General features: G+C 46.3%; 50 protein-coding genes and 1 pseudogene (1 of these 51 only partly in view). 22 read left to right on the top strand and 29 right to left on the bottom strand.

Annotation, left to right across the window (positions count from 1 at the left end):
• Positions 1–100 precede the first annotated feature (100 nt).
• From QF049_RS00485 to rnhA, 3 genes are all read right to left on the bottom strand, one after another.
• A complete protein-coding gene (locus QF049_RS00485) occupies positions 101–1090 on the bottom strand; it encodes a serine/threonine protein kinase (RefSeq protein ID WP_307534099.1) in 990 nt (329 codons plus the stop codon).
• Between the two features lie 300 nt (positions 1091–1390).
• Positions 1391–2260 (bottom strand): alpha/beta fold hydrolase, encoded by an 870-nt coding sequence (locus QF049_RS00480; protein ID WP_307534096.1) that lies wholly within the window; start codon positions 2258–2260, stop codon positions 1391–1393.
• Positions 2261–2470: 210 nt separating this feature from the next.
• Positions 2471–3124 (bottom strand): ribonuclease H, encoded by a 654-nt coding sequence (gene rnhA / locus QF049_RS00475; protein WP_127545028.1) that lies wholly within the window; start codon positions 3122–3124, stop codon positions 2471–2473.
• 154 nt (positions 3125–3278) lie between these two features.
• Between rnhA and QF049_RS00470 the strand changes: the two genes are divergently transcribed.
• Positions 3279–3911 (top strand): DUF421 domain-containing protein, encoded by a 633-nt coding sequence (locus tag QF049_RS00470; RefSeq protein WP_307534094.1) that lies wholly within the window; start codon positions 3279–3281, stop codon positions 3909–3911.
• Between the two features lie 143 nt (positions 3912–4054).
• Here the strand turns inward: QF049_RS00470 and QF049_RS00465 are convergent, their stop codons facing one another.
• Entirely contained in the window at positions 4055–4822 is a 768-nt protein-coding gene (locus QF049_RS00465) for an ABC transporter ATP-binding protein (RefSeq protein WP_047843839.1), read from the bottom strand.
• A 2-nt stretch (positions 4823–4824) separates the two neighbouring features.
• Positions 4825–5901, bottom strand: a complete 1077-nt coding sequence (locus QF049_RS00460) for a FecCD family ABC transporter permease (RefSeq protein ID WP_307543030.1) — start codon at positions 5899–5901, stop codon at positions 4825–4827.
• Positions 5902–6067: 166 nt separating this feature from the next.
• Between QF049_RS00460 and QF049_RS00455 the strand changes: the two genes are divergently transcribed.
• The 4 genes from QF049_RS00455 (at position 6068) to QF049_RS00440 (ending at position 9922) form a co-directional block, all read left to right on the top strand.
• Complete coding sequence (locus QF049_RS00455) at positions 6068–7132, top strand: ABC transporter substrate-binding protein (protein ID WP_307534092.1); 1065 nt, start codon at positions 6068–6070, stop codon at positions 7130–7132.
• A gap of 116 nt (positions 7133–7248) precedes the next feature.
• Positions 7249–7671, top strand: coding sequence for a MarR family winged helix-turn-helix transcriptional regulator (locus QF049_RS00450; RefSeq protein WP_307534089.1), 423 nt, complete (start codon positions 7249–7251; stop codon positions 7669–7671).
• Between the two features lie 56 nt (positions 7672–7727).
• A complete protein-coding gene (locus QF049_RS00445; RefSeq protein WP_307534087.1) occupies positions 7728–8591 on the top strand; it encodes an alpha/beta fold hydrolase in 864 nt (287 codons plus the stop codon).
• Positions 8592–8716: 125 nt separating this feature from the next.
• Positions 8717–9922 carry an MFS transporter gene (locus tag QF049_RS00440; RefSeq protein WP_307534085.1) on the top strand — a complete coding sequence of 402 codons (1206 nt, stop codon included), beginning with the start codon at positions 8717–8719 and terminating at the stop codon, positions 9920–9922.
• Positions 9923–10016: 94 nt separating this feature from the next.
• Here QF049_RS00440 and QF049_RS00435 read toward each other — a convergent pair whose 3' ends face one another.
• Positions 10017–10469 (bottom strand): Lrp/AsnC family transcriptional regulator, encoded by a 453-nt coding sequence (locus tag QF049_RS00435; RefSeq protein WP_221824361.1) that lies wholly within the window; start codon positions 10467–10469, stop codon positions 10017–10019.
• A gap of 185 nt (positions 10470–10654) precedes the next feature.
• Here QF049_RS00435 and QF049_RS00430 point away from each other — a divergent pair, with 185 nt between their 5' ends.
• Entirely contained in the window at positions 10655–11824 is a 1170-nt protein-coding gene (locus tag QF049_RS00430) for a serine hydrolase domain-containing protein (RefSeq protein ID WP_373428189.1), read from the top strand.
• Between the two features lie 56 nt (positions 11825–11880).
• Here QF049_RS00430 and QF049_RS00425 read toward each other — a convergent pair whose 3' ends face one another.
• The 6 genes from QF049_RS00425 to QF049_RS00400 form a co-directional block, all read right to left on the bottom strand.
• A complete protein-coding gene (locus QF049_RS00425; protein WP_091013752.1) occupies positions 11881–13242 on the bottom strand; it encodes an amino acid permease in 1362 nt (453 codons plus the stop codon).
• Positions 13243–13917: 675 nt separating this feature from the next.
• Positions 13918–14616: an RNA polymerase sporulation sigma factor SigK gene (sigK, locus tag QF049_RS00420; RefSeq protein ID WP_062329827.1), complete on the bottom strand. Its 699-nt coding sequence runs from the start codon at positions 14614–14616 to the stop codon at positions 13918–13920.
• A gap of 130 nt (positions 14617–14746) precedes the next feature.
• On the bottom strand, positions 14747–15019 hold the full coding sequence (locus QF049_RS00415; protein WP_307534077.1) for a hypothetical protein: 273 nt from the start codon (positions 15017–15019) through the stop codon (positions 14747–14749).
• A gap of 95 nt (positions 15020–15114) precedes the next feature.
• Positions 15115–16062, bottom strand: a complete 948-nt coding sequence (locus tag QF049_RS00410; RefSeq protein WP_307534075.1) for an alpha/beta hydrolase — start codon at positions 16060–16062, stop codon at positions 15115–15117.
• 373 nt (positions 16063–16435) lie between these two features.
• Positions 16436–17683, bottom strand: coding sequence for an MFS transporter (locus QF049_RS00405; protein WP_307534073.1), 1248 nt, complete (start codon positions 17681–17683; stop codon positions 16436–16438).
• Between the two features lie 26 nt (positions 17684–17709).
• Positions 17710–18636 carry an ADP-ribosylglycohydrolase family protein gene (locus QF049_RS00400; RefSeq protein WP_307534070.1) on the bottom strand — a complete coding sequence of 309 codons (927 nt, stop codon included), beginning with the start codon at positions 18634–18636 and terminating at the stop codon, positions 17710–17712.
• 503 nt (positions 18637–19139) lie between these two features.
• Here QF049_RS00400 and QF049_RS00395 point away from each other — a divergent pair.
• Together QF049_RS00395 and QF049_RS00390 are read left to right on the top strand one after the other, a co-directional pair.
• Positions 19140–19808 carry an HAD family hydrolase gene (locus QF049_RS00395; RefSeq protein WP_047843848.1) on the top strand — a complete coding sequence of 223 codons (669 nt, stop codon included), beginning with the start codon at positions 19140–19142 and terminating at the stop codon, positions 19806–19808.
• A gap of 47 nt (positions 19809–19855) precedes the next feature.
• Positions 19856–21028, top strand: a complete 1173-nt coding sequence (locus QF049_RS00390) for a mannitol-1-phosphate 5-dehydrogenase (protein ID WP_307534067.1) — start codon at positions 19856–19858, stop codon at positions 21026–21028.
• A gap of 252 nt (positions 21029–21280) precedes the next feature.
• On the opposite strand, the gene QF049_RS00385 is transcribed toward QF049_RS00390, so the two are convergent.
• The 3 genes from QF049_RS00385 to QF049_RS00375 form a co-directional block, all read right to left on the bottom strand.
• Complete coding sequence (locus QF049_RS00385; RefSeq protein ID WP_307534065.1) at positions 21281–22171, bottom strand: hypothetical protein; 891 nt, start codon at positions 22169–22171, stop codon at positions 21281–21283.
• A gap of 142 nt (positions 22172–22313) precedes the next feature.
• Complete coding sequence (locus QF049_RS00380; RefSeq protein WP_307534063.1) at positions 22314–22967, bottom strand: YkyA family protein; 654 nt, start codon at positions 22965–22967, stop codon at positions 22314–22316.
• 40 nt (positions 22968–23007) lie between these two features.
• Positions 23008–23916, bottom strand: coding sequence for a polysaccharide deacetylase family protein (locus QF049_RS00375; RefSeq protein ID WP_307534061.1), 909 nt, complete (start codon positions 23914–23916; stop codon positions 23008–23010).
• Between the two features lie 222 nt (positions 23917–24138).
• On the opposite strand from QF049_RS00375, the gene QF049_RS00370 reads away from it, so the two are divergent.
• Together QF049_RS00370 and QF049_RS00365 are read left to right on the top strand one after the other, a co-directional pair.
• Positions 24139–25083, top strand: coding sequence for a DMT family transporter (locus QF049_RS00370; protein WP_307534059.1), 945 nt, complete (start codon positions 24139–24141; stop codon positions 25081–25083).
• 63 nt (positions 25084–25146) lie between these two features.
• The gene (locus tag QF049_RS00365) at positions 25147–26001 is read left to right on the top strand and encodes a sulfurtransferase (protein ID WP_307534057.1); all 855 of its coding nucleotides are present in this window, start codon (positions 25147–25149) and stop codon (positions 25999–26001) included.
• Positions 26002–26212: 211 nt separating this feature from the next.
• Here the strand turns inward: QF049_RS00365 and QF049_RS00360 are convergent, their stop codons facing one another.
• Positions 26213–27772: an acetamidase/formamidase family protein gene (locus QF049_RS00360; RefSeq protein WP_307534055.1), complete on the bottom strand. Its 1560-nt coding sequence runs from the start codon at positions 27770–27772 to the stop codon at positions 26213–26215.
• Between the two features lie 305 nt (positions 27773–28077).
• Between QF049_RS00360 and QF049_RS31315 the strand changes: the two are divergent.
• Positions 28078–28271 (top strand): annotated as a pseudogene (locus QF049_RS31315) (hypothetical protein); the annotation flags it as partial.
• On the opposite strand, the gene QF049_RS00355 reads toward QF049_RS31315, so the two are convergent.
• The 3 genes from QF049_RS00355 to QF049_RS00345 are packed head-to-tail and all read right to left on the bottom strand — an operon-like array spanning position 28268 to position 29618.
• The gene (locus QF049_RS00355) at positions 28268–28855 is read right to left on the bottom strand and encodes an imm11 family protein (RefSeq protein WP_307534053.1); all 588 of its coding nucleotides are present in this window, start codon (positions 28853–28855) and stop codon (positions 28268–28270) included. The pseudogene QF049_RS31315 and the gene QF049_RS00355 overlap by 4 nt on opposite strands.
• A gap of 50 nt (positions 28856–28905) precedes the next feature.
• Positions 28906–29394, bottom strand: a complete 489-nt coding sequence (locus QF049_RS00350) for an MmyB family transcriptional regulator (protein WP_307534051.1) — start codon at positions 29392–29394, stop codon at positions 28906–28908.
• Positions 29388–29618: a helix-turn-helix domain-containing protein gene (locus QF049_RS00345; RefSeq protein ID WP_307534049.1), complete on the bottom strand. Its 231-nt coding sequence runs from the start codon at positions 29616–29618 to the stop codon at positions 29388–29390. The genes QF049_RS00350 and QF049_RS00345 overlap by 7 nt, the downstream gene beginning before the upstream one ends.
• A 210-nt stretch (positions 29619–29828) precedes the next feature.
• On the opposite strand from QF049_RS00345, the gene QF049_RS00340 reads away from it, so the two are divergent.
• Both QF049_RS00340 and QF049_RS00335 read left to right on the top strand, forming a co-directional pair.
• On the top strand, positions 29829–30014 hold the full coding sequence (locus tag QF049_RS00340; RefSeq protein WP_307534047.1) for a hypothetical protein: 186 nt from the start codon (positions 29829–29831) through the stop codon (positions 30012–30014).
• A complete protein-coding gene (locus QF049_RS00335) occupies positions 29992–30291 on the top strand; it encodes an SDR family NAD(P)-dependent oxidoreductase (protein ID WP_307534045.1) in 300 nt (99 codons plus the stop codon). Before QF049_RS00340 ends, QF049_RS00335 begins: the two co-directional genes overlap by 23 nt.
• Before the next feature lie 83 nt (positions 30292–30374).
• Here the strand turns inward: QF049_RS00335 and QF049_RS00330 are convergent, their stop codons facing one another.
• The 4 genes from QF049_RS00330 to QF049_RS00315 all read right to left on the bottom strand — a co-directional run bounded on the left by QF049_RS00330 (position 30375) and on the right by QF049_RS00315 (position 36144).
• Positions 30375–31931: a glycoside hydrolase family 32 protein gene (locus QF049_RS00330; protein WP_307534043.1), complete on the bottom strand. Its 1557-nt coding sequence runs from the start codon at positions 31929–31931 to the stop codon at positions 30375–30377.
• Between the two features lie 82 nt (positions 31932–32013).
• Complete coding sequence (locus QF049_RS00325; RefSeq protein WP_307534041.1) at positions 32014–33465, bottom strand: glycoside hydrolase family 68 protein; 1452 nt, start codon at positions 33463–33465, stop codon at positions 32014–32016.
• A gap of 240 nt (positions 33466–33705) precedes the next feature.
• Positions 33706–34551, bottom strand: a complete 846-nt coding sequence (locus QF049_RS00320) for a PRD domain-containing protein (RefSeq protein WP_307534038.1) — start codon at positions 34549–34551, stop codon at positions 33706–33708.
• Between the two features lie 9 nt (positions 34552–34560).
• Positions 34561–36144: a PTS transporter subunit EIIC gene (locus QF049_RS00315; RefSeq protein ID WP_307534036.1), complete on the bottom strand. Its 1584-nt coding sequence runs from the start codon at positions 36142–36144 to the stop codon at positions 34561–34563.
• A gap of 517 nt (positions 36145–36661) precedes the next feature.
• Between QF049_RS00315 and QF049_RS00310 the strand changes: the two genes are divergently transcribed.
• Together QF049_RS00310 and QF049_RS00305 are read left to right on the top strand one after the other, a co-directional pair.
• Positions 36662–37633 (top strand): phosphotransferase, encoded by a 972-nt coding sequence (locus QF049_RS00310; RefSeq protein ID WP_307534035.1) that lies wholly within the window; start codon positions 36662–36664, stop codon positions 37631–37633.
• A gap of 50 nt (positions 37634–37683) precedes the next feature.
• Positions 37684–38478 (top strand): ankyrin repeat domain-containing protein, encoded by a 795-nt coding sequence (locus QF049_RS00305; RefSeq protein WP_307534032.1) that lies wholly within the window; start codon positions 37684–37686, stop codon positions 38476–38478.
• A gap of 150 nt (positions 38479–38628) precedes the next feature.
• On the opposite strand, the gene QF049_RS00300 is transcribed toward QF049_RS00305, so the two are convergent.
• Both QF049_RS00300 and QF049_RS00295 read right to left on the bottom strand, forming a co-directional pair.
• The gene (locus tag QF049_RS00300; RefSeq protein ID WP_307534030.1) at positions 38629–39666 is read right to left on the bottom strand and encodes an NAD(P)/FAD-dependent oxidoreductase; all 1038 of its coding nucleotides are present in this window, start codon (positions 39664–39666) and stop codon (positions 38629–38631) included.
• A gap of 24 nt (positions 39667–39690) precedes the next feature.
• Positions 39691–40074, bottom strand: coding sequence for a winged helix-turn-helix transcriptional regulator (locus tag QF049_RS00295; protein ID WP_307534028.1), 384 nt, complete (start codon positions 40072–40074; stop codon positions 39691–39693).
• 139 nt (positions 40075–40213) lie between these two features.
• On the opposite strand from QF049_RS00295, the gene QF049_RS00290 reads away from it, so the two are divergent.
• Positions 40214–40567 carry a DoxX family protein gene (locus QF049_RS00290; protein ID WP_307534026.1) on the top strand — a complete coding sequence of 118 codons (354 nt, stop codon included), beginning with the start codon at positions 40214–40216 and terminating at the stop codon, positions 40565–40567.
• 698 nt (positions 40568–41265) lie between these two features.
• Here QF049_RS00290 and QF049_RS00285 read toward each other — a convergent pair.
• Together QF049_RS00285 and QF049_RS00280 are read right to left on the bottom strand one after the other, a co-directional pair.
• Positions 41266–42099: an exosporium glycoprotein BclB-related protein gene (locus QF049_RS00285; protein WP_373428188.1), complete on the bottom strand. Its 834-nt coding sequence runs from the start codon at positions 42097–42099 to the stop codon at positions 41266–41268.
• A gap of 164 nt (positions 42100–42263) precedes the next feature.
• Positions 42264–42623: a hypothetical protein gene (locus QF049_RS00280; protein ID WP_307534024.1), complete on the bottom strand. Its 360-nt coding sequence runs from the start codon at positions 42621–42623 to the stop codon at positions 42264–42266.
• Positions 42624–43526: 903 nt separating this feature from the next.
• Here QF049_RS00280 and QF049_RS00275 point away from each other — a divergent pair.
• Entirely contained in the window at positions 43527–45461 is a 1935-nt protein-coding gene (locus QF049_RS00275) for a carbohydrate-binding protein (protein ID WP_307534022.1), read from the top strand.
• A 33-nt stretch (positions 45462–45494) separates the two neighbouring features.
• Positions 45495–47558, top strand: a complete 2064-nt coding sequence (locus QF049_RS00270) for a beta-xylosidase family glycoside hydrolase (protein ID WP_307534020.1) — start codon at positions 45495–45497, stop codon at positions 47556–47558.
• A gap of 116 nt (positions 47559–47674) precedes the next feature.
• Here the strand turns inward: QF049_RS00270 and QF049_RS00265 are convergent, their stop codons facing one another.
• Complete coding sequence (locus QF049_RS00265; RefSeq protein WP_192133672.1) at positions 47675–48211, bottom strand: NAD(P)H-dependent oxidoreductase; 537 nt, start codon at positions 48209–48211, stop codon at positions 47675–47677.
• Positions 48212–48415: 204 nt separating this feature from the next.
• Between QF049_RS00265 and QF049_RS00260 the strand changes: the two genes are divergently transcribed.
• The 3 genes from QF049_RS00260 to QF049_RS00250 all read left to right on the top strand — a co-directional run bounded on the left by QF049_RS00260 (position 48416) and on the right by QF049_RS00250 (position 54900).
• A complete protein-coding gene (locus tag QF049_RS00260; RefSeq protein ID WP_307534018.1) occupies positions 48416–48778 on the top strand; it encodes a winged helix-turn-helix transcriptional regulator in 363 nt (120 codons plus the stop codon).
• Between the two features lie 256 nt (positions 48779–49034).
• Positions 49035–54005, top strand: coding sequence for a discoidin domain-containing protein (locus QF049_RS00255; protein WP_307534015.1), 4971 nt, complete (start codon positions 49035–49037; stop codon positions 54003–54005).
• 175 nt (positions 54006–54180) lie between these two features.
• Positions 54181–54900, top strand: a complete 720-nt coding sequence (locus QF049_RS00250; protein WP_307534013.1) for an SDR family NAD(P)-dependent oxidoreductase — start codon at positions 54181–54183, stop codon at positions 54898–54900.
• A 79-nt stretch (positions 54901–54979) separates the two neighbouring features.
• On the opposite strand, the gene QF049_RS00245 is transcribed toward QF049_RS00250, so the two are convergent.
• Positions 54980–56008: a leucine-rich repeat domain-containing protein gene (locus QF049_RS00245; protein ID WP_307534011.1), complete on the bottom strand. Its 1029-nt coding sequence runs from the start codon at positions 56006–56008 to the stop codon at positions 54980–54982.
• 257 nt (positions 56009–56265) lie between these two features.
• Between QF049_RS00245 and QF049_RS00240 the strand changes: the two genes are divergently transcribed.
• A protein-coding gene (locus tag QF049_RS00240; RefSeq protein ID WP_307534009.1) for a methyl-accepting chemotaxis protein crosses the window boundary here: on the top strand, positions 56266–57671 show its 5' portion. 667 nt of this gene lie beyond the right edge of the window; only the first 1406 of its 2073 coding nucleotides appear in the window; its start codon is at positions 56266–56268; the stop codon falls past the right edge of the window.

Raw genomic sequence — 57671 nt, 5'->3', positions numbered from 1 at the left:
CCCCTTCAAGGGTAAGAAACTGGCTTGTTTATGTTGTTCATATATTCAACTGCTATGCTCATTTAAGTGCATCCACTTTATGAACATAGGTCACGCCTGCTTATGCCATCTCATGTTGCTTTTTCGGCTCCACTTCATAGACCTGGGTATGTTCATTCTCGGCTAAAGACCATTCCACTGTACCTGGTTTGCGCACTTTCCATACCCAGGCTTGAACTCGCAGCGAGCTTCTGACCCAAGCTAAGGAAGCACAGCGTTTCTCAGAACGAACCGTCAACCCCCAATGAATAACACGAGCTAGCCAAGGATTCACATACTCATTATGTGAGCGAACAGATGGCAATTCATCCTGGAACAACCGCTGCTTCACGTCCATAGGGGGTTGCCCGCATGTCCAATAATGGAGCAGAGCTGCCAAACTATAGATGTCCGACATCGGTCCCTGACTGGATTTCTCTGAATAGAACTCCAGCGGAGAATAACCTGTCGATGTAAATATCACCTGTTTCTCTCCGGATTGCATAGGCCAACGGGTAGCTGAGCCAAAGTCCAGAAGTTTGGGTGTACCATCTTCCATAACCATAATGTTGGAAGGTTTCACATCCCTGTGAAGAATGCCTTGCTTATGTATGTAATCCAATGTATCAACCAGTGGAAGCAGCGTCTCCGTTATGAAGGCAGCATCAAGAGCATGATTATGTTCATTCAAATACTCGGTCAATGTGATTCCCGTGCAGTATTCCATAACCAGATACCCCGTATCATTCGCTTCAAAATGATCCAAATACGAAACAATATGAGGATGATCCAGTTTCGATAACAATTCACCTTCGAGCAGAAATGCAGCCAGTAACTCCTGATATTGTCCACCATATCCTCGCGAAGAACAGAACACTCTCCGTTTGTCTACCTGACGTTCAGCCAGTCTCTGTGGGAAGAATTCCTTAATGGCTACCTTGGCACCCGTGTTACGATCTCGCCCTGCATATACAATAGCCAACTCACTGCTGGCTAATACCTGTCTTACCTGATATGTATCATTTATAATTACATTGCGCTGCAATGCCATTTTGCAATTGTCTTTTCTCATAACAGACCTCTTTTCAACCTTGTCGATCGGAAGACTTTCCGCGTAAATGCATCATTTGGTTCAACCAGTCAGCAATTCATCGCCAACTATACATATAAACCAAATGATGCAATTTGAAACACCTTAACGCGAAATATTTAAATATTAATGAGTTCAAGCCTTCTACGATCTACTGCTAATCCCTATCCACACTGCTTCTATAGAAGAAAAGCATTCTCTTATATAGAGTATCGACAGATGGATGTAATTACTTTATTAAACTGGAGAAAAACATTTTTAATCCTTCATTTGCAGCGTTTATTAATAATTATTCTGTAAAAAACGTCCTATTTCCTCGTTCATCTGAACCAATACGTCCTGTGAAGGGAAATGTCCTGTATCATACTTGATGGCTTTTACATTCGTAATAATCTTTTGAGCTCGCTCAATACACTTATCCGCAGGGAAAAAGACATCCTTCTCCCCTACCAATAACAAGGTTGGTGACGTATAATTCACCAGTTCTTCTTGCTCCGTGAGCTTGGGCAGATCCTGATCTATGCTGACGTATTTAAAAAGTTTACCGATAATGTTTTTATCCATTTCTTTCATGCAGTTGCACGACATGTTGTCCGTAATTTTTTGCAAAGAAGATGGTGAAGACGTCATCCGATACTTGACGAGCGGCAGCGTGATATCCTGAGCTGTTTTAATTTTGGAATTGACCGCAAGACCCGCAGGAGCAACCAATACGGCACACGAGATGCGCTCCGGAATATAGGTAGCCAGTCTGAGGATAATGCCTCCTCCAAACGATGGACCGATAAATGCACTCTTTTCAATATCATAGTGATCTAACAGATCGGATACCCATAATGCCAAACTATCAAACCGTGTGGAGATACTCGCTTCCTCACTATAACCAGGATGACCAATCGTATCAGGAGCAATAATCCGGTATTCTTTAAATAAAGAAGAGAACCATGATAATGTCATCGGATTCACACAATTACCGCCCTGGAGAATAAATAACGGCTTGCCATCTAGAGGACCTGTCAGTAAAACATGCGTCTTGCCAAAACGCGTCTCTACATACTCCCGAGTAAATTTCTCACCCAACTCGTTCAAATAAATCTCATACTCTTCAAGTATGCTGCTCTTGCCTTCTTCACTTCTATAAATGGAACTCATGTCTGCCTCCTGCAATATATACTCAAATACCCCATTCTATTGAATGGACTTGCTAATCAATGGACCAAAAAGATAAAGAGGGCCTGCAGATGACAGGCTCCTCCATATGTTTAACTAATCATATTCAGATGATTATAGAGCGGAAACTGGAAATTGTAAATAACGATTCTAATAGACCAGAAATAAAGGGCTCATCTAAAAAAAATATACTTATTTTCGGCCGTAATCCGCCTTGATTTCGCCCCACTGCTTGGTCTGCCATTTTAGCACTTTATTGCTGTACGTATTCGTCTGGAGCCACTGCTCCGCACGGTCAATCATCAACCAGATCTCTTCCGTGGAGTTGTCTCTTGGCAAGGTCGTGGCTACTTTTTTCTGCTTTAGCCATTTCATGGCATTGACCGAGTCCGTATACACCGTTTTGGTACTGCCTTCTTTTTTCAGATGTGCGAGGGCATGTACAATGGCCAAAAATTCGCCCAGATTGTTCGTGCCTTTGGAGATCGGTCCGACGGAGAAAATAATCTCACCAGTGCGGGTATCTACCCCTTTGTATTCTACAGGTCCGGGGTTACCACGTGTGCCCACATCAACAGAGATGCTGTCATAATCCACTTCCTCCGACGTTTCCATGCCTGCGCTTCTTCCGCTACCAGCCGACTTTGTCTTCGACGCTCCGCCTGCACTTGAACCCCAGTTTCCTTTCCATCCAGCACGATACGCTTCTTCTGCGGCTGCTTTGGACTCATAGGATTTATATTTTGCTCCAGTATAATGATCCGTCTGCGCTTTGCAATCTGCCCATGTGTTATACACACCCGGCTTCTTGCCTTCCCAGACTACATAGTATTTCTGTTTTGCCACTGTGACCCGCTCCTTTGTTCACTTCATCAATACCCTATTGTAAACGATCCGGTGGGGGGAATGAAAGCTATCGATTTAGCCATCTGCATAATTCCTCCAACTCCAGAACAGCCTAAGAAGCAAAGCGCATACTGGAATAGAAAGGAATATACGTATGGACTGGATATGGAAATCTGTTTTACTTGTACTTATCGGCATGATTCTGCTGCGAATTGCAGGACGCAAGTCGATCTCGCAGATGAGTGTTGCCACAACGGTCATCATGATCTCCATCGGAACAACGATAGTGCAGCCTATTGCGAATCATGAGCTTGGTAAAGCAATTGGATCGGCGGCGGTATTTATCGCGACATTGCTTGTGGTGGAACAACTGCAATTGAAATTTAATATTTTTGAACGGTTAGTGAGTGGCAGTTCAAAAATCGTGGTAGAAAACGGAAAGGTCATTATCCCTAATCTGAAACGCATGCGTTATACGATAGATCAGCTCGAGATGCATATGCGGCAAAACGGAATTACAAGTGTAGATGATCTGGAGACGGCAACCGTGGAGTCCAATGGTCAACTCGGTTATGTCCTGAAACGACATGCTCGTCCCGTGACGATTGGAGATCTGGAGGAGATCCTGCGAAGTTATGCGATTACAGGAAGTATCCGAGCAACGGCAGAGCCCCAACAACAACACAACAGTAGCAAGTCTTCAACGCATAGCAATAACTCCACAGATATTTTCCAAGAAGTTAGCAAAGGTGCTCATGCTCATCCCGTTGACCCTAAGCTTCAATAGTTGATCCCTACCCCACCTAAAAAAACAAAAGACCGGCCCTGCGAGCACCAACAACATCGCTCCAACAGGTACGGTCTATGTTCACTTCAATTGATTATTTCGAAAGATTGCTCCAGGTCATCCAAACGAAGATATAGTCCCAATCAACGTGTACTCAGGTAAGCAATACCCAGGCCGCCCGTAACCGGATTTGTATAGATTTCACAATCGACATCAAATACCTCACCAATCATCTCGCGAGTCAGAATATCCGCCGGTTTGCCATGGACCACAATCTGGCCCTTTTTCACCACATAGAGATAATCGCAATATTCTGCGGCGAGTTCGAGATCATGCAGCGCTGCCAATATGCCAATGCCGAGTCCACGGACAATATTTAGAATCTGAAGTTGGTATTTGATGTCCAAATGGTTCGTTGGCTCGTCCAGAATCAGGAATTGGGGTTGCTGTGCCAAGACACGCGCCAAGACCACACGCTGTTTCTCTCCACCAGACAGAGACACGTAATTGCGGTCTGCATGTCCAGTCAGATGTACTTTTTCCAAAGCCTGCTCGACGATTTCGTGATCCCGTTCATTATCCGTCTCCAGCATTTTTTTATGTGGGGTACGGCCCATCATGACCATCTCGCGAACCGTAAAATCAAAACTCAATTCATTAAACTGGCCAACAACGCCCATGTGTCTGGATACAAGCTTTGGACTGGATTTGAGAATATCGGTATTGTCCAGAAAAACCTTGCCTTGCTGCGGTTTGATCACTTTATAAATGCTCTTGAGCAGCGTTGACTTGCCACAACCATTGGGTCCGATCAGTCCAACGAACTGTTTACCGTTCACCTGTAATGAAATATCCTTGATGATGTCCGTGTTCAGCACAGAGATGGATACATTTTCTACGTTCAGCTTCATGTTTAATTTCCTCCAAAACCGTAGCCTTTTTTGACCAGCATATACATAAACATTGGTGCACCAATCATGGCCGTAATAATACCGATTGGCAACTCCACGCTGGATATGAGGGATCGTGCAATAACATCCGTCCAGATGAGGAAAATGGCTCCAAACAGCACGGATACAGGCATCACCTTACGATGGTCGGAACCCACCAGACCTCTGACGATATGCGGAATAATGAGTCCGACAAAACCAATCATGCCACAGCTCGCCACCATAACACCTGTCACCAAAGCGGTTAACAGCATGTACACCCTGCGGTACACACTCAGATTAATGCCCAGTGTAACGGCCGCTTCATCCCCCAATAACATCGTATTGAGAACTCTGGACTGTAAAAGGAAAAATAGAATCGCCACCACCACGACGATCCCTACGAGTGGAAGCTTGTTCCATCCGGAAGCCGCCAGGCTGCCCATGGTCCAGAATGTCACCGTTTTGATGCCTTCAGCATTGTTGGCAAAATAAATAATAAAGTTCGAAAAAGCGCTGCATAACGCGTTAATCACCATTCCGGCAAGCACCAGCTTGACCGACGTCATTTTCCCCCGAATCCCTGCCAAAGTCAGGACCAGTAAGGACGCACCCATCGCACCGGCAAAGGCCCAGAAAGCCACCCCCGTCTGACCAAGCCACCCAATCGCACCGAATCCAATGAGAATGGCAAAGGTTGCTCCAAGAGAAGCGCCTGAGGATATACCCAGTATGTAAGGATCAGCGAGCGGATTCTGCACAGCAGCCTGCATAACAGCACCGCACAAGGCCAAGCCTGCACCGATAAACATTGCCATCAGCACACGCGGGAAACGAATCTGCCAGATGATATCAGTAAAGGAACCTGCCTCAATGGGTGTTGCCCCCCACTGAAATCCCGTTAATTTGTACAAAAGAATACGATATGACTCCGCCAGCGGAATACGAACCTGTCCAATGGAAACCGCGATCCCTACAGAAATAAGCGTAATCATGATTAAAGCTGCAATCAGTAAAGCAAACCCGGATTTACTATGAATCAGAGACTCTCTTTTTCCCATACGCTGTGTCTGAACCTGAACCGTCTGTGCCATCTCTTCCCCCATCAATTCATGTAAAATGTAGAACATATTAAATTTAGCTATTTACAAAGCATTTTCTCGGATTATAATTGAGAATGATTATCTTTGTCAATTTAAAACACATAGAAAAGGGGTTCATCATTGAATGAAATTCACATCCAGAACCATTGGCTTCGCTGCTCTAAGTCTCCTGTTACTGCTGCTTGCAGCCTGTTCGAATGCTTCAACTTCTTCCCCTGCCGAAGAAACAACTTCAACAACTAACACGACAGAAACTTCAGCTTCTGCTGAGAATACAAATAAAACGACGTACCCGCTCACCATTGAGAATTTCACAATTTCGGGTGAGGGCGGCGAGTGGAAACCCAAAGTGCAAGTATTCGATAAAGCACCTGAACGTGTTGTTGCGAATACCCAATCTGCGGCTGAGATGCTCATCAAATTGGGTCTGACCGATAAAATGGTCGGTGTTGCTGCTCTATATGGTTCGGTTACACCAGATGTGGCTGATGATTTCGCCAAAATTCCGGTACTATCCAAGGATTATGTAGGTAAAGAGCTGGTTGTAGGCGCAAGCCCGGATCTGGTACTCGGACGGGGCGACCTGTTCGCTGATGCAGACTGGGGCGTGGGTACCGTCGATGGATTAAATGACATGAATATCCGCACGTTCCTGCAAACGACGAATCACAAAGGCTCACTTGATAGCCTGTATAGTGATATTGCACAACTTGGGCAGATCTTTGACGTTCAAGATAATGCCGCAACATTCACGGAAAGTCTGAAGACTCGTGTTGAAGCCATTAAGGCAAGTGTAGCCGATCAGCCTGAGCATACTTTTGCCTACATCGTACCTGCTACGGAAGACACCATTACGGTAAGCAGCATGCAGAACGATTCGTATCAGCTTGATGCACTTGGCCTGTTGAAGCTGAAAAATACGTTTGATGGTGTGCAAGGTGAGGTAAGTGTTGAGCAACTGATCACAGCGAATCCCGACTACCTGCTCTTGTCCGCGTATGCCGGTTCACCGGATATCGATAAGCTAATTGAGAACCTGTATGCCAACCCTGCCCTGCAAAGCATGAATGCGATCAAGAACAAACAAATCTATGTGACAGATTTCAGCCAGTTCTGGGGTTATGGATATCAGATACTGGACGGTATTGAGAAAATGGGACAGGAAATGAAAGCTAATCCAATCAAATAATCGCTGGAGCAAAGGAGCAGGAGAAGATATTCTCACTGCTCTTTTACTATACTGCGCATGCAATAAATCCCGGATGAAAGCTTGACATTAGTTTGATAACAAACTATATTACACATATGAAAACAAGAGACGCTATTTCACTCATATCCAAAATTAAAGAGAAGGTCAACCGCTTCATCCTGGCCGAGATGGCTGAGCAAGGAATTCAGGATCTCGCCACGTCCCATGGAGATATTATCTATGCCCTGTATAACAATCACAGGATGACCATGGCTGAAATCGCCAAAAAAATTGGCAAGGATAAATCCACGGTGACTGCACTTGTGGACAAATTGGTGCGGACAGGATACGTCGTTAAGGAGCGTGATGCAACAGATTCACGAGTTGTTCATGTGGCGTTGACTACAAAAGGAGAAGAATTAAAGCCTGTGTTCGAAGAAATATCGCAGCGCATACTGGACTTGTTTTATGCGGACGTTACGGAAGCGGAGAAAAAAGAACTGCTGCGAATTTTAATGAAAATTCATAGCAACTTCTAATTTTTTTTGGAGAAATAGTTTGATATCAAACTAATATTTTAGAGGAGGTTTTTAGTATGACGGACTACACTCAATTGTTACCGGAACATGAAGTAAAGAAGATCGGAGAACATGATTTACACTTGGAAATATTCAAAGGACCCCCGATTTATGATGCCGAAACAGTGACCAAGAAGCCCCCACTGCTGTTTCTTCACGGTGCCTATACAGGCAGCTGGATGTGGAGCAAATACATCCCCCACTTTGTCCAGCAGGGTTGGACCTGCTATGTCATGAACTTGAGAAGTCATTACATGAGTCGGGTCATGGACATGACAAAGATTACGTTTGACGATTATTTGGAGGATATTCGGGAAGTGTTAGCCGGGATCAACGAACCTCCCATTCTTATTGGCTTTAGCATGGGTGGGATTCTCAGTCAAAAGATTGCCGAAACCGCTACTCTCGCAGGCCTTGTTGTCATTGATGCCAGTATAAGCAAAGAGGTCCACGACGCCGTGCCTTATCCTGAAAAAGATCGAGCCACCGTATCGGACATCATCATGCCTGCACCTGTCCGTGATGAACTGACCAGTATAGATGAGACGGCAGAAGACATTGCTTTTCAGCGAAAATATCTGCAAACGGAATCTGCGAAGGCATTTGCTACCTTTTCAGCCCTGTGTGGAGCCGATGGAATATCCATTAATGGCGACCTAATCCATTGCCCCAGCTTGGTGATCAAGGCTGTTTCCTGTGAAGACGAAGATCAGAGAGGCCAATTAACTGCCAAGCAGCTGGGCGCTGCATATGCCGGACTTTGGGATACAACCCATACGGGTTTACTGGTAGGCCAACGGTACTTGGAACCTGTCAAACTCATTCTTGAATGGATGAACAGACAGCACCCTTTTGAATTAACGGAAAAACTCACAAAATAAAATAAATACCATGTTAAGACCTCCTTCTTACCTTTAATCCTGTATGCAAAAGTTTGTTTTTTTTAGATAAGCTTATATGCATAGTTCTGGATAGGATTAAATGATAAGAAAAGAGGTTTTTATTCATGTCCATTAACACATCCCTCCCCAAGCAAAGGGAGCTGCCTTCCATATCTTCAGAACGCCTTCCGTGGGCGGGGCTACTTGCTTTAGCCATGGCTGGATTCATTTGCATCCTCACTGAAAGTCTGCCTGCGGGACTGCTGCCGCAAATTGCAAAAGACTTGGGGGTCACAGAAGCCCTCACCGGACAGTTGGTGACTCTTTATGCCATTGGATCACTTATTGCTGCCATTCCCTTGACTGCTGCTACACGTGGATGGAGACGCCGACCTCTTCTGCTGGCATGCATTAGCGGCTTTCTTGTCTTTAACACCGTTACCGCAATATCCTCAGATTATATCCTGACACTTGCTGCTCGTTTCATGGCCGGGGTCTCTGCGGGTGTGTTATGGGGAATGACAGCAGGTTATGCTCGTCGGATGGTCCCGGATTCGTTAAAAGGCAAGGCCATGGCGGTGGCTATGGTCGGTACTCCGGTGGCGTTAGCCCTGGGTGTCCCCATCGGTAGTTTTCTCAGTTCTTATATCGGCTGGCGCCTCATCTTTGGGATTGTATCGCTTCTGACCGCAGCCTTAATCGTATGGGTTCTCTGGAAAATGCCGGATTTTGCAGGAGAGCCAGCCGGGGAACGTCTTCCCCTGCATAAAGTATTTGTAATTCCGGGAGTCAGACCCATTCTGTTTGTTGTTCTGGCCTGGATGCTGGCCCATAATATCCTTTACACCTATATTTCCCCATACCTTGCCCAGACCGTATTTGCAAACAGAGTAGACTTGATTTTGCTCATTTTCGGTATCACTTCCATTATGGGAATCTGGTTAACCGGAATGCTCATTGACCGATTTTTGAGAAGATTAGTGATCATCAGTCTGGCAGCATTCGCTCTCGCGTCTGTCGTGATGGGAATCGGTACTGATCAACCTGTGATGATTATCCTTGGCATCATGATCTGGGGACTTACGTTTGGCGGGGCCGCGACACTGTTACAAACTGCCATCGCTCAAGCTGGAGGTAAAAGCACAGATGTCGCCCAATCGATGCTGGTTACAGCATGGAATCTGGCGATTGGCGGAGGAGGCATCATCGGGGGCATCCTTCTTGAAGTATTTGGAGCAGGATACCTTTCTGGGGCGCTGTTTATCTTGCTCATTCCTGCGTTGCTTGTAGCTATGCGTGCTTATAAATATGGATTTACCAGAGCAAATTAACAGGAAGGCATTTTGCATTGGTTACACGCAGGAGGAAAGAGGAGTTCACTTGATGTGGACTCCTCTTCTGTTTTTCATTTTAAAGACCAGAATCTTATTCTGCCTGTGCCAACAGATTTGGTCCTTCCACGAGATTCTTATGTGCAATTGGAGAAGACATGGTGATTAAAGTCATGTAAGTACCGTACGGATCACACTTGTTCTCAAACTCCTCGAGTCCCTGAATGGTGTCTGTGAGGATTTTCAGCAAGTAATTATACTCTCCGCTTATCCGGTAACATTCCACGACTTCAGGTGACGCACGACAGAAATCCAGGAAAGGATAACAATCTCTTGTGCGAAAAAGGACATATGCCGTGCTCTGCTTGCCCAATTTGGATGGGGAGATCACCGTACGATATTCCTCGATAATCCCCTTTTCTTCCATTCGTTTGACTCGTTCAGTAACAGCCGGTTGAGATAATCCTACTAATTTGCCTAGTTCGGTCATGGATAATCTCGCCTGATTCTCCAAGTGATACAGAATATGCTGATCTATTTCGTCCATGTGATCCACTCCTTTAAATACATAAGATATATTCAGAAATTACCTTAAGTATATTCGCCAATTCATTATAATGCCTTTAACAAACTATGTAATACAAGATCAATCATTTATATAATAAACACAGTTAACACGAGAAATCAAATACATCAGTTGGTGAGAGGAAGATAAACATGGGAAAAGAAGACATGACGACATTGCATAATTATGTGGATGAAGCCATTGACCGCGCTCTAAGCGAAAAAAGAATCGTAGGAACGGTTGTACAGGTTGCATTAGGAGGGGAACTGATATACAGCCGGGCAGCTGGTTTCGCAGACAGGGAGCAAAAACGTACCATGACAGAAAACGCTCTGTTTCGACTGGCTTCCGTAACTAAACCCATTGTGTCCACAGCAGCTCTGGCTTTGGTCTCACAAGGAAAGCTGAATCTGCATGATCCGGTGACTCGCTGGCTACCTGCATTCCGGCCCAAGCTTGCCAATGGTCAGGACACCCAAATAACAATTCAGCAATTGATGACACACACCGCTGGCTTGACCTATCGGTTTTTCCAAGAAGAGCAAGGAACCTATGAACGTGCAGGTATCTCGGATGGAATGGATTTATCTGAATTAAGTCTGGAGGAGAATCTCCAAAGGCTTGCTTCTGTTCCTCTTATATATGAGCCAGGAGACATGTGGAGGTATTCCATCGCGACAGATGTACTCGGAGCCGTTATTGAAAAGGTAACCGGAATGTCATTAAGAGAAGCTGTTCAACTGCTGGTTACTCGTCCACTTCACATGACGGACACTGACTTTGTTGCAGTCGATTCGGATCGATTGACCGCTGCATACGCTGATGGATCTGAAGAACCGCGTCTTCTCCATAATCAATTGGAGCAGGTTCCTTTTATTGAAGGGACTGCCGGTTTCCGGCTTGCCCCCAATCGTGCAAATCAACCTTCCGCTTATCCATCAGGCGGAGCGGGGATGGTTGGAAGCACCGGAGATTTTCTGACTTTACTTGAAGCATTGCGACAAGGAGGACAGTCTCTCCTTACAGAAGCCGTTGCGGCTGAGATGTCTACCAATCAAATCGGTGATCTCGTGATGCCATACTGGCCAGGCAGAGGGTTTGGCCTTGGTTTTACCGTACTTAAAGATCCTGCGGCAGCTGGTACACCGGAATCAGCGGGTACGTGGCGAATGGGTGGAACTTACGGCCATTCCTGGTTTGTTGATCCAAAAGAAGAACTTAGTGTTGCCGCATTCACCAACACGGCACTTGAAGGGATGTCGGGCCAGTATACAACCGATATCTGTGATGCCATCTACGCAGGCATTCGTGAAAGCAAAGGGGCTGCAAGAATTTAAATACGAATAACCGCCCAATATCATTGGGCGGCTTTATTTGGCGACAATGGTAACACCTACTGTCTGTTACTACTCAAATTTTTCTTTTTAAAAAGGTAAATCCCCGCAACAAGAATAAACCACACCGGCGTGACAAACAGTGCCACACGCGTATCCTCGGCCAATGCCAGTACCACCAGTACAAATGCCAAAAACGCTAGGATCAAGTAGTTCGAGAACGGATAAAGTGGCAGTTTGAAGCGGCTGCGACTCGCCAGTTCCGGCTGAGTACGACGATATCGGAGATGACAGATCACCATGATGCCCCAGACAAAGATAAAACACACGGTTGACACGCTCGTGATCAGCGTAAACACGCCCTCTGGCATGATATAGTTCAGCACAATCGCGATCAGAATAACAATCGTGGAGAAAAACAGCGCATTGGAAGGGACTTTCCTCTTGTTCAGTCTTGCAAATGATTCAGGTGCGTTGTGATCCTTTGCCATGGAGAACACCATACGGCTTGTACTGAAAATGGCACTATTACACGCTGACGCTGCGGACGTCAGTACCACGAAGTTTACAATGCCTGCAGCAGCCGCAATACCCACAGCGGCAAACACTTGTACAAACGGACTTTCAGTCGGCACAATGGCGTTCCACGGGTAGATACTCATAATAATCAGCAGTGCGCCAACATAGAAGAGCAGTACCCGGATCGGGATCTGGTTAATTGCTCTCGGAATAACCTTCTCCGGGTTCTCCGTTTCCCCTGCTGTGAGTCCCACCAGTTCCATGCCTACAAAGGCGAACACTACCATCTGGAACGATATGATGAACCCATGCAGTCCATTCGGGAACCATCCCCCATGACTCCACAGATTGGTGAAGCTCGCTGGACCCTGATCCGTTGTAAAACCTTTGAATATCATATATAAACCAACAACAATGAGTGCAAGAATAGCCACGACTTTAATCAGGGCAAACCAGAATTCCATCTCCCCAAACAACTTGACCGTTGCCAAGTTCATGATTAGCAAAATGACTAACGCAATTAACCCTGGCATCCACTGAGGTACATTCGGAAACCAAAACTGCGTATATAAACCAACTGCCGTAATATCAGCCATGGCAATGGAAATCCAACAGAACCAGTAGGTCCAGCCTGTAATAAATGCCGCCATATTTCCCAGGTAATCACGCACAAAATCGACAAAGGAATGATACTGCAAGTTGCTTAACAGCAGCTCCCCCAATGCACGCATGATCAGGAACAACACAACACCCGTAATAATGTAGGCCAGCAAGATGGATGGTCCTGTCAGCTGGATCGTTTTGCCTGCTCCGAGGAACAGACCTGTACCGATCGCACCTCCGATCGCCATCAACTGCACATGTCGGTTCTTTAATCCCCTTGTTAACGTTTCTTGCTGCATGATCAACCACCACTCTCTTTCTGCAAATGCTCTCTACGATGCAAAATATTATTACTCATCATATAATAATCTGCTCAGAATACATATCCCTCATTTATATATTTTTTTTGCACAGCAAATAGGCCACCTTTGTAAGAGGTGACCTATTGATACGCGCGTATATCCCTGGCTTTTATAATCTTGAGTTGCATCCGATCCATATTATCATCAGCCTATGTACATTCCTTTGTTATTCCCATGCCATGTCATGCTGATTATACATATCTATAGAAGTATACTAAAATATAAGCCAAGCATAGAGTGGCAACAACTAAAAAGGTAATTGCTAACGAACGTTCATTTTTCCAAATTCGAATAGCATTAGCAACATTAATTATGAATAATGCAAGCAAGTTAATGGTACCCGAGTTTGATTGGAACGAGTTGAACACAATCATCATAAATCCTACAATCCAGATTAACAAAAACCACAGTGGAGTTTTCTGAAAAAGCTGCTTCATTATGATTTACTCCTTATATATTAAATTGGTCAGTGTAAAAGATATTCTTCAACGGGAATGGAAATTCCTTTATTTAGGTCATAACCCCAAATAATTAATACTATTTAGATCCAATTTAAGTATCTTCACAGTAAAAAGGGCTCCCGATAAAGGCGCCCTCTGGTCTAACCAAAAACTACTTTTGCTTATAAAACTCATGATACAGCTTCATTAACGCTCGTTTTTCAATCCGTGATACATAAGAACGTGAGATGCCCAGTTCCTTCGCAATTTCACGTTGAGTTCGTTCCTCTCCGCCTGCTTCCAGGCCAAATCGACCGATTACAACTTCCTTCTCCCGATCATCCAGGATGTCGAGATTGCGATAGATTTTGCTTTTTTCAATCTTGAGCTGCACTTTATCTACAACGTCGTCGGCTTCTGTTCCGAGGATATCGATCAGTGTGATTTCGTTGCCTTCTTTGTCCGTACCTATGGGGTCATGCAGCGATACGTCTTTGCGTGTTTTCTTCAGGGAACGCAGATGCATAAGTATCTCATTTTCAATACACCTTGCAGCAAATGTGGCAAGCTTCGTGCCTTTGCCTTGTTGAAAACTTTCGATGGCTTTGATCAAACCAATGGTTCCGATGGAAATCAGATCTTCCTGATCTTCACCCGTATTGTCGAACTTCTTGACGATATGCGCGACGAGGCGCAGATTGTGTTCAATGAGCAGATTGCGAGAGTGAGCATTGCCTTCAGCCATAAGGCGCAAATGTTTGGCTTCATCATCCTCAGCCAGTGGCTGGGGGAACGCATTATTTTTGACATACGAGACAAGTAACGTTAACTCTTTAATGAATAGAGCAATTGCGGTAAACAATCCGGGCACAGATGACACCTCCTGCAGTTTTACAACGATCTGGCCTGAGCACGTGTGGGAACAGGGTCGATCTATTGTATGTAGGCAGAGGCCCAGAAGTGCACGTACACTTGAAAAAGGGGATGATCTTGCGAAGATTTCACAGACTCACAGAAACAATGGAACCCACCCGCTGAAGCAGGAGAAATTCTTTTTCCACACTTTCGATAAAATACTTCTTTTCTCCACATAGGACAACATCATTCTGAGCTAATGAAACATCGCTTTTAAAATAGATCACATTGTCCGTTTCCCGAAACGCGCCTTTGTAGTAGAACATCATATCCCTCTCCTTCATAACACTATCTATGTAATAAATTAAACCATTACTTACACTTTCATTAACCCCCTCCCCAAAATTAAAAATACCCATGTGCTCCTTTTAGATGACTCGATTCATAACAAAAACCCCAGTTCTATAAGAAACAGAACTGAGGCTGCAGCTCATCCAATATGAATTCCGGTTATTCACTTGAAAATGCGTTGAGAGAATTGATACAAGCCGCTGTTCCAGACAGATGGTTCGTGTCCACCTACATCCAGATAAAAGGTATGAGGAATGTTCATGCTGCTCAAGCCATTTTTGAAATTCTGGCTGACCCATAACAGACCATCACTTGATCCACAGGAGATCCACAACAATTTGAGTTGGCTAGCGACTTGTCCCGGGTTGGAAACCAGCTGCGATACAGATTGCGTATTCGGTGCAGCCGAGAATGCCCCTACCCAGGCGAAGGTATTCAGATTTTTCAATCCGAAGTTAAGCGACTGCCCACCACCCATGGACAGACCGGCCAACGCACGACTATTGCGGTCTTTGTACACCGGATAATTGGCCTCGATATGAGGAATCAGATCCTTGAGCAGGTCTTGCTCAAACCGTTCAAACGCAGCCACTTTGTCCGGAGCAAAAATGTCACCGACTGGACGATCGTCCTTCATGGCACGGCCATTCGGCATGACAACGATCATCTGGGACAACTTACCTTCGGAATACAGGTTGTCCAGAATGTTCTTTGGTTTCATTGCATTGACCCACTCATACTCATCCCCGCCGATGCCGTGCAGGAGATACAGAACGTTATACTTTTTATTCGGAGAATATCCTGGCGGTGTATACACCGTCGCTTTCCGTGTATTGCCTACCGTTGTGGAGTAATAGGATATCAGATTGGTATTTCCGTGCGGAATATTGTTTCGATAGCCATCATAACCCGGTGGTGCCGGCACCACCGGAGTGTTAGCCAGCGCATTTTGCCCGGTATTATCCATGGTGCCGGTCGCTCCCTGATCTACAACCGCCTGAATGGGGGTTGGAGCTGCAGTTTCCTGCATATCGGCTGCAGACGCCATCGTTGGTACAAGGAGTGCTGCTGTGATGGAGAGACTAAGAATTTTGGACAGACGTTTTTTCATTAATATCAATCTCCTTTGGAATATGATTTTAAACCGTGTACGAACCTCATAACAGGTCTTTCAGATACACACAAACCCCAATTGAAAGCCCTTACATTTTAAAACGAAGTTCCTCCTTTCCACGCATGAATACGGAAGTAAACATTCGCGATCCATAATTTACAATCAATTCCAATTACATCTTTATTATATCACCTCACAAGGCCTGTACATCATCAAAAAACTTAAATAACTATATCTTATAGTTTGAAAAGTATACTTCTTCACACCACCAGACCGTCTATTCGCTCCCCTACTCCGGATCTCATCATGATATAAAAAAACCTCAACTCTCCGTGTTCAACGGAAGAATTGAGGCGAACCGATTCCATATTCAGCTTGCCGACGCTGCCTCTGCAACCTGGGCAACCTCTGGCCCATGATGTTTACGCTCCATGAACAGACTGAAGAGCAGTCCTAGCAAGCCTAATCCGGCAATAACTGCGGCATACAAAGGTACGGATATAAGACCCGTGTGGGTAATTGCATACCCGCCCAGATAGGCACCACCTGCATTCCCCAGGTTAAATGCGGAGTGACTTGATGTTGTCGCCAGCAGCGGCGCTTCGCGGGTCATATTCATGATTCGAATCTGCAATCCTGGCATAATACCAAAAGCCGCTACACCCCAGAAGAATATGGTGATTACCGCGAGATAAGGATTCTCTAGGGTAAGTGTAAGTGCAGCCAGAAGCACGGCCAGTATCCCAAAATTGACGATTAGGGAAGGCATCAACTTCCAGTCCGCCAGACGGCCGCCAACCATGTTCCCCAAGGTAACACCGAAGCCAAACAATACCAGAATCCAGGTCACATTCTGTTCGGCAAAACCACTAATGTCCACAAGCATGGGCGTGATGTAAGTAAACACGGCAAATAGACTCCCACATCCCATCGCTCCAACAAGCAGAACCAATAATACTTGGGGACGAACCAGATTCCGGAATTGCTGTCCGAGATTCGCTGGTGCTCCATGCGGGAGGACGGGGATGAAACGAATGATACCAATCAACGAAATGACGCCCAAGATCGTAATCGCCCCGAAAGATGACCGCCATCCGAGCTGTTGCCCAATAAACGTACCAAACGGAACGCCAATAATGTTGGCAATCGTTAGCCCCGCGAGAACAACCGATACCGCTCCTGCCCTTCTCTCGGGCGCAACAAGCCGCGTAGCCATGATTGAACCTACACCAAGGAACGTACCATGAGCAAATGCCGTTAATATCCGTGCCGAGATTAACAACCCGTATGTCGGAGCAATGACAGACAATGCGTTCCCGATAATGAAAATGCACATGAGCAATACCAGCAGTTTCTTCTGTGGAATCTTGTGCGTAAATACGGTTAAAATCGGCGCACCTACTGCTACACCAAGCGCATATCCCGTGATGAGTTGTCCTGCCTGCGGAATGCTTACATTTAAGTCTGTTGCCACATTGGGCAGCAGGCCCATAATGATAAATTCAGTCATACCAATCGCAAAAGCTCCAATCGTCAGACATAACAGGGACAATGGAAATGCCCCTCGTTTACCAGACTGCGAAGCCTCTAATTCTGTTTTGTGTCCAGTCGTGCTCATAGATGTTCTCTTCTCCTGTCTCTTAATCAACGATTTTCTGTCGCCTTCAACCACAAGGCATCTGTTAGTTGTTTGAACGTTTCACGCATGGCCAGCTTGTCCCGCCAGTGTGCCGGAATACCACTCAGTCCATAATAAGCACCTGCGATCTGCCCATACACAGCACCTGTAGTGTCCGCATCATCACCCAGATTAACAGCTAACAACGCGCCTTCTTCAAAGCTTGACGACTTATGGAACGCCCATAGTGCTGCCTCAAGTGAACGAACCACATAACCACTGCCCTTAATTTCCGGCGGTTCTTTGCTCTGATAGGAACCCATAACAACCTCTTCAATAGCGGGTGAAAAAGTAGGTTCTTCCCTCCACTGTCTGCATGTCTCCGGCATCTGCATGACGTTTTTGTCCGCTCCGCGCAGACCAGCAACAATTATGGCGGCTAGCACTTCACATGCTTCCACACTTTCCGTTGCAGCATGTGTTGTCCGGGAGCTCAACCCAGCATAGTGGACCGCCTCGTTTGGTTGATTGGCGTAAGCCATCGCGACAGGAGCAAGCCTCATAATAGAGCCATTGCCCGCCGTCATCGGGTCAGTTGATCCGCTGTAGGCTTCCCCGGTTATCTCAAATCTCTCCAAGGCACTTCGCGTGGCCCCGCCGATATCGAAGCAGTCGCCTGTACTGCTCATATACCCGACCTTGTACCAATTCGTATATCTGCGCATCTGATCCGCAGGATCGAAGTTTTCATTACGTACCAGACTTTCTGCCAGACATAGAGCCATGGACGTATCATCTGTCCACTGCCCTGCCTCCAGCCCGAATACGCCACCACCCACGATATCCGTTACAGGTTCAAATGTGCCCGGGCTGCTGAATTCCACGGTAGTTCCGAGCGCATCACCCGCTGCAAGCCCGATGAAGCAGCCATTGAAACGGTCCTTTTGCAACATGCTTGTCTTCCTCCCTTACTCCATATACTTTCAGAATCTTTCTTCCATTCTCCCACAGGGCCTGATCTGGCGTAAAGCTAATAAAATCCAATAAATTAATCTCCATTTCTTCTATTATAAAAGTGTCGAAAGCTGTAGAACGGCCAAAATAGCAAATTTTCATAAAAAAAGTTTTATTTTTTTGAGCTGAAAATACAGTTTATTCAGTACACCGCTTACATGCAAAAGGGTTAACGGTTTGCAACGTTCATCATTTTCTGAAAACAAATCATACATATGAAAACTTTCAATGTAAACAATCATGACGCGCTTGACCCCTCGGTTTGTCCTATGTTACGGTTTTATTAGCTTCAAACGCATATTTTTTCCCAAATTAATATTCTTTTTCGGTTTATTGCGTTAACTAATATCCCGCAGGTTAATGAATACAGGGAAAAAATTTGCAGGAAATTTTCATTTTTGTTTTATCCCCAAACTAATTCTGAAACAGGAGGAACAAATTTATGATCAAGGCACTGGTGTTTGATTTCGACGGAACGATTATTGATACAGAGACAGCATGGTATATTGCTTTTCGTGATGCTTACAAGGAACACGGCGTGGATCTAACCCTGGAGATGTATTCACAATGCATCGGTACCAGTTTGAAAACATTTAATCCGTATGAGTACCTCATCACAGATTTGAATCTTCCGATCGATCGGGAAGCGTTCAGGGAATCCGTTCAGTTGCAGCACGCTGCATTGATGAACAAAGAAAAGGTGCGTCCTGGTATTCAGGAATATCTTGAACAAGCTCGTGAAGCCGGACTGAAACTGGCTGTAGCATCCAGCTCCAAACGTGAGTGGGTTGAACAGCATCTGGAACAACTGAAACTGAAAGATTATTTTGAAGTCATTCGTACGGCAGATGATGTTGCAAATGTGAAGCCTGACCCGGAACTCTACACTCAAGCGCTTGAAGCCCTTGGAGTAACTGCAGACGAAGCCGTAGCGATTGAGGATTCACCTAACGGCGCGCGTGCAGCTGCTGCGGCTGGTATGCACTGCGTAGTCATCTCGAATACCATTACAGGAACACTGGAATTCGATATGCCTCACCAACGGCTGTCTTGCTTGACTGACCTTACATTTAACGATTTGATTTCGAAGCCACTCGTCACTACCGTCTAAGGTCTGCACGAATTTCGCGATTTAATCCTTAAAGGGGGAGTTCACACATGAAAGCTGTACATTTTGGTGCGGGCAATATAGGCCGCGGTTTTATCGGTCATATGTTGTCCGCTTCCGACTACGAAGTCTGCTTTGTCGCACGTAACCCGAAGAAAATCTCCATGCTTCAAGAGAGACAGGAATATCCGATTACACTTGCCAATAACGATCAGGACACTACGATTGTCAACAACGTGACGGCGATCAATGTGAATGAGCAAAATCTGGTTGCTAAAGAGATCGCTTCAGCCGATGTGATCACAACCGCGGTGGGTGTATCTGCACTCGGAGATATCGCCGAGCCGATCGCCAAAGGCATTCAACTTCGCATGAAAAACAATAATCAGGCTCCACTGCATATTATCGCTTGCGAAAATGCCATCGGTGGTAGCACCAGGCTGAAGAAACGCATCTATCCATTTCTGGATGAACAAACTCGCAAAAAAGCCGAACGTTATGTTTCTTTCCCCAATGCAGCTGTGGACCGGATTGTTCCGGCTCAAAACCACAAAGACCCGCTGCAGGTCACTGTTGAACCTTTTTACGAATGGGTCGTTCATCGTCCAGCACTTCTGGATGGATTTAAGAAAATAGATGGCGTCCACTATGTGGATTCGCTTGAACCTTATATTGAGCGTAAAATGTTTACGGTCAATACAGGCCACTGTGTCGCCGCATACTTCGGCTATATCGAAGGATTCAACACGATTAGACAGGTCATGAGTAATTCCACCCTTCGGGCCAAGGTACGCCATGTTATGGAAGAGACGGGTCAGATGCTCATCCAGAAGCATGGATTCAACGCACAGAAGCATAACAAATATATCGACACCATACTGGAACGCTTCGCCAATCCCAACCTGACGGATCAGGTCACCCGGGTTGGACGTTCCCCCCTTCGCAAGCTTTCGCCTCATGATCGGCTTGTTCGCCCAGCGCTGCAGGCCAGTGAATTCGGAATTGAAATTCCTCATTTAACTTCTGCTATGGCGGCCGCAATGCTGTTTAATGACAAACGCGACGAGGAAGCCATGAAGCTACAACACATGATTCGCGAAGATGGCGTCTCCGCCTTCATTCGTGAACGCATGGGAATTCCCGACGAACATCCCGTTCATCAGAATGTAATCGCCCGTTATCAAGAACTTAGAGGGCGCAAGGAATCGACTATACTGACCTGAGTAACTCTGATCAGGGCATGGGTTCGATCCTGCAAACTGAATAGAAGCACGGCTAAGAAGCCGGGAGGAACCTATGCAGCCGCATCGCTCTTTCCGGCTCTTTGTCTATGCACGGCGTGGCACGGCACATTCTATCTGTATTGTAGTAACGTTAATAAAACAGCGCATCTCCTCTCTCAAGGAAACACGCTGTTAGGAAATCTTTTTAATTTACTACATCGTTTGGCTCAGCCTTGCAGGCTCATCCCTTTTCTACTCATTCATAATGGAATTGAGGGATGCATATGCCATTGGCAGGAAACCTTCCGAAGGTTCACCAATAGGTGCTTGGATGTGGAAAATGAAACCATTGCCGTCCAGTTCTTTCACAATAAAATACTCTGTCTTCTTATCATTCTGGGACATCATGTACAATCTTGCATCCTTCATCGGGCCGTTGCTGAGTTGTTCAGCCGTTAACTGCTTCACTTCTCCGGTCTCGGACAACTCTTCCTTAGCATCCATCTTCAGCGCATCCAGATTGTAATTCGCCGGCAACTTCTCAATCTCTACCTCATAATCCGGATCAATCTTCATTGTTAATTCATGGTCTTCCGCATCAAAAGCCATCGGTTCAAACACATACAGTGAATAACCTTTCGCTTGTGCCAGTGTCACTGGGCGTTTCTCGGTCATTCCTTCTACCGTCACTTCCAGCTCTGATGTCTTCGGACGATCGGACGTTACTGTACCGCCTGCATTGGAACCGTTATTGTCATCACTCGATTCCATCTTTGCAATCTCTGTAAGTACCAACTGTTTTGTTGTTGCATCAATTTTTTTCTCTACATATTTGAAACGAACGGAATCTTCGTCATCGATATCATCCAGAGACTTCTGCAGATCTTCGCTCACTTGGAATGACATCGGCTTCTCATTCACTCGAATCTCAACGGTATGCGGATCAGCCCAGCCGGTCAGAATACCTTCTGCTTCTATTGCAGCACTTTCATTTGGTTGTTGCTCCGGTGCTGGTGACTGTTCTTCCGTATTATTCACCGGTGGCTGTGCAGCAGGATTACTGTTCCCACAGGCCACAAGTGCGAATCCCATAAGTAAAATCAGGAATGATGCACTGACTTTCATTGTATTTCCTTTTCGCATATGAACACCTCCGTTAGCTTATACGCAATGATGCTTGTCCATGTTGCTTCTCATCCATTGGCTTGGCTGTATACTAGTACTTACACGGGAGACAGGCAGCTCAATCATGCAAAATGTCTGAACAGGTGCTGAGTTTCTCGACTTAGCTGGCCTGATCCATCTGTACCAGCTTGGCATTGGCTCCGTTAAATGCTTTGGTCTGGAGGTTAAATTGCTTGCGGAATTCAGCAAGCTTCGCATATTCGCTATTCCGTACCCGAATGGCTCGTTTAATCTTAACCAGATTAGGTTCTGCACTTTCTCTCATCAGATCATACAACTGCTCATCGGCATTCAGACTCAACTGATACGAAGCAACAAAATTTTCCAGTGCACGCGCTCTTGCTTCATATTGATCCAGCACCTTTTCAGCCTGTGCCAACGTTTCTTCTTTTTCAAATGATAGTTCTTTCAATGAACTGCGCAGGGCCACCATCTTCTCGTTGGTCTGTTTCATGGCCTCTTCCGCCTGCTTCAACAACGTTCTTCGTTCATGAATATGACCTGCTGCCTGATCCAGCAGTGCTTCGAGATCACTGTTTTTGTTCTTACCTTTGTCCAAAATAGACTTGTATAATTTCATATCTTCCTGCTCATGACTGGTCAGCGTCTTCAAACTCTGATCGATCTCCTGACCACTGAGCACCAATTGGTTTATCTGATTTGCCGCAGGCTCCTGCGGATCTCCACAACCACTTACCAGCAGAATTAGCAATACACTAACTGCCGCAAGCGCCACTTTTTTACTCGTTAGCACTCAAGTCCTTCCTCTCTTGCATCATCATCTTGTTGATCTATTACAAGCGGCTATCTCCGCTAAAATTGGCTACCCAGTGTGCATCCGGATCGTATACTTCGAACTCGTAACCCCGATCCTCGAGTAGCTTCAGAATACGCGGTAAAGCCTGAACAGTCTGCTCGCGCTCGTGCATCAGAATCACTTCCTTATCCCGATGTACACTTTTGCTCACGCGGGCCACAATCTTATCCGGCTGACCGGGAAGATTCCAATCAAGCGAATCTGTCGTCCAGTCCCACATTTTGAACCCGGCCGCAGCAATGTCACCTCTGAACTTTTCACCGATCTGTGGACTGCTGCCATATGGTGCACGAATCAGATGAGGCGTAAAACCAATCAGGTCCTGCACCATCTTCTGCTCTTTCTTGAATTCTTTCACAAAGTTTGCCGAGTTGCCGCTCTTATACAGCTTTTTATAGTTATGTGTCATGCTGTGGAGTCCAGGATAACTGCCTTCTTTCAACAGCCGTTTCACTGCTTCCGGATGCTGATTCAACTGACGTCCGATCATGAAAAAGGTAGCCTTTGCCTCATGCTGCTTCAAAATATCCAGCAGTTGTTCTGTATATTCAGTTGGCCCATCATCAAACGTTATGTATGCCAATTTTCGAACCTGACCCTGGAACCGTGCCGGTTCCTCCTTCGCATCCGGAGTAACTTGTATCATGCCGAGCTTGGCGGGCTGTTCTATTACAGTAATCGGAGGCGGCGCCACAACGCTTTTGATCCAATGCGTCATGCCAAGGAATACATATGTAATACCGGTAACGAACAGAACCAGAAGCATTAGAGCTATGCTTACCCTTCCATACCGGATTTTTCTTCGTTTATGTGTTTTCGTGCGACTTGTGCTAGGCGGAATACTGCCACGTTCTCCCGCTCTCTCTTGTTGAACTCTCACTGTCATGCCACTTCCTTACTTTCATTTTTTCCCGATTATTGGTATATTATCTCGTTTCATGTCTCTATATAGAAGATTAATAGAAAAATGGATCGGGAGAATGACAGAATAGTTACAAGCCCGGTTACAATCTACTTATCTCTTCGTTCTCTTTATCTTTCCTGCGGTTACCTTCTCCTGTATAATGAAGTGATTTACGCCATCAGACTTCAAGAAGGAGCTACACCCATGACAAGCTTGAACCGTGCCGGCAGATCCATCTATCTGTTATTCTTTGTCGGCATTATCGCCATTTCTTTTTCTTCGATCTTTGTACGCTGGTCTACCGCAGATGTTGCGGTCATTGCCATGTACCGTCTATTTCTGACCAATCTGCTGATGCTCCCGTTTGTCTGGAAATACAGACATGAGATGATGCGGCTGAGCCTGCGGCAATGGGGCTTGCTGCTTGCATCCGGTGTGATGCTGGCCCTTCATTTTCTGCTCTGGATGGGTTCACTGCGGCTCACCAGTGTTGCCAGTTCCACAGTTATTCTCGCGCTGGAGCCTATACTGATTCTTGCCGGTTCGGTATGGCTGTTCAAAGCCAAAATTAACCGCATGATGATTATCGGCATGGGGATCGCCCTGTTTGGATCAATCGTCATTGGCGCAGGAGATTTCCAGTTGGCAGGTACTGCTCTGCAAGGTGATATCCTGTCTTTACTTGGCACAATTGCAGTCGCTGTCCATATGTTGCTGGGTCAATTTTTGCGAGCGGGACTTAGCGCATTCTCGTATAACTTCTGGGTGTTCTTCGTGGCAGCTTGCACGCTGGCGGTATATAATCTGATCATGGGCCATCCGTTCGGAGGTTACGCTGCGTCAGAGTGGGGAATCTTCCTGCTGCTCGCCATTGTGCCAACGATCTTTGGACATTATCTCTTCAACTGGCTGCTTCAATATATGAATGCCACGACGGTATCCATGGGCGTACTTGGGGAACCCGTATTCTCATCATTACTGGCCTGGATGCTGCTCGGCGAATCCCTCAGTGCATTACAGATGTCTGCCGGGGTCGTCATTATATTCGGGGTATGGATCTTCATTCGATATGGTAAAACCAAACCTCAGATTGCTTCAACAGAAGCCTCTGTTGCGGGAAAAGGGCCTATTGAACCTACAACGGTATAACGTATTTTTTCGTAAATCATAGTAATAAAAGACTCTACCACTCTCATAAGGCGGTGTATTTTGATGAAAAATGTTGTATCTATGCGCTGGCTGCTCGCCAGAATGTATGAACCGGATGTCGTCATTGCAGATTGCCGATTCTTGCTCGGTCAGCCGGAGGCTGGAAGACAAGCCTATGAAGCTGGACATATTCCAGGAGCTGTCTATCTCGATTTGGAAAAAGATCTGTCTTCTCCTGTGTCTGCGCACGGAGGACGTCACCCACTTCCTGATCCGGCTGTTCTCGCAAGTCGACTCTCCAAAGCTGGCATCGGCTCCAATAGTAGAATTGTTGCTTATGATGATCAAGGCGGCATGAATGCTTCACGGTTATGGTGGCTGCTTCGCTATATCGGTCATGAACAGGTGTATATTATGGACGAAGGTTTCTCTGCTTGGCAAAATGCCAAGTTCCCGGTGACCCAGGATGTGCCCGTGCAGATCCCGTCTTCCTTTGAGGTGAACGTACAGCCGCAGATGCTGGCAAGTGTGCAAGATGTGCAACAAGCTTCTGTAACTGGCAGTACTGTGTTGATCGATTCTCGCGATGCCCGCCGTTATGCGGGGTTGGAGGAACCGATTGATGCCAAGGCCGGACATATTCCGGGGGCGTTGAACTATTTTTGGAAAGATGTGTTGGATTGGGATGGACGTTGGACAGATACTGGGGTGTTAGAAGAGCGCTTCAGTAGGCTGGACAAGGATGGTGCAATTATCGTGTACTGCGGTTCTGGCGTCTCGGCTTGCCCGAACGTGATTGCGCTGGAAGAAGCCGGATTCTCGAATGTGAAGTTGTATTCCGGAAGTTGGAGCGACTGGATCAGTTATGATGAGAATTCGGTGGCTACAGGTAATGCGGAAGCACACAAAGACGCATAGCAGTGTATTGATGTTGAATACATCGCCAGGTGGCTTATCTGCCCCGGCGATGTATTTTTCTATGTTCGGAGTCAACATCGAGTTAACAACACCACCCTGTAAGTATTTACAAGCGCACAGAAGTAGACATCAAGGGGTAGCTTTTTTTTGATTCTTGATAACAGAAAAACGTGATGGACATCTGTCCACCACGGTCGAATAATGAAATCTATTATTGCTTTTTACTTAACGATACATTTGCTGTTAACATCTTGTCGATCGTCGTCCAGTTTACATAAGCACCTAGTATTTCATTAATAACAGCAACCGGAACTACGGTTTCGCCATTTAAAAGCTTTGGTACGTTACTATTGAACACTAGTTTATCGTTAATTGAATACACATCTGAACCAATTTGAGCACTTATATCTTTCGTACCTAATTTGATTTGCGTTGTACGCGTCTTATGATCCCATACTACTGTACCGCCCAATAGCTCCGAAATGGTTCGAATCGGTACGTAGAACTCATCATTATGAACAACCGGTTTGATTGACGTACCACCTACATTCATGGCAACGTCAACATATTCAAGGAAATCGGTCTTTCGAATGAGTCCATGAACGCCTTTTGTTCGGTCCACGACCTGAGATACTTCGTAATCTGTTGCCGCCGATAGGTACGCATAAGCTACACTTCTATCCATATCAAGCTTATCGGATAAGAATTGAATCGATTCACGTACTGATTCTTTCATAGCTTCATCCAAATCAGGGTCCAGTCCAATTGGAATCCAATAATCCTCTGTTTCAGCAAAAGGTTGCGTGAATTCTCCACTATGCGGTAGTGATGGATCACCTTTCTTCAACACCGTTAACCGAACTGTTCCCCTCAAGGAAGCTTCCAATGCAGTTAACGCCACTTCTCCATCTCCTTGAGCAAAGTGCGGATCTCCAGTATAGAATAGCCCGCCTTTAACTTGGATCGGATAATAAATAGTTGCACCCACACCCAACTCATTAATATCCATATTCCCTCCTGTTTCAATAGGTGGGATCGAACTCACAACTTCACTGGTATTAGGTGCAACCCCCATAACACCTAGAAACGGGTTAATTGGGAAACGTACATTTTTGCCAGCTTTTGTTGGTAATACTCCATACCAATTGCCGTTGATTTCTTCAATAGGCGTAAATATAGATACATTATTATATAATTCCGGTTTTGTTGCGCTAGCTCCCTCTTGCGGGCCTGTATTTTCTGGAAATTCGTTAGGAAGGGCCCCTTTACCATGGCGGTTAGAAATGACACCATACGGAACTCGAGTCTGCAACGAAAGGACTTCTACTTTAAGAACATCTCCTGGCTCCGCTCCCTCAACCGCTACTGGCCCAGTGATAATATGAGGTCCGTCTTTTACATAATCATGCTTAATCTCAGAAGCCGCAATTACCTTCGCATCATCCAACACTCCATCGGGTGAGATACCGAACTTGCCGAAGTACTCCACTGGATTTCTCCCTTGATCCTCGATCAATCCCTCATGCGATACCGTATCAAATGTTACCGCACTTCCTGATGGTACAGTAAGAATCGGAGAGCTGTCTCGATTAGGCAGTGATCCCCAGCGAATGTTCTCAATCGCAGACGTTACATAATAATCACCTTCTACCTTATCGATGGTTGTTGGTTGCAGCGGCATACTAAAGCCCACTGAAGGTAGAGCAAATGTAAACATACTTATAATCCCTACTGAAACCCCAAATTTCTTAATGGTTCGGTTAATAAACATTACACTCCCCCTCTATTCTATGTAATATTACCTAACATAAATACACACTAACATATAAATATATTTACAACAATATTTTTTTGTAAATAAACATAACATTATAGAACTGTATATAAAAATAACCTTTATGAAAACAAACTATATGTAAATATACTTAACACAAATAAGTCATGTAAAACTTAAATACGTTTAGTAAACTTGAGGATCCTTCTTCAGAGATTCGAACAAATAAAATTAATTTGCAGGAAAATTATGTATGTATTCATGTTTCTGAACCCGCCGTAGGAATACTACTACACTCCGATTCAGGCATAATCACCTGTCCGCACGTGCTGCACTGGAAGAAGCGGGATTCTCGAATGTGAAGTTGTATCCCGGAGGCTGGAGTGACTGGATTAGTTATGAGGAGAATCCGGTGGTTACTGGGGAAAAAATAAAGACTAAGAACCCGCGTCTGACGCGGGCTTCTTTGCGCTTTCATTGTACCCATGCATTTTAGGGGCTTACCTCTCCGACTTCTGTAACGTTTAGATTCAGCTTATGTTTTCGGCATACTTCGTAAAAATCTTTTGAAACAATGGGCTTGAAGATGTTTATATAATCCAGTATAAAAAATTCATGCTCGCCAATTCGCTCTTCATGAAGGCAGATGGAGGATACAACTTTGACGATCTTACGTGGAGGCTGTTGTACAGAAGCAGCAATGACCGCTTTGCGCCCATATTCCGAACGTTCATAATCGAAAACATCCAAACGATCAAGCTGATGTGCAGTCCAATAGGTTTTTTCAACCGAACGACCGTCGTGGTAACATACCGTTGTCGGAATAAACTGGATCTTTGTTTGCTTTTCCTCCAACAGCGTTTTGAAACGATCTGATACGTGTCTTGTTCCTGTGATTGTCTCAAAATAATCTACATTCAGGTTGCGCACCGAAGATAGTAACTCAACCTCTGCGGTTGTCCCCTCTGGCAACGGGTTCTCTACCGCCAGATAATTCATATCTAATTGGGGAGTGAAAATCGTTCCACCACTAATAAACCCTCTACGTGGATATTGAGATTCCAGAAAATAATAGTTCAAAGAATGATGTCTCCTTTCCGGATGAAGTACTTCTCAATTTTTACGGTTGTCTACTCGTGCGTGAAGTAATGCTCTAAACGGGATTTTGTTGTTGATTGAGGCATATAAATCATGATTCGCTGATCTGGTTCATTTGGAAATTGAAGGGTGACATGCTCAAATTCAATAACTCCAAGAGTAGGATGCAAAAGCCTCTTGTAGCCGTCAAGGGAGCTTGGCACTTCGTGATACTGCCACATCCTTGTAAAATCAGCACTTGTCCCCTTCAGATCTTCGATTAACTTGTCGAATGAATCATCGTTCAGATAGCGTGCTCTTGACGTTCTAAACTCGGCAATCATTCTCCTTGAGACACGTTCCCAATCCTCTGATCCCTCTTTCCACACAGGATCCGTAAATTGGCGCCACATCAAATTATAGTCATGCGGAGGTGACACCTTATTAATCGTAAATACAGCATCTGCCGCTTTATTCCAAGCGAGAAAATCCCACTTTTTCCCGATTACATAGGCCGGATTAGGGTTCAATTCATTCAGCATGTCCTGAATGATTGAGGAGGCAGTGATTCTCCAGCAAGCAGAAAGAGATGCCTTCGCTCATTGGGTGTCAGCTTGAGCGCCGAAGCCAAGCTGTCCAGTACACCTACCGCTGGACGGATATCACGACCTTGCTCAAGACGCGTATACCATGAGAGTCCTATGTTGGCGATCCCAGCGACTTCTTCTCGCCGCAAGCCTCGCGTGCGACGACGATTGCCAGGCAAAAGGCCGACATCAAGGGGAGAAAGAGAGGAGCGTAAATCTCTTAAGAAATTACCTAGCGCTAAACGGCGCTCACTATCGTTCAAGTAAAACCTCCCCCTTATCCTATCACTTGCAAACCCACCATCAAGCAGGTTCTCGTGACCATTTAATAGTCAAAGTATAGTTAAGTCAGTTGATGAGATCAACAATTCCAGGCAAGGAGAATGAATATGACAACCATTGCAGGACAAATGTTGGCGAGCAAGGTAGTAATGATTACAGGTGCGGGGCGAGGCATTGGAGCTGAGGCAGCAAAAGCTATGATGGAGACTTCGGGGTCAGGCTCTATTGTTAACACCAGCAGCGTAGGTAGTTCTGAAGGGGAATCCGGGATTGGGAGCTTACGGGGCATCTAAACGAGCGGTAAACAGTCTGACTCAAACGGCTGCGGTCGAATATGGGCCAGCGGGTATCCGTGTCAATGCAATTGCTCCGGGAACCACAATGACGGATATGATTCAACAGTGGGTTTCCATTAACCCCGACATTATTGAACAAATTAGTGCTAAGACACCTCTTCGACGTCCGGCTGAACCTATTGAGATTGCTAACGCAGCCGCTTGGTTGCTTAGTGATTATTCATCTTTTGTTACCGGGGTAGTTTTGCCTGTAGATGGTGGACTTAGTGTATAGAGATTCGGTGGATACCGGAGAGGAATAGAGTAAATGCAAAGGAGCCCACATCCAACGATGCGGGCTTCTCGTCATGCTACCGATTAATCAAAATACTTCATCTGCATGTTGCTAAATACTGCCGTCCCTCCTTCAGCATACAGTGAGATTCCACGGTCATCCCATTTTGGAAAAATGACATTGGATAGCACCAATGAACCATCATCAACAAAGACCTCGATACTGGTCTTGTCTACCAGAATCTTGAGATGAACCTTGTTCTTTTCGGAAGCAAATGCCGCCTGACTCTCCAGGTATCGGCCACTCCTGTCAGGATTTCCGGTAAAGGCCCGGTTCACATAGACATAACCGTCTTCTACATTGACGCCTGTATCCACATGTCGGCTCTGGTCGTTGGATTCACGAAGCCTTAAACCAATATTATTGATCTTGGTCCACGATATATCGGCCTCAAGCTGATATGAATCTCCCGTCACATGAAGTGCATGAGATCCCTTCACTGTAATCGGTTTAAAGGCAGTCTTCGAGACCACCGCCTGTTCCAGAGACTCAATCGGTTTTGAGGTCAGTCGATATTGACCCGTTTTTGATGTAATAAGTTTAATTTCACGAACAATCGAATCCATGCCGTTGTAACCTTCCTGCAGTGTCGGCGTATTATTGGCATAGCTCCAGTTATTCATCCAGGCGAAGGCGTAGCGGTGATCGGTTTTGTCACTGCTTGCCCCATCTTCAAATGTAACTCCCCCATACCAGTCGAAGCCATAGTCCAACCATTGCGGTTCATGCAGGTCTGGAACAAACTCTTTGCCATTGAAGCTTCCGGTCCAGTAAGCATAGGTATTCGGTTGACCCGATGATCTGCCGTTGGCGCTTACGCCGAGCAACCATTTATAGGTTCCGTTATCTGCCCGCATCACAAATAGGTCAGGACATTCCACCAATCCCACATTCTCCGTGAAGAAGCCGCCGGTATATCGCCAATTTTTCAGATTAGCTGATTCGTAGAATCCAATCTTCGTCCCTTCAGCCAGAGCCATAACCCATTTCTTGGATTGCTCATTCCAGATGATTTTAGGGTCCCTGAAATCCTTTTGTCCCGGATTCTTTAGCACCGGTCGATCTCCATAAGACTTAAACGTTTTCCCTTGATTGGTACTGTACCATAAGTATTGTTCCTGCTGTCCACTGCTCGCAGAAGGCTGTGTCACAATGGCAACAAGCGCACCTTTGCCAAAACCGGCTGTACCTGACTCATCCACAACCAAGGAGCCTGACCATGGATCACCGTTCCGGTTCGTGTATTTGGGGATTGCGACTCCTTCATCCTTCCAATGAACCAGATCGACCGATGTTGCATGACGCCATTCCGTACCATTGCCTGTAGGGTAATCACCGTTATACAGATAATAGTAGTGGTACTTCCCGTCCAGATATATCGGTCTTTGGGGATCATTCTTCCACATGTCTGGCGTTGTAAAATGAAAGCTGGCTCTCAGACTCGCGCTAGGAGAGGCTACTCCCGTATCCACTGTAGGCCATACGCTTTTGGTCAGGATAGGAATGACCGTGAAAGCGAGCATGATCACAGCACAGACAGCAGACCATATGACCATTTTCTTTCTTATTTTGTTATTCATAACAGATACCTCGTTTGTAAAAAAAAGAAAATGCCAATAGATATCGACATTTTCTTTCTTTTAGACTCTCTGTGAAATTTGTTTATTCCACTGTTAATTGTCCTTGTGCCAGAATGCTGTCCTTCACTACAGATGTTTTGGATCCTTTGATATTCACCAAGAAACTTGGTGCGAAGGTAGCATGATGGTCTTCAAACATTCCCCGGTTGGTCATATAACTCGTGATCACTACGTTGTTGCCTTGCACCTGCGGAATAGCAAAATGTGCGTAAGTCCAGGTAACATCCTTAGGATCCAGATCTTGATGCAATACAAGTCCAGTACCATTCAACGGCTTGTACGGTCCTGTCAGAGAATCAGATACATATCCCAACATGTAGATATCTTCAGCATCGACACCATCCACAACCATTTTGGCTCCTCTTGTATCCGTGAACAAATACCATTTTCCATTCAACTTAAAGACATTTGCGCGTTCAATTTCATCGGTTACCGTATTGGATGCAATCAGCGGCTTCATCACTTGTTTTAAGCTATAGTCGTCATTCAGTTCAATGATCCCCAAAGCACCATTGGCTAAGGAAGCCAACTTTTTATTAGGACTTTGCAGCAATCTCTCCCTCTCGGCCTGGAAGAATTTCTTGCTTCCTTCGTAGAAGACCCTGTTATTGAATGCATCCTCGCCCTGGTAGCCCGTCTCTGTTCCAGTATTGGCTTCGAAAACAAGGTATTTGTGACCTTTATCTTCCACGTAGTGTGGATCTCTTAGCGTATGATTGTCGGAATAATCCCCACCGCTGAAAGCCTGATCCACGGTTTGATACATTTTGCCGTCACCATCAAAGATCGACTTGAAATCTTCAACACCATCCACCTTGAGCGTGTCCTCTGTAAGTTCGGAGACATTGATTTGAGCAGTCGTCAGGGTTTGCTTGCCATAAAATCCGTTGGCCGGGTCCCAGCCATGACGATTGGTGTAGAACAGACGAATATGGCCATCCGTAGTTAGCGTAGAAGAGCCGGACCATTCCTCAGCCTGCTGATTCAGAATTGGGTCATTGGGAACATCCTTGTCGGTGTTTTTGAACACTCTGCCAGCATTTTTCCAGGCATCAATGGATGTGTCCCCTACTTTTTTGTAGAACATATAGATGAATGTGTCCCATCCCCGATCCGGGTCACCCGCCAGGCCAAAAACGATTTGATAACCATGATAGTCAGCCACGGTACCATCTGCATTCTGTAGTGGCCAGGTATCCCACACATCCATGTCGATGACATTACCATTCTCATCATATCCTTTTGCAGAAGGAAGATTTTGGATAGTAGACGCGTCAAACTGAGGAACCTTGAATCGTTCTTTGATTTGTTCCTGAGGGATTTTCAGGGCGTCTGTGCGTGTAATATGCGAGAAACCATAGCTCTCTTTGTAGTCTGAACTTTCTTTTGCAAAAGCCGAAACTCCCCCACCTGCCAATAATGCTGTTGCAAACGTTACTGCTGTCATTCTTCTCATCATCTTCTGGAAATTCATTAGATGTAACCCTCTCTCTTGTCATTTTTTTCCGGAAAACAGAAAAAGACCTAAAAATCGTTAGGGTATGGTGGATACACCGATCCCAACGGACTTTTAGGTCTTGCCTGCTTACCAGTAACAATCCCGACATATTCAACTGTCGATAACTATTCTATATGGTCGGATCAAAACTTGGCTATAGATCGAAACTCCCGATTCGAATCAAGGACCAGAGACTCAGTTTACCAAGCATCCGAATCATTCTGAGGATGGATGAAGTCGATGATCTATCCGATTGATCTCCATAGCGATCACAACCAGTTGGCTTTCGGTAAAGGCATACCCATAATCCTCTTCAACCATTTCACCGATCTCGCGGGCCTGTGTATATGCTTCGGTAAAATTCATCTTTGCCATCGCTACAAGCTCCGGATTCAGTTCATTACGGAGTCTACCTGATTCATCCGTTTGCAGCATATTCTCAAGCTGGGTCAAAAGTCGCTCATAGTTCGCAGACCGTCGATCCAGCACACCAGCAACTTGTCCTACACCTTCCGCGATATCCCTAATCATGGCCGTCTTTTCCGGAGCCTTATGGTGCATGCCCGCATTCTTCCAGGCAGTATGAATATGCATGGCGATATAACCAACCTCATCATCCGGGATGACCACCTGCAATTTCTCGTAGATCAAACGCTTGGCATGAAGCCCAAGCTGGAACTCTCTTGGATAGAGAATACGAATCTCCTCAAGAAGCGTATTCCGAATTTCGATTCCCTTGCCAATCCGCTCCAAGGCAAACGAGAGATGATCTGTAAGAGCAATATGGATATGCTCATGAAACGTGACACCCAGTGCTTTCTCGGCAAATGTGATGATCTGCTGCGTGACCGCAATTTCTTCCTCAGGCAGGGTGCCCAGCATTTCCTGAAGGTGGTTGTACTGTTTCGGATCAGTCATCACAAACACTTTTTCAACAAGGCTTGGGTCTACAATATCATTTTTTCCTTTTTGGAAAACAACACCCGGTCCCATGACAATTTTCTCTTCTCCATGATCGTTAACCACAGCAGCGTTATTGTTAAGTATTTTTTTGATCTTCATGTTAGTCTCCTATGCCTGTTCGTTAAGTTTATCAGCTTCTGGTCGAACAACACGATCCACACCGAGCAATAAGGTAACGGTAAAAGCCGTAGCCAGAGCAAGCACCAAACCTATGAGATAATGAACAAGATTCATCAACCCTGGCTGTACGCTAAAAGCGATCATCGGCAATCCGGTTAGCCCAAATGAATTGGCGACAACCTGATGAAAAGCGACATATGCCCCTCCGGTGGCTCCTCCGGCAGCGGCACCCAGAAAGGGGCGCCCAAGTTTAAGATTCACACCATAGGTGATTGGCTCTGTGATACCGAACAGCGCGGTGATCGAGGCAGGCAATGCTATTTTCCTCAATGCTTCGTCCCGGGTTCTGGCATGCACTGCAAGACCAGCACCTGCTTGCGCGATATTCGCCATGGACCAGATCGGAAGCAAGAAATTGAAGCCGATATCCGGATTGGAAATCAGTCCAACTTCCACAGCCTGAAACCCGTGATGAAGGCCGGTGATCACAATGGAGCTGTAAACCCCTCCAAGCAGAAGACCAAAAAGCAAGCTCCCGTAGTTGAAGACGTGTTCCAGAGTAATCCCCAGTGAGCGGCCCAGACCAAGAGCAAGGGGTTCTATGACCAGTACCGCCAGGCTTCCCGCGATGCTAAAGCTTAAAAATGGAACGAGAAGAACAGCTCCGGATGACGGTAACCATCGGCGCAGTCCTTTCTCAATTATCGTTAGCATTAGCGTCGCAAGAACGGTTGGGACTATGGCTCCCTGATACCCGAATTGTGGTGATAGGGGCACAGCTTGAGTCAAGGATGGCTCTCCACCGATTTCGGTGAACGAAAGAATCCCCGGATGAGTCATGACAATTCCCACAGCGGCACCAAGTGCCGGGGTTCCCCCGAACCGCTTGGCCGTGTTGTATCCGAAGAGAACCGCCATCAGCTGGAACGCTGAGCCCGTCAGCAGTGACAGAATCCGGAACCACATTTGGCTCGGATCATCCCAACCGAATGCCCCCGCAAGTCCCAAGAGACCCAACAGCAGCCCAGCCCCAACGAAGAGCGGAATAATGGGTACAACGATATCCGAGAAAAATTGGAATGCGTTCATCAACCTGTGTAACAGAGATCGTGAATGCAGCCCCTTATCATTGGATGACCTGCTGGTGGTAGTCTCGGACGGCAGTGGATAGGAATCAGTACGATTCACTTCGTGCAACCCTGATGTGACAGGTCCATTCGGGCTGTCTTCTTGTGGTATGGACGAAGCAGTTAACTGAAGCATGCCATTCACCTGACGATTAACCTTAGAGACAAGAGCGGGTCCCAGGATAATCTGCAGTTGTCCAGCACGAACGTACCCCCCTTGAATTTCCTGTATACCGTCAAGACGCTCTTGTTCCACCAGATCACTGTTCTGCAATCGGAGTCGGAGTCGCGTCGTGCAGTGGGTGCTTTCGATAATATTGTCCGTTCCTCCAGACAATTCAATAATTTTCGTGGCCAATACCCTCGCGGAACTGTGCCTCTTTGTGACACTCCGGTCATCCTGCTGCATGGATGCTCCTCCCTGTTCCTTAGCTTTAACGGACATCGAAGGATCGACCATCTATCTATTGAAAATTGATCTTCTTCAAAAATAACAATTCCGTCATTTATGGCAATATTACTATTGTGACCACTTCACTTTCCAAAATCAATGGTCAGTAAATACCACTACTATGAGGATAATGGCTTATCTTTGCTGTTCATCCAGATCTAGCAGAGCGTCCAAACCAAATTCGAAGTGTATTCCAGGAGCTGGAGTGTAAAAGGCTTATACGGTGTAATCCGTAGGCCAAATATGACTAGATGTAAACGAAAAAAGCTGCTTTACAGTATAATCTCATTGTCTCATTTGATGTCAATAGAGAGTCAACTTGCATGCAAAATAGGGGCTGGGTCACTCACGAACGCGAGTACCCAGCCCCTTGCTTTGATATACATATAAATATACAGACCTTAATCAACACTTTAACAGATCGAAAAGAAACAGTCTATATTTTTGGAAAAATGTTCTATATATTTAGGTTGCTGGCCGGCAAAATACAGATGAAACGGAGTATAAGTCGATGATGTTCAACAACCATCTTACTCGTGAAGAATTACAGGATTATGTGCACAATGTATTTGGTGCCAGTTACTTCATAACGCAGTGCTCAAGAATTCATGGCGGTGCACAAAAAGTCATTTACAAAATTGACTGCACGAATGGTTTCACGTGTATGCTGTACGTTTGGGATATTTCCAGCAACTATTTTCAGGAAGAGATCTTGAATGACCCCACTTTCCACAGTTCCTATGGCAGCGAACTTTTCTCTTTGAATACTCGCTTTCTCGCTCAACATGGAATTCGAACACCAATCTTGTATGATCTTAATAACGATAGAGTCCGACATGCTTATGATTTTGCTCTTGTTGAGTATGTAGATGGACAGAAAGCCGAAGCCTATTTCCAGCATAAAAATCACAAAGATTGGGATGAGTTGTTTCAACGGATCAGGGATATGTTGTCTAATATGCATGACATCCAAAGAAATGTTTATGGAAACGCCAACGATAACAGCAAAAAAGCTGGACCTAGCTACAAAATTCAGCGGTTGGATGCCGAAACAGCCTTATCCTATGCATCCAAGCACATGACAGATATAAGGGAAAATAACAAGAGACTGCTTGAGAAACTTTACGAATTGGAAGCAGCAATTCAACCCAGAGATCTCTATAGTTTCATTCATGGAGAGTTAGGTCCGGATCATATATGGATAGATCATGCTATGCAACCATGCCTTATTGATATTGAGGGTGCAGGATTCTTCGATCTCGAACATGAGCATAGCTTTCTGGAGTTTCGATTTGGAGACTTTTATCACTACTTAAAAAATAATGATCTCGACCCGGAGCGGATGACATTTTATCGATTTTGCCATCATTTGTCCTTGATATCAGGAGGATTGAAACTGCTTCACAGACAATTCCCCGATCAGCAATTCGCAAGAGGCCTCGCGGAGTATCATGCCAGATGCGCAGTTCAGATGCTTATGTGATAAGAACCACAAACATGAATATGGATATAAGTCTGAAAGGAGATTTGAACATGGAATTTATTTACGAAGATGAAAGACTTGCCGTGAGCGTTATTCAAGCCATTCACACTGGAGATATTCCAAGATTAGAGCAACTGCTGGCAGAGAATCCGGGATTGGCAAAGATAAGAATATTGGAAAGAAAGCCTGACAACGTAGATTCAGACTCCAGTACCTCTCGAACGCTGCTGCACGTAGTGACGGATTGGCCGGGGCACTTCCCTCATGGAGCGGATACCGTGCGAGTATTGACCAAGTTTGGTGCGGAAGTGAATGCTCCTTTGGTTGGTCCAAACATCGAGACACCTTTGCATTGGGCTGCAAGCTCCAATGACGTTCAAGTGCTTGATGCCCTTATTGATGCTGGCGCAGACACGGAAGCGCCTGGCGCGGTGATCGCCGGTGGCACGCCGCTGGACGATGCTATTGCTTTCGCACAATGGGATGCAGCACGGCGCTTGGTTGAGCGTGGTGCGATCTTTGCCCTTTGGCATGCGGCCGCACTTGGAGATATTCACGCCATACAAGAATATTTTAACGGAGCCAAACTCCCGGAACGTTATCCTTGGGGAACAAGCACCTCCCCTTCTCCTCCCGATGCAGTAACCGTTGCCTTCTGGTGTGCTTGCCATGGAGGTCAAAGAGAAACAGCCGAATACCTGCTTGACCGAGGCGCCGAACTGAACTGGATAGCCAGCTGGGATGGAATGACTCCACTGGACACAGCAAAACGTAATTTTTCATCCGAACTGATCCCGTGGCTTGAAAGTCAAGGTGCCAAATCCGCTAGCGAGACTCACAGGTAGAAGAATAGCTAGCATGGAATTGCCAATCGCCAGCGACTTAGTTATGAGGAGAATCCGGTGGCTACTGGGAAGTATAAAAGACTCCAATAAATATACGCAACGAAAAGTACATCACCACTTGAGCGATGTACTTTTCGTTGTGTGGTGATTCTAAAACCGTGAGACGCGACAAGGGTCTAATTCATTTCTTGATTTGCCATCAATAATTTCACTTGCAGCCAGATTCGCAATCAGCGGCGCCAGCGTAATTGCAGAATGCATTAGCGTCAGATAAAGTCCATTCATGTGATCATGGAAGCCCACAATCGGATAACCATCTTCAGGCATGGGTCTCCATCCAACCTTTATGCTTTCCAGTTCCAGTTGATTTCCGTGCTTGAGACTGCGACGCAATGTGTCGTAAGCTCGCTTACCGACCGCCTGTGGTCCGTTTTCCTCCGACTCGTCGATATAATCTTCCGCAGCCAACAGCGTATAATCTGTCAGTTGACGCGCTTCAAATTGCGCATTGGAGATTAATGTGTGTATCAGTTTATTAGCAGTTTTCATCCGAATCAGAATCGAAGGTGACGAAGTTACCGGTACGTGACAACCTAACGGGTTACAAAGTTCGGGTGCACCTGTTCCTGCCGCCAATACCACAACATCCGACTCCACAAAACCCTTGGACGTATGAACACCAACCAGACGGGAACCCTCTTGCTTCAGCTGTGTAACGTTGGTGTCGAACTGAATCTTTGCTCCGTACTCTTGCGCTTTGCTCAACAACAGCTCCGTTACCGCAATAGGGTCCACCGCACCTTCTTCGCTGACAAACATGGCTTCATCCGGATATTCCTTCAGATTGGGCTCCAATGCCTCAAGCTGCTCCCGGTTTAAGTTTTGAAAGTGTTGCTCCCTTAGAGGCGGAGTGTCCCAAGTTAGCGCGCCATGCCAATGAATTTTCAGTTCAGACAACTCTTGCTGAAGTATGTGATATTCTTCCACAGCTGCATCGTACAAATGCCAGTATTCAGGAGCCACTCTATGCGTCGTATGTATCCAGGCAAATGATTTTTCCGTGACTTCACGCGCCGCGGCTGAGTGCCGTTCAATAACAGTTACATCCTGATTTCGTTTGGCTAGTTGATAGGCCATACACGCCCCAACAATGCCTGCACCAATGATCACAATTTTTTGTTTATTCAATACTAACTCTCCCTTGTTACCCTATCACCTCAAGGAATCAATTTTCCGAAGTTCGGATGGGTTTGCTCCTTTTTCGTTTTCTTTGCCGTACAGCTTCTCCATATGCTGCATATGGCCGGCCCCCCAGTCGCTCATTGTCTGGAGCACAGGTTTCATGAGCTGTCCGTACTCAGTAATCGAGTATTCGACCTTAGGCGGAATTTGGGCATATACTTCCCGATGCACAATATCGTGATACTCCAGTTCTTTTAACTGCTGGGTCAGCATCTTTTTCGAAATATCCGGAATGGCTTTTTGTAAATCTCTGAACCGCATTGTACCGTTGCTCAGCAGGCGTAGAAGAATCAAAGATTTCCATTTACCTGTGAGGATATCCAAGGCAGTTCCGAATTTGCAATATACCGTCATTCTTATTCCTCGCTCTCTAATCATGCCAAGGTTTACTTTTGGTTACCTGGTTAGGTTTAAGTGCCTACTTCCAGATTGGGCCTTCTCACTTTAGTATAGAGGCAGATATTGAAATCGAACAAGTGAGGGGATAAGAAAAATGAATGTAACGTTATGGATCGTACAAATCATATTGTCACTAGGTTTCGTATATTCAGGATGGATGAAAACCATTCGTATCGAGTCGTCAAAAAAGACCTGGGCCTGGGTCAATGATGTGCCAAAAAGTCTAGTTGTTCTGATCGGTATCGCGGAGCTACTAGGAGCGCTTGGCCTAGTTTTGCCTTGGGCGCTGAACATCACTCCGGTGCTTACACCCATCGCCGCAATCGCTTTGGCTGTTGTCACACTGCTTGGAATGCTGTTTCATATTCGGCGTAAAGAGTACCGGGAGCTCGGCGTAAATATCTTTTTTATAGTTCTTGCGTTGATCGTAGCATTTGGAAGACTATAAAGGAAACGGTGAACCGAACCGATGCGCTGTGCATTACGAACCCCATGTTTCGGGTGCCTGGTTTCCGGTGAACGAACCGCTATCGGCCTGTGTGCCACATCCCGCCATAATAAAGACCATGCACATGGAGAATTCGGCGATTTGCTTTAGATCATGGAGAGGTCATGACATCAAACATTTTTCGCCTTTATACTCGAAAGTTATGAGAAGAATCCGGTACTACCGGGGAATGTTTTGGAAAGTGGCAAAAAGCCACTAATATTATTATATAATAACCTCCCCACATAACAGGCTGGTTTCAACAGCTCATAGAAGGAAGACAACCCTCTATTGAAAGAAACCTTGAATGTACAAGAGCACATACTCATCTGGAATGGTGCAGTAGACAGCCTAAAAAAACGAAGTCAAATTTAGTAGACCATGATGAAATGTACGAGACGAGGAGCAATCCTCGCCTTTTATGTTTTTGTATAGTTCTTGTCTTTCAATTGAAGAGAGTTTGAGAACAAAAACGCTACTTATATATAGCATTGTTGCATGTGAAGAAGCATGGACAGAATACATACCTGTTTACCGACGAAGCCTTCGATCTGATCCAATAGCGCTATGCTCTCCTAGTTGTGCACACACATAGACAGGGACCTCTCGCCATATTGGCAAGGGTCCCTGTCTAACAACTTGATATATATAATTTTTCGTTAAGTGATGGTAAGACCTCCGCTTGCATATCCGCCTACGGTTGTAGCCACATCAATTCCGGCTGTTACTGATGCTGAGAACACCATAAGCAGGCGGTCACCGGCAGATACCGGAATACTCAGTCCTGTAGTCACTCCGCTGGATATTGTCCCCAGTGCCAAAACCCCGGTCAGTGGAGGAGCCAAGGTTACCAATGCTCCCGGTACAGCTGTAAAGGAGTTATTAGGTGTAGTGGATCGGAATAATTGTGCAGTTAAGGTTACTGTAGATCCAACCAAACTAAGTCCGGCTGTCATGCTGAAATAAGCGGCCAGTGAAGTAATCGTTCCTGCACGCGATGCCGAGAAAGCAAAGTTAAGCAATGTGCCTGCAGCGCCTGTGAGATCAATAATTCCTCCGCTAACACTTACTCCGGTAGCACTGTTGCCAAAACCAACTAAACTGGAAGTATTCAAAAGTCCACCCAAAACTGTAGTCAACACAACGGGAAGTCCTGATGCATAAGGAATAATTGTTCCAGAACCTGTCGCACTCGTAGCCCCGGTTGCACCTGTTGTGCCTGTTGCTCCTGTTGCTCCGGTTGCACCTGTGACTCCCGTGACGCTTGGGATTTCACCCAGCAACTCGGAAGAAACCAAACGATGGGCTGTTACCAATGCGCCTGTGCTGCTCTTACCCCATACGGATACTTGAACAGGATCATTAACCGTCGCTGTTGTTGTAAAAGTAAACTCGAAGGCATCAAGATTCGCAAAATAGTTGTTGGTTACTACTTGATTGGGTGCGATGTCAAAAGACTCACTGACATACAGGACCCTCATTCCACCACTCATGTAATACCCTTGTATTTGTACGGTTGAGGCTGTGACATTACTACGGTTATCAATCCTGACAGTAACTGTCTGAGTCGGTCTTACACCGCTAACAGCATTATTTTCTATTGGCCCTGTTGATAAAAAGCTTATCGCTAAATCTCCTCTTTGGGGATTTTGATCTGCTAGATGTTATTAACTGTTTTTTCGGACTGTACCACTCGGTGTGCATCAACCAATTGTCCAGAGGCTTGTTTGCCCCACACTGAAATCTCTACTTCCTCCACGCCTTCCACATCTGTTCCAAAAACAAACTCAAAAGCATTTAAATCTGCAAAATAAGTTCTGGTCGCTGCTTCATTAGGGGCAATACTGATTACTTCACTCACATACAGCGTTCTTGTTGTGCTTAGCACATACCCCTGAATGGATACTGTTACAGAATCCACCTCAGCCCGACTTACCAATCTAATCGTTACCTGTTGGGTCGGTCTAACCCCGGAAACCGGATTGTTTTCAATCGGTCCTGTTAATAAAATAGACATTTTTCCCCATCCCACCTTTTTATGAACCTCATACTCTATCAATATTTGGCATAAGCTCACTTGATAGTAATATTCAAAAACTCAATCGACGGTGTGGACAAAACAGAGGGGCACTCCACCATTATCACTTAACAACCTTCTACGCTCAGGGCTTTAGGTATACAAAAACTGGGATATATACAACAAAGAGAAGAAATTATGCAATGTTAAAGTTGGTTAGCAAGTGAGAGTAGATTTTGTTATGTAACCAGGATTGATTCCAGAAAAAACGAAACGACCGTTCCCCCGGTAGATTCCAGGGAAACGGTCGTAGCTTAAGACGTCTTTTTCTCATATCTAATTGTTGGCCGGGTAAAGCTATGCTTGAAAGTGTAGTTTTATAGAATACGAGATAGTGTTTTACCATCAAGCCCAATGTTAAACACATAGAATAATAATGGTCTTCTTCATCCTCTACTAAAAATAGAAAAAGATTGTATTATCTTAAAATTGTGATATGATATCGTCAAGTTAATAAACATTTAAAAGAAAATATGAAAAATAATTACATTTAAACGTGACCAAATCTCTTTCTTCGCCAAATTTCAGTGTTCTAACCCATTTTATTGAAAGCGATTACAAAAAGAAACCTGACAGATTATAGCTTTTCTAATTGCACACACAGATGCAGGCTTACTTCGGGTTATAGCCACTCTCCTTGCTGCCGTGACCATGTCCCCGGTGCACAGGTGGTCTGGCTTAAACCATATATGACAACATGAAGACTTAACTTAACAGCCAACCTAACCATTATTTCAAGAAGGGGGTGACATGAGGAAAATCTCTTCGTTTTGGGCATTTCATCATCACTGCTATTCTGAATTTCAGCTCACCAACTAATCCAATCTCATGGAGGCGAAACGTATGATTCGTAAACCGCTAGTTTTGTTGTTGTCGTGTCTGCTAATCTTTGTCACCCTGCCCGTTGAATCGAGCCATGCAGCCAATGCAGCCGTTGCCAAACTTCCTGGAAACTCTAATCCCCTCATCGATCATAAACTAGGAGCCGATCCTTATGTGCTCGTCCATAACAATCGGGTCTATGTCTACATGACAGGTGATGCATATCTGTACAACAGTGACGGCTCTGTCCGAGAGAACCAGTACAGCACGATCGGGAAAATTAACGTCATCTCCTCAGCTGACATGGTGAACTGGACAGACCATGGTTCAATCCCGGTAGCGGGTGCGAATAATGCCAATAATGGACAAGGGATTGCCAAATGGGCTACCCAGTCCTGGGCTCCTGCCATGGCGAAGAAAACCATTGCTGGCAAAGAAAAGTTTTTCCTTTATTTTGCCAACTCGGGTGGAGGTATTGGCGTGCTCACGGCGGATTCCCCCATTGGACCGTGGTCCGACCCGCTCGGACGTGCCCTTCTGACACACGGAACACCGGGTATGTCCGGTGTAACCTGGCTCTTTGATCCGGCTGTACTTGTCGATGATGATGGCTCTGCTTACTTGTATGCTGGAGGCGGTATTCCAAACGATACCAATGCTGCTTCCATTGCCAATCCCAAAACAGCTCGGGTCATTCGTCTCGGTGCCGACATGACCAGTGTGGTGGGCAGTGCTGTGACTATTGATTCTCCTTATATGTTCGAAGATTCCGGCATCCACAAGTATAACGGCAAATATTATTACTCCTACTGTATCAACTTCGCGGGAACACATCCCACTGCATATCCAAAAGGTGAGATCGGATACATGGTCAGCGACAGCCCGATGGGGCCTTTCACGTATAAAGGACACTTTCTGAAAAATCCTGGCACGTTCTTCGGCGTAGGCGGCAATAACCACCATGCCGTGTTCCAGTTCAACAACGAATGGTATGTGGCGTACCATGCACAAACGGTAAGCAAGGCATTCCTCGGTGATGGTAAAGGGTACCGCTCCACACATATCAACAAACTGACACATAATGCGGATGGAACAATCCAGGAGGTTCAGGGAAATATGACAGGTGTACCTCAGATCACTAACCTCAACCCGTATGTCCGGGTGGAAGCGGAAACCATCGGCTGGCAAGCGGGAATTAATACCGAGCCTAGTCAAGCGAGCGGTGGACCTGTAGCCAATCAGAATGTCACTAATATTCATAACGGGGATTGGATCGCGGTCGGCAATGTTGATTTTGGCTCAGCCGGAGCCTCCAAATTCAAGGCTAATGTCGCTTCTACCGGAAATGGCAACATCGAGGTCCGACTGGACAGTCCGACAGGCCCACTAGTTGGAACACTTAACGTAAGTTCAACTGGCGGTTCGCAAACTTGGCGCGAGATGGAGACCAATGTTACCAACGCTACAGGGGTACATCGTTTGTATCTGGTGTTTACAGGCTCGGGCAATGGAAATCTGTTCAAACTGGACTACTGGCAATTCACATCCGGTTCGGGCGGCAACCCTAACCCAAATCCTAATCCAAATCCAAACGTTACCCGTTACGAAGCCGAGAATATGACGCTTGGCGGCCAATACGCTGGCGTAATCAGTTCTCCTTTTAATGGAGTCGCTCTTTACGGGAACAATGATTATGCAGCATACAATCAATATTTTGCATTCCCAACCCATCAATTCTCTGTCCGCGGCGCTTCCAACAACAATAATACAGCCCGTGTTGATCTGGTCATCGGGGGTGTAACCGCTGGTTCTTTCTACTTCACGGGAACGGAGCCGACCGTTCAAACCCTCACCGGCATCACTCACGCTACAGGCAACCAGGAAATCAAGCTGGTCGTAACAACGGATAATGGCACTTGGGATGCTTACATTGATTATCTGGAGTACTCGCTTTAATTCATAGGACATGATCAATTGGGAGGATAGAATATGTGGAAAAAAATCAGTGCTCTTCTACTCGCTATTCCTTTGCTTATAACATCATTCCCTTTGACAAGTCCGGCAGCTTCAGCCGCAACGTTCAGCAATCCGGTTATTTACGCGGATGTTCCTGACAGTGACGTCATTCGGGTGGGCAATGCATTTTATATGACAAGTACAACGATGCATATGAATCCGGGAGTCCCGGTCATGAAGTCTTATGATCTGGTCAACTGGAGCATCGTAAACTATGTATACGATACGCTTGGAAACGGGGATATACAGAACCTGAACAATGGACAAAACGAGTATGGGCGTGGTTCCTGGGCGAGCAGCTTGCGGTACAACAACGGTATATATTATGTGGCCTTTGGCTCGCTTTCCACGGGCAAGACGTATATTTACCAGACCAGCAATATTGAAACAGGGCCATGGACACCTTACACATTGAACAGTTATTACCATGACCCCTCCCTTTTGTTTGACGGGAATCGAACCTTTCTTGTTCATGGCAGTGATAACATCAGTATCGTTGAGCTGACGCCTGATGCCAAGGCCGTCAAGTCCGGCGGACTCAATCAGGTCCTGATTCCAAACGCAAGCAGTGTTGCCGGCTCCAACATGATTGTAAAGGCAGAAGGAGCACACATTCAGAAGATCAATGGTATGTACTATGTATTCCTGATTGCCTGGCCTTCGGGTGATGGTCGCATTCAGCTTGCCTATCGTGCAAACACATTGACAGGTCCATACACAGGTAAAGTTGTACTCAGAGACTCGGGAATCGCCCAAGGAGGCATCGTGGATACCGCATCCGGCGCTTGGTACGGCTTGCTGTTTCGTGATAGCGGGGCCATTGGACGCATCCCCTATCTCGTTCCAGTGACGTGGTCGGATAACTGGCCTGTGTTTGGGGTGAACGGCAAGGTTCCCCTTAACATGAATATGCCCGTTGAAGGTCAGCCTGCTGCCAAAATCTACGGGTCCGATGAGTTCAACGCAACCACATCAGGCACACCCTCAGTAACGCAACTGTTAGTGAACGGCGGCTTTGAGGAGAGCAGCATTCAGCCCTGGACCAGCAACAATACGGCGAACATCACCGTAACAAATGCCGAAGCGTTCAGCGGTACCAAAAGCCTGCTCGTCAGCGGCAGACAGCAGACAGCAGGCGGAGCCAAACAGATGGTTACAGGCAAGCTGATACCTGGAGGAACGTACTCTTTTTCGGCAAAGATCAAATACACTACTGGTCCTGCAACCAAAACGTTCAATCTTAGCATCCAGAATGGTGCAAGTTATACCGGAATTACCATTATGGGCAGTGCGACGCTTACCCGCGGACAGTGGGGTACCATTCAAGGTACGTATACCGTTCCGTCGAATGCAGACCTATCCCAAAGCTTTATTTTTGTGGAAACACCGTATAACTCGAATCCGGACCCTACCAATGATCTGATGGCGTTTTATGTGGATGACGTCTCCCTGACGAGCAATTCATCTACCGGCACATCCAGTCTGGCTCCATACTGGCAGTGGAATCATAACCCTGATACTGCCAACTGGTCCCTGCTCCAGCGGCCCGGTTTTATGCGGTTAACTGCAGGCAAAATCAGCAAAAACCTGTTAGAAGCCCGCAACACGCTGACACAACGAACCTTTGGTCCAAAAAGTACGGGGATGACCGCTTTGGATACAGCAGGCATGAAGGATGGTGATTATGCTGGACTCGCTGCTTTTCAGGCCAAATATGGTTTTGTCGGCGTAAAAATGACGGGCAGCACCAAATCCATCGTTATGGCTAATGCCAGTTCCGGCACCATGACTGAAGTAGCAACTGTGCCATTAAACCAGAACAGAATCTATCTCCGCGTCATCTGTGATTTTACGAACCAAACCGACAAAGCCTACTTTGCTTATAGCCTGAATGGCAGCAACTGGACAACCATTGGCAATACACTTCAAATGTCTTACACCCTGCCACACTTTATGGGATACCGGTTTGCACTATTCAATTATGCAACGAAGTCTACCGGAGGATATGCAGATTTTGATTATTTTCGCGTAGAATAAATGTGGTTTTATTGGGTTATTAATTTTTCGGTTATTAATCAGGACCTGGACTTCACCATGTGTGGAGCCAGGTCCTTTTCAGTACATTTCTTATGAAGAGTTTCAGCTTTTAACTTTTAAAAATCCCGGAACTGTTTTATATAACGCATGTATTCTTCAGCACTTCGGTTAATCTCTTCATCCGTAGCCTGGAACGAGGCACCGTAGACTGCATAATGCGGCAACGCCTGAACCCCTATATGATTCATGCTTGCTACGAAAGGTGCAACAAGTTCCTCTACGCTGTAACCGATAGAACCATCTTTCGCATAGTTCTCCTGCTTATCCCCTATGGACATCGCCAGACCCATCCGCTTTCCCTTCAATCGATTTCCTTTCGATCCGTACGCCCATCCATGAGTGAACACGTCATCAAACCATTTTTTCAACAGCGGTGGGTAACTGTACCAATATAACGGGAACTGCAACATGATATGATCATGCGTCTCCAGCAACTCTTGTTCTCGGGATACATCAATCTTCCAATCGGGGTAGGTCGTATATAATTCGTGAAGAGCAATATTATCTGTATACTGCAGCAACTCCTCCTTCCAGCGACGATTGACTCTCGAACTTTCCATATCGGGATGTGCCAGAATAACAAGTGTTTTCATCATAAGTTCCTTTCTTCCCATCCAGGGTGTTGGTTTCTTTACTTGAATATGGACCATTATCAGTCACATCCAGTCAAAAGAAAATACACACAATGAAGTAAGATGGTTACCTCAAAGTGTGTATGGACTTCCGTGTCAGAACCATGAGAAAATAAATAGTTACACCCTATATAACACGTAAAATTTAACTTGAGGTGAATCAGGATGAAACAATACAATCTGGGCATTGAAGCGACGCTCGAAATCATAGGTGGCAAGTGGAAGGCGCTGATCATCTGTTTATTGATGTCTGGAGTAAAGAGAACGGGCGAATTAGGGCGCAGCATCCCCGGCATTTCACAAAAAGTACTGATTCAACAATTACGCGAGCTGGAGCGGGACGGCCTTGTCACCAGACATGTCTACCAGCAGATGCCTCCCAAAGTGGAATACGGACTTACAGAGTATGGCGTTACCGCCAATACCATCGTGGATGTCATGTGTGCTTGGGGGAGGGACAATATTGCTCTCAGACAACAACGTGGCGAAGATATCGTATTGTTGGAGAACAACGATTCCGAATCTTGATTTCACAGTTGCACATCCTCCATACATTATGTAGGACATATGTCTCTTTTTCCACGAAAACGATTAAAAAACCTTTATATTCCAGACAAAATGATCGATATACAAAATGGGACACCTGAATATCCCGTGTTGAGCATTGGATTCACATCTCACAAATGCAACATGGGAGAACAGAATGATACATACGGTAGCGAGTAAGAGAAAGAAGAGAAGCTCTGTCTGGTGAGATGGCAAGGGCTAACAAAGGAGTAGTCATATGAAGGTACGAACGAGTCAAAAAGGAAAAACACGCAACATCTACATGAACTTGCTGTTATCTGTTCTGTTGTTGATTAGCAGCATCCCGCTGTGGCCGGTCTCAAAAGTGCACGCCGCAGATGAGGAACATCATCTGTTATCCCTGAACCGGCCTGTGTACAGTTCCTCATCTCTGGGCGGCAATACGGCAGATCATGTGGTTGACGGCAACAAAAACAGCCGCTGGGAAAGTATATGGCAGCAAGATCCGCAGTGGATCTATGTTGACTTAGGCGCGGTGGCCTCCATCTCGGGCATCTCCATCCAGTGGGAAAATGCCTATGCTTCCACCTTTGATCTGGAAGTATCCAACGACGAGGTTAACTGGCAGTCTGTTTACTCCACAACGAAGGGGCAAGGCGGCCTGACAGAAATTGAGGTCACAGCGGAGGCACGATATGTGCGCTTGTTCAGTCATCAAAGAGCACAGCCAGCCTATGGCGTCTCTGTATACGAATTCAATGTATACGGGACGGGCGGAGCAAATCCACCTCCCAAACCAGTAGCAATGAACCTTGCACTAGGACAACCGGTTACAGCGTCTTCGGAAGAAATTGATGAGCCCAGCCGTTCAGCCGAGGATAAAGCCAAAATGGAAAAAGGGAATTACGAAGCCAGGAATGTAACGGATGGCCGTCCGGATACACGCTGGTCTTCCATCTACAAGGATCAGGAATGGATTGTTGTAGACCTTGGACTAATCCGGGAAATCGGGAACGTATCCCTACAATGGGAGAACGCTTTTGGACGTGCATACGATATTCAAGTATCAAATGATGCAGACCAGTGGACTACATTATACCGGGAGCTGCACAGCGACGGTGGACGGGATGAGATTCCGGTATACGCCGAAGCACGGTATGTAAAATTGGCCGGACTTGGCAGAGGAACAACCAACGGATACTCCCTGTACGCATTTGACGTCTACGAGTATATCGAAGGCGATGCCAAACCTGTGCATACAATTCCGAATATCCCTGAACCGTCCTCGGTACAGGTGGGTTCCGGCAGTTACGCTGTAAATGACATCACCATGCTGCAGCCGAAAAACCCGAAAAATCGCACGGCTGACATCACAGCGCCCCTCCCTTCCAATGACTGGTGGCAGTCTATTCTTGTATCCGATCTGGGGGATGGCAACAGTCTGGTCACACTCCCGCTCAAAAGCAGATATACCAAACAAGGACTTCAACTTCTGAATCCCGGAGCTGGTTATGTTTCGGCTGATGGCGGTTCTATGGACGCTGACGGTGAACCGGATCTGATCATGAGCACCAGCAATATGAACCCGGCGGAGGTAAATACCAAGGTGGCGGGATATGGGGATTATTCCGCAACGATCATCATGAGCGATGATGACACAGCCAAAATGAATACCACGTTTGTAAAAGGTTCCCCTTTCCTGTACAACACCTTCGATAACCCGGATACCATTATTGTTCGTTCTCCCAACATCACACGTCTCTTCGATGATCAGAACCGTGAAATTGTTCTGAAGGATGGAGAATTGCTAACGGCCGATCATATCGGCGTTGAAATAACCAATCAGGACAGAGCGCCCACGCCTCAGACCTTTAAAAGAAATTACGGGATTTTTGCACCTGAAGGAACCGTATTTATGAAACTTGGCAATACGCTCAAGATCAAGCTGGGCCAGAGCGAAAACTATCTGTCTCTGGCTACCCTGCCGTCCGCGGAAGAACTGTCTTATTATTACCGGCATGCCTACGCCTTTGTTACCGATACAAAAGTGGACTACAATTATAATGAGAGCACTTCAATGGTAACGACTACCTTCAACTCGGTAACCCAGACGAAGCGGGCAGGCTATTCCTCCGAGACACTGATGGCCTTGTTCCCGCACCAATGGAAACTGGCGACTACTCCGGTAACGGAGCTTGCTTATTCTTCCATTCGCGGCATGATGAAAGTAAGTGAAGGCAATACGTTTACGACACAGGATCGATTCTATGGCATTATCCCGCAATTTGTAGAGCCGGATGATCCAACCTACTCGCGTGCACAATTAATCAGCTATCTGGATCAGCTTGATGCGGATACGGCAGGCAATCTGATGAGCGAGGATCCTTACTGGCAAGGGAAAAAGCTTCATCCGCTTGCGCTGGGTGTACTCATCAGCGACCAGATAGGAGATACGGTACGACGAGACCACTATCTCTCCCTGCTTCGAACCATTTTGACAGATTGGTATACCTATTCGCCGGACGAACCTTTGCACTCGTATTATTTTTATTATTCGGATGAATGGGGAACCATCTTCCCTTACGGTAGCGGATACGGTGTTAATACCGGATTGACAGATCATCATTTTACCTACGGTTATTACGTTTTTGCATCGGCTGTACTGGCCACATATGACAAAACATTCTTGCAAGATTACGGCGACATGGTTGAGCTTCTGATTCGGGACTATGCCAATCCTTCACGGACAGATGATCAGTTTCCATGGCTTCGCAATTTTGATCCGTACGCAGGTCACTCCTGGGCAGGTGGTTACGCCGATAATCGCAGCGGGAATAACCAGGAGGCCGCAGGTGAAGCCCTCTTTAGTTGGGTCGGCCAATATATGTGGGGTGAGGTGACAGGCAACAAAGCCTATCGCGACACCGGGATCTGGGGCTTCATGACCGAAGAGAAGGCTGCCGAGCAATACTGGTTTAACTATGACGGGGATAACTGGCTGGAGGATTACCAACACGCTACGGTAGGTCATGTGTACGGCAGTGCCTACCTGTATGGAACGTACTTCTCTAATGAGGCGGAGCATATTTACGGTATTCACTGGCTGCCGCCAGCGGAATGGATGACCTATTATGGACGTGATCCGCAGAATACTAAGGCTCTCTACAATGGTCTCATTAAGGACCTGGGTGGTCAGCAGGAGCGCACATGGCAGCATATTATCTGGCCGTTCCAGTCCATTGGAGACCCGCAAGGTGCTCTAGCCAAATGGAATACGAGCGAAATGCAGCAAAATGAAGTCTTTAACGCGTACTGGTTCATGCACAGCATGGCTTCTACGGGAACACGCACGATGGATATATGGGCAGATGATCCGGCAGCAACCGTGTATGAAAAAGACGGCGTCTATACAGCGCAAATCTGGAATCCGTCCGACACTGTCAAAAAAGTTCATTTCTACAATGCCCATGGCGCTTTGGGTTCGGCTACCGTGTATGCCAAAGCGCAAGTAAAGGTTAACCCGCTGGAACATTCCGTCGTTAAACAGCCGGATGCCTCTCAGGGTGTAGTCTATCTCGATCGGAGCCAATGGACCATTACGGCATCCTCCAGTTCAGAGCCGGTAGAGCGCATGGTCGACGGTGATCTGACTACACGCTGGTCATCCGGACAGCTCCAGCAGCCCGGCGATTGGCTGCATATCGATCTGGGGAGCGAACAGTTTATGGATACGGTATTCATGAACTCCGGCAACAACGGCGGTGATTATGCTCACGGGTACGAAATCTACGTATCCAAAGATAACGAGAACTGGGGCCAGCCTGTCGCAGAGAGCGCTGGAACATCTCCAAGTTTGTCCGTGGAATTGGGCATGCAAACCGCCCGTTATGTCAAGATTGTATTAACTTCCTCTGCAGATAGCTGGTGGTCTATCTCTGAACTCAAGCTTGCCCGATTTGGCAAACTTGAAGCAACACCGGAGTTCCCACAGCCCGTACCGCTTCCAGATCGCTCTTCATGGATCGTAACCGCCTCCTCTACTCAAGGAGCAGATGTGACAGCCAACATGCTGGATGGCAGTTCAGATACTCTATGGACCAATGGGAGGAAACAAATCGAAGGACAATGGATTACCATTGACCTCGGCCAAAAGAGTTCTTTCGATGCCATAGAATTGGACCCGGGTCATGCGAAAGAAGACTATCCGAGACAGTATCGGATTTATGTCTCGGATGACGGTGAACACTGGGGCACGTCCATTGAAGGCGGCGAAGGCACGCCTGGACACATGTCCATCACCTTCCCTGAACAGCAGGCACGTTATGTGAAGGTGGTACAGATCGGGGATTCCGATCAATGGTGGTCTATCTCCGAGTTGTTTATTCATCATAATGGAACGGGCAAACAAAAGCGGTTGCTGCCTGACGGCTGGTCCGTGATCACTTCCACCGGAGACGATGCAGCGGCTATACTCGACGGCTCGGACCAAACACGCTGGACCTCCGGTCAGACTCAAACAGGCGGTGAATGGATTCAGATTGATCTGGGAGCCTCGCAGCCAGTGAATCGGATTGTGCTGGACAGCGCGCACAGCCGGGAAGACTTTGCTCGCGGTTATGAAGTATATACCTCCCTGGATGGAGAGCATTGGGGAGATGCCCTGGCTTCGGGTGAAGGATCAGATCCGCTGGTTTCTATCCCCTTTGCATCGCATGAAGCACGTTATATTAAGGTCGTACAGACGGGTATTGATTCTCATTGGTGGTCCGTGGCTGAATTCGAGGTCTATACCGCTGATCAGACACCCTGGATATCCGGGGAACAGGATCATCTGCTACCTGCTGAACTGGATCGGACATCATGGACAGCGACTGCCTCCACCACTGAAGATGTTGCGGCAATGCTGGACGACGATCTGAATTCACGCTGGACCTCTTCATCTGGTCAACTTGCCAATCAATGGGTCCAGATTGATCTGGGAAGCAAGCAGAGCTTCAGCCGCTTGACCATGAATTCGGGCAGCAGCAGTAACGATTATGCTCGCAGTTTCCAGTTCTACACTTCTGATGATGGCGAACATTGGGATGGGGTTACGGAAGCCCTGGGAACAGGACCTGCCATCTCACAAACGTTCTCTAAACAAACGGCGCGATACATCAAAATTGCTTTGACGGCGGACACTCCCGAGTGGTGGTGGTCCATCGCCGAGTTAAAACTTTACCATTAATGTCATCATGATCTCTCCAACCATCTCTCTCCCGTCCTTGCGGGGCAGGGGTGGTTTTTCTTTGACAAGGATGAAGCATACCTCATTCAAACTTCATGTTCCATGTATCACCTCTATAGTAAGATATAGATTAATGTAAAAATTATTAATTTCTAATCGATAAGGAGGGCTTTATTTGAAAAATATAATTGTCTTTGGTGCAAGCAAGGGATTAGGCGATGCATTTGTCAGAGGTGTGCCACAATCCGGTGATAAGGTCTGGGTGGTGTCCCGCAGCAAGCCTGAAAGTCTGACCGTGGAGGATGGCGTCCAGCGAATATGGATTCAGGCCGATCTTTCCGAGCTTCAAGCCGCGGAGCATATTGCCAGCCAGCTTCAAGGCGAGACGTTGGATGTGCTTATTTATAACGTGGGAATCTGGGAAAAGGAAGGGTTTGAAGAGCACTACACGTTTGATAAGGATGAACCCGCAGATATCAGTCAGCTGATCCATGTGAATGTGACTTCTACGATTGTATGTATACAGGCTTTACTGCCTCAGCTCCGCCAGTCTGAAGCAGGGAAGATCATCCTGATCGGTTCAACAGCCGGTTTGAGCAATGCAGGCAGCAGCCAGGTTTCTTTTGTCGCCTCCAAATTTGCCATACGGGGTATTACGGAAGCTCTAAGAGAGCATACGAGGAATGACCGCATCGCGGTGACATGCATCAACCCGGGAGAACTGGCGGCAGAAATTCCGTATGAAGACGGGATGGAACGTGCACTGGCCGAGTATGACGGGACCCGCATTCCCCTGCAGGATATGGTTACCATCGTTCGATGTATCATCAGCTTGTCCAAAGCGGCCTGCGTGAAAGAGATCAACATGCCTGCATTAACGGATACGAACACCTAGATAGCAATGACATCTACACGCCTCAAACGGTCCGTTCACCGGATTGCGCTCTGTATACACACGCTGGACAGAAGCCCGTTTACATTAATACATGCGATAAGTGCGCAATACCTATAGAATTCAGGCGTTCATGCTCAGGGATATTTTCATATAACAAATGGGATTTTCCGGCCTTGTCCAGGTGATCACGCATAGCTGCAATTCGTCCTTTGTTAACATCAATAAAACGAAAATCGATTTGGCGCAAATGCTCCAGCCCGGTCAGTCCAGCAAATGAATCCGCCTTGAGCGCCGTATTAACCTCTTTCAGTTCAATAGACTCCAAAGCACGGGCTGTCCATAGATGTTTGGTATCCCGTAACGATTTCATATAGTCCAGTTCGAGCTGTCTGAGAGAGGTCAGATGGGAAAAGTCGCATAAATGCTCCAGCTTGGGCAAGGACAGATGCAGATATTCCAGCCCGCGCATCTGTTCGAGTCCCTGAATGCTTATCAGTTTGCGAACAGAGCTGAGCTTCAACATCGAGATGGTCGACTGTGTCAATACATCCAATCCCCCTTTTAACTCACAGTGATCCAGGGATAGATACTGAAGCATGGGCAGTTCCGCCAACACATCAGCACTTTCGACCGTGCAGTTCAGAATGAGCGTATGCAGTTGGAGGCATGCCGCAATGGAAGCAAATCCGTTGAATTTGCCACGCAGTTCAAGAAAGGTCAATCGTTTGTAGTGTTTAATAAAATCGAGCCCAGTCGCCTTTGCAGGTGAATTCAATCTTAGAAACTGCAGTTGCTCCATCGCACCCAGTATCGTCAAATCCTGTGCCTGCGAAAGATCAAGCTGCAAGGCAGACACATGTTTCAACTGTGCCAGTCGCCCCAAAAATCCGGATGAATATACCCCTTTAGGGTCCATATGTGATATGTGTAGGATCAGATCCGGCCGGGCAAAGAATACTTTGGCATCGAGCTCGGCAAGGTCCTCGTGTGTATCCGCGCCAACGCGAAAATGAACCGTTGCTCTGCGGCGCAACAGATGCACCGCCTGGTGCACCTTTTCGGCATTCCATGGAGCCACCTGTATTGAAGCATGCCATAACTCACTCACAGATAATCCCCCTTTTCCATCCATAGTTCCAATTCATTCCATTATAAACAAGATCGCCTGGATGAACCACCACCGATCCCCGTTTTTTCATTCCTTTCCTCTTTTTTCATCCCTCCCCTTTCATCCTTCTCATACTCATGCCTTTCCTTTCCGTCGCTTTCAGGATTATTCGACAGCAATCTACATAAAACTATAACTTATACCGACATATAACTAAGGCGTTTTAAGCTTTTATTACTCATCTGGGGAGATGGAATATGTCGAACATGTTGAACAAGTGGGGGAAACCGGGAGCACGGACATCCAGTATGGCAAATACGTTGTCCATTGTGCTGCTGATCATTATCGTAGTTGTCTTTGCCGTGCTGGGAACATTTATGTTTGCAAGCACACGAAACATTCTGGTGAAACAGCAGGAATCCATGCTCCAGACCAAGACACAAGCCATTGTTAGTGAATTTGATGCACTATTCAAGGAAAAAGGTGCACTGGTCAAGCAAATGTCCACCAACACATTATTTCAGCAATACATAAAAACAACAGCATCTGCTGCGGATGCGGCAAGTTCTACCTACGCTGCGGATACACAAGCAACACTGGCCGCTATCGTTAAGGCAGAGCCTTCGTTTGCCGATGCCTGGGTCGCGGGTCTGGATGGAAAAGGCTTTTGGATTCAAAATGATGGTGTCGTATCTGCACCGGACTTTGATATCCAGTCACGTCCATACTACAAGCCGGTTACCACCGCAGACGGACTTTATTTCTCCGATCCGTACATTGATATTGCAGCAGGCAATGTACTTATGGGTATCTTTTATCCGATCAAAGACGACAACAACACGATCGGCTTTGCCGCAGCGGATATTGCATTTAAGGATATTCCGGCGATTATGGAGAGTTATTCCCTTGGAAGCACGGGCTATTCCATGTTGCTGTCCAAGAGCGGGGAAATTCTGTACCATCCGGATCAAGAGAAGGTTTTGAAGGAGAACATCCTGGACAGTACGGGGGACATGGGGGACATCGGCAAGAAAATGCTTGCCGGTGAAAACGGCGTACAGCTTATGAACGACAATGGGGAACGTCGTTATATCGGCTACGCTACCAGCAAGGATACGGGATGGTCCGTTGGTCTGACCATATCCGAAGAAGAAGTTCTCGCGGAATTAAAAACGTTCACGTGGATTACGCTTGGCGGTTTTGCTGCAGCTACCCTTCTGCTTGTAATTATCTGTTACATTACCCTTCGCCGTCTGTTACGCTCCATACCACAGCTGCTGGCTAAGATTAAACAGATTGAACAAGGTGATCTGACTGTCCAACTGGATATCAAATCTAATAATGAAATTGGACAGATCGCTACAGGCTTGAATTCCATGGTACAGAAAATTCAGGTCATGCTGCAAATGGTCGGCAGCTCGGCGCAAATCCTGAACCAGTCGTCGAATGATCTGCAAGCCATCTCCTCTCGAACAGCTGTGACCATGAATGACACATCAACAGCCATCAACGAAATTGCCAATGCAACGAATTATCAGTCCATCGAAACGGAAAATATTTTACGAAAAACAGGCTCTTTATCCAGCCAAATCGATGAAATTGCTACCGATGCGCAGGCTATGGGAACGGTCGTGCAGACATCTGCTGATCAGAGCAGCCAAGG

This window comes from Paenibacillus sp. W4I10, from assembly GCF_030816325.1.
In the GTDB taxonomy this organism is placed as follows: Bacteria; Bacillota; Bacilli; order Paenibacillales; family Paenibacillaceae; genus Paenibacillus; species Paenibacillus amylolyticus_B.
This window is presented reverse-complemented; position numbering and strand designations above follow the sequence as displayed.

Bases quoted from the DNA above. Each gene is read 5' to 3' on its own strand.
- QF049_RS00485 (WP_307534099.1), bottom strand. From the start codon at position 1,090: ATGAGAAAAGACAATTGCAAAATGGCATTGCAGCGCAATGTAATTATA.
- QF049_RS00480 (WP_307534096.1), bottom strand. From the start codon at position 2,260: ATGAGTTCCATTTATAGAAGTGAAGAAGGCAAGAGCAGCATACTTGAA.
- QF049_RS00470 (WP_307534094.1), top strand. From the start codon at position 3,279: ATGGACTGGATATGGAAATCTGTTTTACTTGTACTTATCGGCATGATT.
- QF049_RS00465 (WP_047843839.1), bottom strand. From the start codon at position 4,822: ATGAAGCTGAACGTAGAAAATGTATCCATCTCTGTGCTGAACACGGAC.
- QF049_RS00460 (WP_307543030.1), bottom strand. From the start codon at position 5,901: ATGGGAAAAAGAGAGTCTCTGATTCATAGTAAATCCGGGTTTGCTTTA.
- QF049_RS00455 (WP_307534092.1), top strand. From the start codon at position 6,068: ATGAAATTCACATCCAGAACCATTGGCTTCGCTGCTCTAAGTCTCCTG.
- QF049_RS00450 (WP_307534089.1), top strand. From the start codon at position 7,249: ATGAAAACAAGAGACGCTATTTCACTCATATCCAAAATTAAAGAGAAG.
- QF049_RS00445 (WP_307534087.1), top strand. From the start codon at position 7,728: ATGACGGACTACACTCAATTGTTACCGGAACATGAAGTAAAGAAGATC.
- QF049_RS00440 (WP_307534085.1), top strand. From the start codon at position 8,717: ATGTCCATTAACACATCCCTCCCCAAGCAAAGGGAGCTGCCTTCCATA.
- QF049_RS00435 (WP_221824361.1), bottom strand. From the start codon at position 10,469: ATGGACGAAATAGATCAGCATATTCTGTATCACTTGGAGAATCAGGCG.
- QF049_RS00430 (WP_373428189.1), top strand. From the start codon at position 10,655: ATGACGACATTGCATAATTATGTGGATGAAGCCATTGACCGCGCTCTA.
- QF049_RS00425 (WP_091013752.1), bottom strand. From the start codon at position 13,242: ATGCAGCAAGAAACGTTAACAAGGGGATTAAAGAACCGACATGTGCAG.
- QF049_RS00415 (WP_307534077.1), bottom strand. From the start codon at position 15,019: ATGGGTATTTTTAATTTTGGGGAGGGGGTTAATGAAAGTGTAAGTAAT.
- QF049_RS00410 (WP_307534075.1), bottom strand. From the start codon at position 16,062: ATGAAAAAACGTCTGTCCAAAATTCTTAGTCTCTCCATCACAGCAGCA.
- QF049_RS00405 (WP_307534073.1), bottom strand. From the start codon at position 17,683: ATGAGCACGACTGGACACAAAACAGAATTAGAGGCTTCGCAGTCTGGT.
- QF049_RS00400 (WP_307534070.1), bottom strand. From the start codon at position 18,636: ATGTTGCAAAAGGACCGTTTCAATGGCTGCTTCATCGGGCTTGCAGCG.
- QF049_RS00395 (WP_047843848.1), top strand. From the start codon at position 19,140: ATGATCAAGGCACTGGTGTTTGATTTCGACGGAACGATTATTGATACA.
- QF049_RS00390 (WP_307534067.1), top strand. From the start codon at position 19,856: ATGAAAGCTGTACATTTTGGTGCGGGCAATATAGGCCGCGGTTTTATC.
- QF049_RS00385 (WP_307534065.1), bottom strand. From the start codon at position 22,171: ATGCGAAAAGGAAATACAATGAAAGTCAGTGCATCATTCCTGATTTTA.
- QF049_RS00375 (WP_307534061.1), bottom strand. From the start codon at position 23,916: ATGACAGTGAGAGTTCAACAAGAGAGAGCGGGAGAACGTGGCAGTATT.
- QF049_RS00370 (WP_307534059.1), top strand. From the start codon at position 24,139: ATGACAAGCTTGAACCGTGCCGGCAGATCCATCTATCTGTTATTCTTT.
- QF049_RS00365 (WP_307534057.1), top strand. From the start codon at position 25,147: ATGAAAAATGTTGTATCTATGCGCTGGCTGCTCGCCAGAATGTATGAA.
- QF049_RS00360 (WP_307534055.1), bottom strand. From the start codon at position 27,772: ATGTTTATTAACCGAACCATTAAGAAATTTGGGGTTTCAGTAGGGATT.
- QF049_RS00350 (WP_307534051.1), bottom strand. From the start codon at position 29,394: ATGCTGAATGAATTGAACCCTAATCCGGCCTATGTAATCGGGAAAAAG.
- QF049_RS00340 (WP_307534047.1), top strand. From the start codon at position 29,829: ATGACAACCATTGCAGGACAAATGTTGGCGAGCAAGGTAGTAATGATT.
- QF049_RS00330 (WP_307534043.1), bottom strand. From the start codon at position 31,931: ATGAATAACAAAATAAGAAAGAAAATGGTCATATGGTCTGCTGTCTGT.
- QF049_RS00325 (WP_307534041.1), bottom strand. From the start codon at position 33,465: ATGAATTTCCAGAAGATGATGAGAAGAATGACAGCAGTAACGTTTGCA.
- QF049_RS00320 (WP_307534038.1), bottom strand. From the start codon at position 34,551: ATGAAGATCAAAAAAATACTTAACAATAACGCTGCTGTGGTTAACGAT.
- QF049_RS00315 (WP_307534036.1), bottom strand. From the start codon at position 36,144: ATGTCCGTTAAAGCTAAGGAACAGGGAGGAGCATCCATGCAGCAGGAT.
- QF049_RS00310 (WP_307534035.1), top strand. From the start codon at position 36,662: ATGATGTTCAACAACCATCTTACTCGTGAAGAATTACAGGATTATGTG.
- QF049_RS00305 (WP_307534032.1), top strand. From the start codon at position 37,684: ATGGAATTTATTTACGAAGATGAAAGACTTGCCGTGAGCGTTATTCAA.
- QF049_RS00295 (WP_307534028.1), bottom strand. From the start codon at position 40,074: ATGACGGTATATTGCAAATTCGGAACTGCCTTGGATATCCTCACAGGT.
- QF049_RS00290 (WP_307534026.1), top strand. From the start codon at position 40,214: ATGAATGTAACGTTATGGATCGTACAAATCATATTGTCACTAGGTTTC.
- QF049_RS00285 (WP_373428188.1), bottom strand. From the start codon at position 42,099: ATGAGTGGTGGAATGAGGGTCCTGTATGTCAGTGAGTCTTTTGACATC.
- QF049_RS00280 (WP_307534024.1), bottom strand. From the start codon at position 42,623: ATGTCTATTTTATTAACAGGACCGATTGAAAACAATCCGGTTTCCGGG.
- QF049_RS00275 (WP_307534022.1), top strand. From the start codon at position 43,527: ATGATTCGTAAACCGCTAGTTTTGTTGTTGTCGTGTCTGCTAATCTTT.
- QF049_RS00270 (WP_307534020.1), top strand. From the start codon at position 45,495: ATGTGGAAAAAAATCAGTGCTCTTCTACTCGCTATTCCTTTGCTTATA.
- QF049_RS00265 (WP_192133672.1), bottom strand. From the start codon at position 48,211: ATGAAAACACTTGTTATTCTGGCACATCCCGATATGGAAAGTTCGAGA.
- QF049_RS00260 (WP_307534018.1), top strand. From the start codon at position 48,416: ATGAAACAATACAATCTGGGCATTGAAGCGACGCTCGAAATCATAGGT.
- QF049_RS00255 (WP_307534015.1), top strand. From the start codon at position 49,035: ATGAAGGTACGAACGAGTCAAAAAGGAAAAACACGCAACATCTACATG.